The organism is Flavobacterium sp. ABG (assembly GCF_001027725.1).
Lineage (GTDB): Bacteria > Bacteroidota > Bacteroidia > Flavobacteriales > Flavobacteriaceae > Flavobacterium > Flavobacterium cupriresistens.
This window is the reverse complement of sequence record NZ_LEKS01000001.1, coordinates 288,357-346,027: the sequence shown is the minus strand read 5'-3', so window position 1 is coordinate 346,027 and position 57,671 is coordinate 288,357. Positions and strand designations below refer to the sequence as shown.

The 57,671-nt window shown below is 35.3% G+C and carries 52 protein-coding genes (1 of these 52 only partly in view); 13 read left to right on the top strand and 39 right to left on the bottom strand.

Features of this window, described 5'->3' with window-relative positions; genetic code table 11:
* A protein-coding gene (locus tag AB674_RS01450; protein ID WP_047773188.1) for a VOC family protein crosses the window boundary here: on the bottom strand, positions 1 to 294 show its 5' portion. 114 nt of this gene lie to the left of the window's left edge; only the first 294 of its 408 coding nucleotides appear in the window; it begins with the start codon at positions 292 to 294; its stop codon lies off the left edge, out of view.
* Between the two features lie 140 nt (positions 295 to 434).
* On the opposite strand from AB674_RS01450, the gene AB674_RS01445 reads away from it, so the two are divergent.
* Positions 435 to 1,400: a GlxA family transcriptional regulator gene (locus AB674_RS01445; RefSeq protein ID WP_047773187.1), complete on the top strand. Its 966-nt coding sequence runs from the start codon at positions 435 to 437 to the stop codon at positions 1,398 to 1,400.
* Positions 1,401 to 2,113: 713 nt separating this feature from the next.
* On the opposite strand, the gene clpX is transcribed toward AB674_RS01445, so the two are convergent.
* From clpX to AB674_RS01410, 7 genes are all read right to left on the bottom strand, one after another.
* Positions 2,114 to 3,346, bottom strand: a complete 1,233-nt coding sequence (gene clpX / locus AB674_RS01440; RefSeq protein ID WP_047773185.1) for an ATP-dependent Clp protease ATP-binding subunit ClpX — start codon at positions 3,344 to 3,346, stop codon at positions 2,114 to 2,116.
* Between the two features lie 77 nt (positions 3,347 to 3,423).
* The gene (gene clpP, locus AB674_RS01435) at positions 3,424 to 4,098 is read right to left on the bottom strand and encodes an ATP-dependent Clp endopeptidase proteolytic subunit ClpP (RefSeq protein ID WP_047773182.1); all 675 of its coding nucleotides are present in this window, start codon (positions 4,096 to 4,098) and stop codon (positions 3,424 to 3,426) included.
* A gap of 231 nt (positions 4,099 to 4,329) precedes the next feature.
* The gene (locus AB674_RS01430) at positions 4,330 to 5,652 is read right to left on the bottom strand and encodes a trigger factor (RefSeq protein WP_047773178.1); all 1,323 of its coding nucleotides are present in this window, start codon (positions 5,650 to 5,652) and stop codon (positions 4,330 to 4,332) included.
* Positions 5,653 to 5,769: 117 nt separating this feature from the next.
* Positions 5,770 to 6,114 (bottom strand): phage holin family protein, encoded by a 345-nt coding sequence (locus AB674_RS01425; protein ID WP_047773176.1) that lies wholly within the window; start codon positions 6,112 to 6,114, stop codon positions 5,770 to 5,772.
* Between the two features lie 38 nt (positions 6,115 to 6,152).
* Complete coding sequence (locus tag AB674_RS01420) at positions 6,153 to 6,641, bottom strand: YdcF family protein (RefSeq protein WP_053004169.1); 489 nt, start codon at positions 6,639 to 6,641, stop codon at positions 6,153 to 6,155.
* Between the two features lie 38 nt (positions 6,642 to 6,679).
* Positions 6,680 to 7,444 carry an alpha/beta fold hydrolase gene (locus AB674_RS01415; RefSeq protein WP_047773174.1) on the bottom strand — a complete coding sequence of 255 codons (765 nt, stop codon included), beginning with the start codon at positions 7,442 to 7,444 and terminating at the stop codon, positions 6,680 to 6,682.
* Positions 7,445 to 7,450: 6 nt separating this feature from the next.
* Complete coding sequence (locus AB674_RS01410) at positions 7,451 to 8,164, bottom strand: pyridoxine 5'-phosphate synthase (RefSeq protein WP_047773172.1); 714 nt, start codon at positions 8,162 to 8,164, stop codon at positions 7,451 to 7,453.
* A 116-nt stretch (positions 8,165 to 8,280) separates the two neighbouring features.
* Here AB674_RS01410 and AB674_RS01405 point away from each other — a divergent pair, with 116 nt between their 5' ends.
* The 8 genes from AB674_RS01405 (at position 8,281) to murI (ending at position 17,270) form a co-directional block, all read left to right on the top strand.
* Positions 8,281 to 8,940 carry a CBS domain-containing protein gene (locus AB674_RS01405; RefSeq protein ID WP_047773171.1) on the top strand — a complete coding sequence of 220 codons (660 nt, stop codon included), beginning with the start codon at positions 8,281 to 8,283 and terminating at the stop codon, positions 8,938 to 8,940.
* 92 nt (positions 8,941 to 9,032) lie between these two features.
* Positions 9,033 to 9,917 (top strand): NAD kinase, encoded by an 885-nt coding sequence (locus tag AB674_RS01400; protein ID WP_047773169.1) that lies wholly within the window; start codon positions 9,033 to 9,035, stop codon positions 9,915 to 9,917.
* Between the two features lie 173 nt (positions 9,918 to 10,090).
* Positions 10,091 to 10,774 carry a DUF6089 family protein gene (locus AB674_RS01395; protein ID WP_047773168.1) on the top strand — a complete coding sequence of 228 codons (684 nt, stop codon included), beginning with the start codon at positions 10,091 to 10,093 and terminating at the stop codon, positions 10,772 to 10,774.
* 4 nt (positions 10,775 to 10,778) lie between these two features.
* The gene (locus tag AB674_RS01390; protein WP_047773166.1) at positions 10,779 to 11,519 is read left to right on the top strand and encodes an isoprenyl transferase; all 741 of its coding nucleotides are present in this window, start codon (positions 10,779 to 10,781) and stop codon (positions 11,517 to 11,519) included.
* A complete protein-coding gene (gene bamA / locus AB674_RS01385; protein ID WP_047773164.1) occupies positions 11,452 to 14,223 on the top strand; it encodes an outer membrane protein assembly factor BamA in 2,772 nt (923 codons plus the stop codon). Before AB674_RS01390 ends, bamA begins: the two co-directional genes overlap by 68 nt.
* Before the next feature lie 42 nt (positions 14,224 to 14,265).
* Positions 14,266 to 15,279, top strand: a complete 1,014-nt coding sequence (locus AB674_RS01380) for an OmpH family outer membrane protein (protein WP_047773162.1) — start codon at positions 14,266 to 14,268, stop codon at positions 15,277 to 15,279.
* Positions 15,280 to 15,293: 14 nt separating this feature from the next.
* Positions 15,294 to 15,797: an OmpH family outer membrane protein gene (locus tag AB674_RS01375; protein WP_205625349.1), complete on the top strand. Its 504-nt coding sequence runs from the start codon at positions 15,294 to 15,296 to the stop codon at positions 15,795 to 15,797.
* Between the two features lie 696 nt (positions 15,798 to 16,493).
* Positions 16,494 to 17,270: a glutamate racemase gene (gene murI / locus AB674_RS01370; protein ID WP_047773158.1), complete on the top strand. Its 777-nt coding sequence runs from the start codon at positions 16,494 to 16,496 to the stop codon at positions 17,268 to 17,270.
* 19 nt (positions 17,271 to 17,289) lie between these two features.
* Here murI and AB674_RS01365 read toward each other — a convergent pair whose 3' ends face one another.
* Both AB674_RS01365 and AB674_RS01360 read right to left on the bottom strand, forming a co-directional pair.
* Entirely contained in the window at positions 17,290 to 17,808 is a 519-nt protein-coding gene (locus AB674_RS01365; protein WP_047773157.1) for a gamma carbonic anhydrase family protein, read from the bottom strand.
* Positions 17,809 to 17,819: 11 nt separating this feature from the next.
* A complete protein-coding gene (locus AB674_RS01360) occupies positions 17,820 to 18,809 on the bottom strand; it encodes a type IX secretion system membrane protein PorP/SprF (RefSeq protein ID WP_047773155.1) in 990 nt (329 codons plus the stop codon).
* Positions 18,810 to 18,952: 143 nt separating this feature from the next.
* Between AB674_RS01360 and AB674_RS01355 the strand changes: the two genes are divergently transcribed.
* The 3 genes from AB674_RS01355 to AB674_RS01345 all read left to right on the top strand — a co-directional run bounded on the left by AB674_RS01355 (position 18,953) and on the right by AB674_RS01345 (position 21,319).
* Positions 18,953 to 19,852: a NifU family protein gene (locus tag AB674_RS01355; RefSeq protein WP_047773154.1), complete on the top strand. Its 900-nt coding sequence runs from the start codon at positions 18,953 to 18,955 to the stop codon at positions 19,850 to 19,852.
* Positions 19,853 to 20,006: 154 nt separating this feature from the next.
* On the top strand, positions 20,007 to 20,414 hold the full coding sequence (locus tag AB674_RS01350; RefSeq protein WP_047773152.1) for a hypothetical protein: 408 nt from the start codon (positions 20,007 to 20,009) through the stop codon (positions 20,412 to 20,414).
* Positions 20,415 to 20,506: 92 nt separating this feature from the next.
* Positions 20,507 to 21,319, top strand: a complete 813-nt coding sequence (locus AB674_RS01345) for a mechanosensitive ion channel family protein (RefSeq protein ID WP_047773150.1) — start codon at positions 20,507 to 20,509, stop codon at positions 21,317 to 21,319.
* 10 nt (positions 21,320 to 21,329) lie between these two features.
* Here the strand turns inward: AB674_RS01345 and tsaB are convergent, their stop codons facing one another.
* The 7 genes from tsaB to AB674_RS01310 all read right to left on the bottom strand — a co-directional run bounded on the left by tsaB (position 21,330) and on the right by AB674_RS01310 (position 29,229).
* Positions 21,330 to 22,001: a tRNA (adenosine(37)-N6)-threonylcarbamoyltransferase complex dimerization subunit type 1 TsaB gene (gene tsaB / locus AB674_RS01340; RefSeq protein WP_047773148.1), complete on the bottom strand. Its 672-nt coding sequence runs from the start codon at positions 21,999 to 22,001 to the stop codon at positions 21,330 to 21,332.
* A 35-nt stretch (positions 22,002 to 22,036) separates the two neighbouring features.
* A complete protein-coding gene (locus AB674_RS01335) occupies positions 22,037 to 23,329 on the bottom strand; it encodes an efflux RND transporter periplasmic adaptor subunit (protein ID WP_047773146.1) in 1,293 nt (430 codons plus the stop codon).
* A gap of 6 nt (positions 23,330 to 23,335) precedes the next feature.
* The gene (locus AB674_RS01330) at positions 23,336 to 24,787 is read right to left on the bottom strand and encodes a TolC family protein (protein WP_047773145.1); all 1,452 of its coding nucleotides are present in this window, start codon (positions 24,785 to 24,787) and stop codon (positions 23,336 to 23,338) included.
* Positions 24,788 to 24,866: 79 nt separating this feature from the next.
* A complete protein-coding gene (locus AB674_RS01325) occupies positions 24,867 to 25,982 on the bottom strand; it encodes an efflux RND transporter periplasmic adaptor subunit (RefSeq protein WP_047773143.1) in 1,116 nt (371 codons plus the stop codon).
* 40 nt (positions 25,983 to 26,022) lie between these two features.
* Positions 26,023 to 27,288 (bottom strand): ABC transporter permease, encoded by a 1,266-nt coding sequence (locus AB674_RS01320; protein ID WP_047773142.1) that lies wholly within the window; start codon positions 27,286 to 27,288, stop codon positions 26,023 to 26,025.
* Positions 27,289 to 27,290: 2 nt separating this feature from the next.
* Entirely contained in the window at positions 27,291 to 28,535 is a 1,245-nt protein-coding gene (locus AB674_RS01315; RefSeq protein WP_047773141.1) for an ABC transporter permease, read from the bottom strand.
* Positions 28,528 to 29,229: an ABC transporter ATP-binding protein gene (locus AB674_RS01310; RefSeq protein WP_047773140.1), complete on the bottom strand. Its 702-nt coding sequence runs from the start codon at positions 29,227 to 29,229 to the stop codon at positions 28,528 to 28,530. Before AB674_RS01310 ends, AB674_RS01315 begins: the two co-directional genes overlap by 8 nt.
* Before the next feature lie 174 nt (positions 29,230 to 29,403).
* On the opposite strand from AB674_RS01310, the gene AB674_RS01305 reads away from it, so the two are divergent.
* Positions 29,404 to 30,810: a DUF4403 family protein gene (locus AB674_RS01305; protein WP_047773139.1), complete on the top strand. Its 1,407-nt coding sequence runs from the start codon at positions 29,404 to 29,406 to the stop codon at positions 30,808 to 30,810.
* Between the two features lie 313 nt (positions 30,811 to 31,123).
* Here AB674_RS01305 and AB674_RS01300 read toward each other — a convergent pair whose 3' ends face one another.
* The 22 genes from AB674_RS01300 to AB674_RS01195 all read right to left on the bottom strand — a co-directional run bounded on the left by AB674_RS01300 (position 31,124) and on the right by AB674_RS01195 (position 57,369).
* Entirely contained in the window at positions 31,124 to 31,393 is a 270-nt protein-coding gene (locus AB674_RS01300; RefSeq protein WP_047773137.1) for a hypothetical protein, read from the bottom strand.
* Positions 31,383 to 31,925: a DUF420 domain-containing protein gene (locus tag AB674_RS01295; protein ID WP_047773135.1), complete on the bottom strand. Its 543-nt coding sequence runs from the start codon at positions 31,923 to 31,925 to the stop codon at positions 31,383 to 31,385. Before AB674_RS01295 ends, AB674_RS01300 begins: the two co-directional genes overlap by 11 nt.
* Before the next feature lies 1 nt (position 31,926).
* Positions 31,927 to 32,616, bottom strand: coding sequence for an SCO family protein (locus AB674_RS01290; RefSeq protein WP_047773133.1), 690 nt, complete (start codon positions 32,614 to 32,616; stop codon positions 31,927 to 31,929).
* A 12-nt stretch (positions 32,617 to 32,628) separates the two neighbouring features.
* Complete coding sequence (locus AB674_RS01285) at positions 32,629 to 33,270, bottom strand: hypothetical protein (RefSeq protein WP_047773132.1); 642 nt, start codon at positions 33,268 to 33,270, stop codon at positions 32,629 to 32,631.
* Positions 33,271 to 33,348: 78 nt separating this feature from the next.
* The gene (locus AB674_RS01280; protein ID WP_047773130.1) at positions 33,349 to 33,699 is read right to left on the bottom strand and encodes a cytochrome C oxidase subunit IV family protein; all 351 of its coding nucleotides are present in this window, start codon (positions 33,697 to 33,699) and stop codon (positions 33,349 to 33,351) included.
* A gap of 18 nt (positions 33,700 to 33,717) precedes the next feature.
* Positions 33,718 to 34,704 (bottom strand): cytochrome c oxidase subunit 3, encoded by a 987-nt coding sequence (locus AB674_RS01275; RefSeq protein WP_047773128.1) that lies wholly within the window; start codon positions 34,702 to 34,704, stop codon positions 33,718 to 33,720.
* 42 nt (positions 34,705 to 34,746) lie between these two features.
* Positions 34,747 to 35,334 carry a heme-copper oxidase subunit III gene (locus AB674_RS01270; RefSeq protein ID WP_047773126.1) on the bottom strand — a complete coding sequence of 196 codons (588 nt, stop codon included), beginning with the start codon at positions 35,332 to 35,334 and terminating at the stop codon, positions 34,747 to 34,749.
* 2 nt (positions 35,335 to 35,336) lie between these two features.
* On the bottom strand, positions 35,337 to 36,239 hold the full coding sequence (gene cyoE, locus AB674_RS01265) for a heme o synthase (RefSeq protein WP_047773125.1): 903 nt from the start codon (positions 36,237 to 36,239) through the stop codon (positions 35,337 to 35,339).
* A 159-nt stretch (positions 36,240 to 36,398) separates the two neighbouring features.
* Positions 36,399 to 38,537 carry a gliding motility protein RemB gene (locus AB674_RS01260; RefSeq protein WP_047773123.1) on the bottom strand — a complete coding sequence of 713 codons (2,139 nt, stop codon included), beginning with the start codon at positions 38,535 to 38,537 and terminating at the stop codon, positions 36,399 to 36,401.
* Positions 38,538 to 39,281, bottom strand: a complete 744-nt coding sequence (gene deoC / locus AB674_RS01255) for a deoxyribose-phosphate aldolase (RefSeq protein ID WP_047773120.1) — start codon at positions 39,279 to 39,281, stop codon at positions 38,538 to 38,540. It lies immediately after the preceding gene.
* Positions 39,282 to 39,404: 123 nt separating this feature from the next.
* Positions 39,405 to 39,788, bottom strand: a complete 384-nt coding sequence (locus AB674_RS01250; protein ID WP_047773285.1) for a VanZ family protein — start codon at positions 39,786 to 39,788, stop codon at positions 39,405 to 39,407.
* Positions 39,781 to 40,161, bottom strand: coding sequence for a glycine cleavage system protein GcvH (gcvH, locus tag AB674_RS01245; protein WP_047773117.1), 381 nt, complete (start codon positions 40,159 to 40,161; stop codon positions 39,781 to 39,783). The genes AB674_RS01250 and gcvH overlap by 8 nt, the downstream gene beginning before the upstream one ends.
* A gap of 86 nt (positions 40,162 to 40,247) precedes the next feature.
* On the bottom strand, positions 40,248 to 47,498 hold the full coding sequence (sprA, locus tag AB674_RS01240) for a cell surface protein SprA (protein ID WP_047773115.1): 7,251 nt from the start codon (positions 47,496 to 47,498) through the stop codon (positions 40,248 to 40,250).
* Positions 47,499 to 47,522: 24 nt separating this feature from the next.
* Complete coding sequence (ruvA, locus tag AB674_RS01235; protein ID WP_047773113.1) at positions 47,523 to 48,104, bottom strand: Holliday junction branch migration protein RuvA; 582 nt, start codon at positions 48,102 to 48,104, stop codon at positions 47,523 to 47,525.
* 66 nt (positions 48,105 to 48,170) lie between these two features.
* Positions 48,171 to 50,462 (bottom strand): NADP-dependent malic enzyme, encoded by a 2,292-nt coding sequence (locus AB674_RS01230; RefSeq protein WP_047773111.1) that lies wholly within the window; start codon positions 50,460 to 50,462, stop codon positions 48,171 to 48,173.
* Between the two features lie 159 nt (positions 50,463 to 50,621).
* Positions 50,622 to 51,047, bottom strand: a complete 426-nt coding sequence (locus tag AB674_RS01225; protein WP_047773110.1) for a CBS domain-containing protein — start codon at positions 51,045 to 51,047, stop codon at positions 50,622 to 50,624.
* A gap of 927 nt (positions 51,048 to 51,974) precedes the next feature.
* Positions 51,975 to 52,898 carry a tRNA epoxyqueuosine(34) reductase QueG gene (gene queG / locus AB674_RS01220; protein WP_047773108.1) on the bottom strand — a complete coding sequence of 308 codons (924 nt, stop codon included), beginning with the start codon at positions 52,896 to 52,898 and terminating at the stop codon, positions 51,975 to 51,977.
* Complete coding sequence (locus tag AB674_RS01215) at positions 52,898 to 54,244, bottom strand: cytochrome P450 (protein ID WP_047773106.1); 1,347 nt, start codon at positions 54,242 to 54,244, stop codon at positions 52,898 to 52,900. The genes queG and AB674_RS01215 overlap by 1 nt, the downstream gene beginning before the upstream one ends.
* A gap of 11 nt (positions 54,245 to 54,255) precedes the next feature.
* The gene (gene ruvB / locus AB674_RS01210) at positions 54,256 to 55,278 is read right to left on the bottom strand and encodes a Holliday junction branch migration DNA helicase RuvB (RefSeq protein ID WP_047773104.1); all 1,023 of its coding nucleotides are present in this window, start codon (positions 55,276 to 55,278) and stop codon (positions 54,256 to 54,258) included.
* Between the two features lie 201 nt (positions 55,279 to 55,479).
* Complete coding sequence (locus tag AB674_RS01205) at positions 55,480 to 56,061, bottom strand: hypothetical protein (protein WP_165579339.1); 582 nt, start codon at positions 56,059 to 56,061, stop codon at positions 55,480 to 55,482.
* Positions 56,046 to 56,531, bottom strand: a complete 486-nt coding sequence (locus AB674_RS01200) for an RNA polymerase sigma factor (RefSeq protein ID WP_047773101.1) — start codon at positions 56,529 to 56,531, stop codon at positions 56,046 to 56,048. The genes AB674_RS01205 and AB674_RS01200 overlap by 16 nt, the downstream gene beginning before the upstream one ends.
* Before the next feature lies 1 nt (position 56,532).
* A complete protein-coding gene (locus tag AB674_RS01195) occupies positions 56,533 to 57,369 on the bottom strand; it encodes an alpha/beta fold hydrolase (protein ID WP_047773099.1) in 837 nt (278 codons plus the stop codon).
* Positions 57,370 to 57,671 lie beyond the last annotated feature (302 nt).

The following is a 57,671-nucleotide window of genomic DNA, read 5'->3' as shown; positions in this document are numbered from 1 at the left end:
TGTTCCTCCAGCTTTTACAACTGCTGCTATTATCTCATCTACTTTTTCACGACTGTCAACGGATAAAGCCGTCAAAAATTCCGTGCTCTTGGAGGTGTCACAAATTTGTTTATTAGTAAAGGTTTTGAAAAACTCCTCTAAGAGAAGCATGGCAAAAATATTTTCACCAATTTCCAAACAAGCTGCTTTATCATCTGTAAAGTTTAGATTGAATGTAAAACCCAATTCCGTAAAAAAATCCATGGACCGTTTTAAATCTTTTACAGGAAGATTTAAGAAAATTTCTGTTTTCATATTTATAAAATTACTAATTATTTAAGACAAATTTAGAATTTTAAACAATCCTTAAGAATACAATAAAAGTCATTTTTAGGGTCATATGAGACAATTTTTATACTTTTGTGTAGAGATTAACTTTCAAAAAGCAAAAAACCATGAGCAAAAAAATAGGTCTAATTGTACCGCATGACTATAAATTATTGAGCATTGCAGCGATTTTAGAAGTTTTTGAAACCACTAATAAATTGCATACCGGAATTGAAAAACCTTTTGAGATTATGGTCTTTCAATCTTCAGAACAGATCAATCAGGAACACTTATTTGGATATGAAGTACAACCAATAGAAACTTCTGAAGAACATCCGGAATTGATTTTGATTCCCGCTTTTACTACAGACAATATGAGTGAGGTGATTGCGAAGAACAAAAGTTTTATTCCGTGGTTACAAAAGCAACACAAAAAAGGAGCCGAATTGGCTAGTTTTTGTACCGGTGCGTTTTTGTTTGCCGCTTCAGGTTTATTAAATGAAAAACTGGCCACCACACATGTAGATGCCTGTAGTGCCTTTACTAAAGCATTTCCATTAGTCAAACTAAAATCAGAGGAAACTTTAACGGCAGATGGGAGTTTGTATACCAGTGGAGGCTCTACCTCAACCTTTCATTTATTGATTCTATTGGTTCAGAAATATTGCGGAAATGAGATTGCGGTTCAGATTGCCAAGATTTTCTCGATTGATTTAAACCGATACAAACAGAGTTATTTCAGCACATTTAGACCCAATCATTTGCATAATGACAGTCTGGTTGCCATGTTACAGCAAAAAATAGAGAATCAATACAGTACCATAGAAAAACTGGAAGAGATCACCAAAGATATTCCCACCAGCGCCCGAAACATGACACGTCGTTTTAAACTGGTTACAGGAATTCCGCCTATTGAATATTTACAGAATATAAGAGTAGAGAGTTCAAAGAAATACTTGGAGCAAACGCAGCTTTCAATCTCTGAAATTATTGAGAAAACAGGTTATAATGATCCTAAAGCGTTTAGAAAAGTGTTTTATAAAATGGTCGGCATGAAACCTATTGAATATCGCGACAAGTTTAGGGTGCAATAAATTACGCTTTTTGGAGTAAAAGGTAAAGTCGCAAAAAATTTTAAACCATATAAGTGATGTAAGAAAATATAAGTTTTGAATTAGATTAACTTATAACTCTCCTTGTGACAAATGTCTTGTAAACTTTGGGGCTATTTTTCTCGTAAAGTCGCAAAGAATTAAACCATATAAGTCATCGAAGAAAATATAAGCTTTAACTTAAGTGAACTTATAATTCTCTTTGTGAAAAATATCTTGTAAACATTGGAACTATTTTTCTCGCAAAGACGCAAAAAATTAAACCATATAAGTCATAGAAGAAAATATAAGTTTTAACTTAAGTGAACTTATAATTCTCTTTGTGAAAAATGTCTTGAAACATTGGAACTATTTTTCTTGCAAAGTCGCAAAAAATTAAACCATATAAGTCATAGAAGAAAATATAAGTTTTGAATTAGATTAACTTAAACTCTCCTTGTGACAAAGGTCTTGCAAGCATTGGAACTATTTCTCTCGCAAAGGCGCAAAGTCGCAAAAAATTAAACTATACAAGTCATTGAAGAAAATATAAGCATAGAATTAAATGAACTTACATCACTTATATGGTTTAAACCGCCCCTCATTAGCTTAACAACTGAAAGATCAATCTCATTTTTTTTTATTGTGTCGAGAATTAAAAAACCACTTTTCAGTCAAAAAAAAACACCTCAGATGAGGCGTTTTATAGTATTGTTTTACGAAGCAATTTCCATTCTCTTCAATAAATTTTTGCTTAGTGTATGTTCGGCGTACTCTCTGTCGATTGTCAGTGTTTTATCGTCTGAACTTGGCAATTCGTACATCGCATCGGTTAAGATTGCTTCACATAACGAACGCAATCCACGTGCTCCTAATTTGTATTCTAATGCTTTGTCAACAATAAAATCCAAAGCTTCATCCGTGATACTGAATTCAACTTCATCCATCAAAAATAACTTTTGATATTGTTTGATTAAGGCATTTTTAGGTTGTGTTAAGATTGCACGTAACGTTTCTCTGTCCAAAGGATCCATGTGCGTTAAAACCGGTAAACGACCGATAATCTCCGGAATCAATCCGAAATCTTTAATGTCTTTTGGAATAATATATTGCAACAAATTGTCTTTGTCGATATTGTCTACATTTTTAGAAGTTGAATATCCCACTGCCTGACGGTTTAAACGCTTTGAAATAATACGTTCTACTCCATCAAAAGCTCCTCCTGCAATAAACAGGATGTTTTGGGTATTTACTTCTACAAATTTCTGGTCCGGATGTTTACGACCTCCTTTTGGTGGTACATTTACAACTGTTCCTTCCAGCAATTTCAATAATGCTTGTTGTACACCTTCACCTGAAACGTCACGTGTTATAGATGGATTATCGCTCTTACGGGCGATTTTATCAATTTCATCAATAAATACGATTCCTCTTTCGGCTTTGGTTACATCATAATCAGCGGCTTGTAGCAAACGTGTCAAAATACTTTCAACATCTTCTCCTACATAACCTGCTTCTGTAAGTACCGTTGCATCAACAATAGCCAAAGGAACATCTAACATCTTAGCAATCGTTTTTGCCACCAATGTTTTTCCGGTTCCGGTCTGACCCACCATAATGATGTTACTTTTTTCGATCTCTACTTCGTCGTCTAATTGCTGTTGCATTAAACGTTTGTAGTGATTGTAAACCGCAACCGACATTACTTTTTTAGTCTGATCCTGACCAATTACATATTGATCCAAGAAAGCTCTAATTTCTTTTGGTTTCTTTAAGATTAAGTCCCCAACTAGTTTTGCACTTCCGCTTGATTTTAATTCTTCTAATACAATTCCGTGTGCCTGCTCAATACACTTATCACAGATATGTGCATTGATACCTGCAATCAATAAATTGGTTTCTGGCTTTTTTCTTCCACAAAACGAACATTCTAATACTACTTTTGCCATTTCTTATGTTTCAAGTTTCAAGTTTCAGGTTCCAAGTTAACAATAGCAACTTAAAACCTGAAACTTTAAACCAATTTTTATCCTCTTCTCAACACCTCATCAATCATTCCGTATTCCTTAGCTTCGTCTGCGATCATCCAGTAATCACGCTCGCTGTCTTTGTGTACTTTATCAAAAGTTTGTCCTGAATGTTGTGAGATGATGTTGTACAATTCATCTTTTAGTTTCAACATTTCACGTAAGTTGATTTCCATATCGGTAGCTACTCCTTGTGCTCCTCCTGATGGTTGGTGAATCATTACTCTTGAATGTGGTAAAGCGGAACGTTTTCCTGCTGCTCCTGCACATAGTAAAACGGCTCCCATAGAAGCTGCCATACCGGTACAAATTGTCGCTACGTCAGGTTTGATGTATTGCATGGTGTCGTAAATCCCTAATCCTGCGTAAACGCTTCCTCCCGGAGAATTTAAATAAATCTGAATGTCTTTTGATGCATCAGCACTTTCCAGGAAAAGTAATTGTGCCTGAACGATATTAGCGATCTGGTCGTCGATACCTGTTCCTAAAAAGATAATTCTGTCCATCATTAATCGGGAGAAAACATCTAATTGAGAAATATTCAACTGACGTTCTTCGATAATATATGGAGTCATATTGGTTGGGTTCATTGCCGCTACGATTTTATCATAGTACATGGCATTTACTCCTTGGTGCTTTGTAGCAAATTTTTTAAATTCTTTACCGTAGTTCATATGTATCTGTTCTAAGTTTAAGTTTATTTGATGTCTATTTTAATTTATCAAAGGTCATACCTTTTTATGAATAATGCCAATATGTCGTCTTTTCGTTTAAAATGTTTCAGGTTTCAGGTTTCAGGTTTCAGGTTCACGAACTTGAAACCTGAAACCTGAAACCTGAAACAAAAAAAAGAGCGTCAAAAGAAAATATCAATTGACGCTCAAATATACTTATTTTTTCAGAAATTATTCTCCGTATGATGCAGCAATAAATTCTTCGTAAGTTACTTCTTTAGTTGTTGGATTTGCTTTCTCTTTAAACAACTCTAACAATTTCTCTGCAACAACTTGCTCAGAAAGTCTTTTTACTTCCTCTTGGTTAGATAAAACTCTAGCCACGATTCCTTGTACTTCTTCGTCAGTTGGGTTTGTTTGACCAAATTGAGCCATTTGTTGTCTGATCGCGTTTGTTGTAAAAGCTTTCAAATCTTCAAATGTAATTTGGATATTACTTTGAGCCATTGCTTTTCCTTCAATCAATTGAAAACGCAATCCTTTTTCAGATCTCGCATATTCTACTTCAGCTTCTTCTGCAGAAAGTTTTTTCTCTCCAACAGTTTGCAACCATTTTTTAAGGAATTCTGACGGTAAATCAAACTTTGTGCTTTCGATAAGGAAATCCTGAACGTCTAACAATAATTTTTGATCTGCTTGTTGTGCAAATTGCGCTTCAGCATCTTCTTTGATTTTAGCTTTTAAGTCTTCTAATGAAGCTACTTTTCCTTCACCAAAAAGTTTATCAAATAAATCCTGGTTTAATTCTGCCAATTCAGCTCCGTTGATAGCTTCGATAGTAAAGTTTACTTCGATATCTAAACCGTGAACATTATCATGACCTACTTTTAGGTAGTCCATTAATTGGTGATCATCTTCGAATAAACCTTTTGTGCTTACTGCAACAACATCTCCTACTTTTTTACCGATAAATTTATCTCCGGCAGCTTTGTTGAAAGTAGCTACAGAAATGGTAGTTGTGTTATTGATTCCGTTTTCTTCGTTAGAAAAAGTTCCAGTTAAGTCAGAATCTGCAACAACAGCTTCTTGAGGAATTGCTTTTCCGAATTGTTTTTGGATACGCTCTACCTGACCGTCGATTAATTTAGCATCAGCTGTAACGATATATTTTACGATATCATTTTTAGCTTCTAAATTAATTTCGAAGTTTGGCACTAAACCAATTTCGTATTCGAAAGTTAACTCTTCAGCATCCCAATCGAAGTTTTCGTTTACTTTAGCAAGAGGAGTTCCTAATAGATTTAATCTTTCAGATTGTACAAAACGCTCTAAAGCTAAATCAACTACTTTTTGAATTTCTTCTTGTTTAATACCTTTTCCGTATTGTTTTTCAACAAGGTCTTTAGGTACTTGTCCTTTTCTAAAACCTTTTACAGTTGCTAAAGGCATTTTTTCGTTTATTCTTTTTTGCACCTGCCCTTTGTAGTCCATGTGAACAACGTTCATCACAATCACTTCATTAACAGCGTCTATTGCTACTCTTTTAATATCCATCGTGTTCTTTAATTTACGTAATAAAATTGGGTTGCAAAATTATAAAATTTTTGCAACCCAACCAAGTTTTTAACCTATTGTATTTGAAGCCCTTTTTTATTCGGCTTTGATTTTAGTTTATTTATCGTCTCCTACAATTTTATAAGTAATAGATTGAAGAATAGACAATATAATACTGAAGAATAATGCGGTCCAGAAAGACTCCACTTTAAAACCTCCGACAATATTAGTGCACAGTAGAATAATAATGGCGTTAATCACCAGTAAAAACAAGCCCAACGTCACAATCGTAACAGGAAAAGTCAGGATGACCAATATTGGTTTTATAAAAAGATTCAGCAACCCTAAAACTACCGCAACAATTACAGCGGTGGTAAAACTGGCAACATGAACACCTGGTAAAAAGTGAGCGATCACCAAAACCAAGGCAGCGGTAACAAGAAGTCTGAGTAATAAGTTCATAATTGTATGGTTTAAAATTTATTTAAAAGTACTAAAATTTAATAATATAAGCCTTTGCTTAAAATTCCATTGATTGCTTTTTTTTCATGGATCACCAATCGCTCTTTTTCTGTATCAGAAATAGCATGGACTACTCCGGCATATTCCACGTTATCAAATCCTAAAATTTCATCAAAAATAAGCTTCACCCTTTCGACATGATAGTCAGAAGTAATCACAACAACCGTATTTAAGTGATGTTTAATCAATATCTTTTTTGCTAATACTGCATCTTCGACCGTATTGGCAGACAAGGCCGCTTCTAAGAAGTTTTCCGCACTAAGTCCATTCTCTGTTAAATAGTTCATCGCATAGTCTGCATGCGGATAAGGCGCTGTATTAAAATGCGCTCCAAAACCTCCTGTACAAATAATATAGTTATCCTTTGGTTCAAAAATATCCAAACAATAATCTAATCGGTCCAGCGCTATTTGCCCTAAATTTCCAAGTTCTGAATTTGGAGACCCCAGTACAATTAAAACTTTCATCCTTTAACTTTAATAACAGTAGTCGTCATCCTCAAAACTTACTCTTTTAAAAATGCCGTTGTCAGTTCAAAAAACAATTTTGGATTTTCGGCATGAAGCCAATGTCCCGCATTAGGTATAGTATCTAATTTTACATCCGGAAAATGCTGACGTATTTCCTCCATATCTTCGTCCTTAATATAACCGGAACTTCCTCCACGTATAAACAAGGTCGGTTTATCAAAAACCAAACCGTCTGCCAACGCTTTTCCTATAGCATCTAAGTTACCATTAAAAACAGCCAGATTAAAACGAAAGGCCAGTTGTCCGGGTTCCTGCCAATATAAATTTTTCATTAAAAACTGACGGGTTCCAAAATCCGGAACATATTGTGTCAAAATAGTTTCTACTTCATTTCTACTTGGCTTTACAGAAAAATCAACTGCATTTAACCCTGCCAAAATATCCTGATGGTGCTGGTTGTAAAATCTCGGACCAATATCAGCTACAATTAATTTATCTACTAATTCCGGATAAGTCGTCGCGAAAAGCATCGCTACTTTCCCTCCCATCGAATGTCCTAAAATATCAATTTTGCTTAATTGATTTGCATGGCAATATTCGAACACGTCCTTTGCCATCGCTTCATAGGTAAATTCATCGGAATGAAAACTGCGTCCATGATTTCGCAAATCCAAAACATGAACTTGAAAACCTGACTCTGCATATTGCGAAGCAAGCGTTTTCCAATTATCTGACATTCCTAAAAAACCATGCATGATAACGAAGGGTTTCCCTTCGCCTTCTATTTTTGAATAAAGCATAAAGTCTTATTTTAATTTTTGCAAATACATATTCACCACATTATCCAAACCAAGATAAAGCGCTTCTGAAATTAAAGCATGCCCAATAGACACCTCTAATAATCCCGGAATGTTTTGTTTGAAAAACTGAATATTATCCAAACTAAGGTCATGACCTGCATTAATCCCTAAACCTAATTCGTTGGCTAGTTTTGCCGCTTCAATGTAAGGATCAATTCCGTTTTTATTTCCTAAACCGTACTGATGTGCAAAAGCTTCTGTATACAATTCAATTCGGTCCGCTCCTGTTTTTTTGGCACCTTCAATTATTTCCAAAACCGGGTCAACAAAAATCGAAGTTCTGATTCCGTTGCGCTGAAATTCCTGAATAACCTCACTTAAATAAGATTCATTTTTTATAGTATCCCAACCGGCAGAAGAAGTAATGGCCCCAATTGCATCCGGAACTAAGGTAACTTGTGTTGGTTTACACTCTAAAACCAAATCAATAAAATTATGCTGTGGATTTCCTTCAATATTATATTCGGTATGTACAATGGCTTTTAAATCACGTGCATCCTGATAGCGAATATGACGCTCATCCGGACGTGGGTGAATCGTGATTCCTTGTCCTCCAAAATTCTGGATATCTGTCGCCACTTTTAATAAATCAGGAACATTTCCGCCACGGGCATTTCGCAACGTTGCAATTTTATTGATATTTACACTTAATTTTGTCATATAAATAGATAATTAATTCTAGTAACATTATATTTGTTACCACAAAAATACAAAGTAAAAGGTAGCAGTTTTTGCTATTTTTTGATTATTTTGCATCAAATATCCACAATTGATCTATGACAGAAATTACCAACTATATCACAAACGATTTTCGAGCAATCGACAGCCAGGAAACGATAGCGTCGGTTCAGGACTTTTTTGCTGACCTAAGTTTTTCCCATTTTCCGGTTTTAGAGAATGGTATTTACATTGGGAGCATCTCCTCTGATGATGTTGAAACTTTTGATACGGACAAAAAAACAATTGACTATAAATATACGTTTGAACGTTTTTTTGCGCGAAAATCAATGATTTGGTTGGATCTTTTAGAGGTTTTTGCTAAAAATCACACCAACACCGTTCCTGTTCTGGACGAAAACAACACCTATATCGGCTATTATGAAATGGAAGATATAATGAAGTTTTTTAAAGAAACTCCATTTTTAAAAGAACAAGGTGGCATCATTATCGTTCAAAAAGGACTTATAGATTACTCCATGAGTCAGATCACTCAGATTGTAGAAAGTAATAACGGTAAAATTCTGGGTTGTTTTATCTCTGAAGCCGATCTCGAAAATGTTCAGATCACTATAAAAATCGGATTGGGAGCCATGAATGAAATCATTCAGACTTTCAGAAGATACAATTACGAAATTATTTCAGAACATCAGGAAGACACCTATATCAACAGTTTAAAAGAACGTTCTGACTATCTGGACAAGTATCTTAATATTTAATTTAAAATATAACAAGCAGAAAATGAGTCAATCAGATCGTCCCCCAAGACATTGACACATCATCAAATTTTCTCATTATCTAAACAAAAAGAATGAAAGTAGCGATTTACGGACAATATTATCAAAACAGTACGGAACCGATCATAAAAGACATTTTCTTGTTCTTCAATTCGAACAACGTTGAAATGGTAATTGAAGAAAATTTTCTAAAAATGCTTTATGAAAAGCAACTTATTAATGCGGAGTACAACACCTTTTCTTCGACTACTTCTTTAGATGATAGCTTTGAAATGTTGATCAGCATTGGCGGTGACGGGACTATTTTGAGAGCAGCTACTCTAGTTCGGGATTCAGGCGTTCCAATCTTAGGAATAAATGCAGGAAGACTCGGTTTTCTGGCCACCGTACAAAAAGAAAAGATTGATAGTTTTTTACAGTTTGTAGTCGACAAAAACTACACGATCTCTGAGAGAACTTTATTAAGTCTGACTTGTGAGCCAAAAAATGATGCTATAGCCGAATTAAACTTTGCCATGAATGAGGTTACCATAAGCAGAAAGGACACCACCTCGATGATTACAGTTGAAACGCATTTGAACAATGAGTACCTGACCTCGTACTGGGCAGATGGTTTAATCATTTCTACACCAACAGGGTCTACAGGATATTCGTTAAGTTGCGGAGGACCATTATTAACGCCAGATGTCAAAAGTTTAGTGATTACCCCTATTGCCCCTCATAATTTAACGGCAAGACCTCTTGTAATTCCGGATGATACCGAGGTAAAACTTCGTGTTTCAGGCAGAGACGATCAATATTTAGTTTCACTGGATTCCAGAGTTGCTTCTGTAAAAAACGAATCCATTTTAACCATAAAAAAGACCAATTTTAAAATAAAAATGGTCGAAATCCCAGGTGAGACTTTCTTGAAAACCTTGAGAAACAAATTGCTTTGGGGAGAAGACAAAAGAAATTAATCTCTTTTCTGATTCACAAGTATACTATTGCAGTACTTTTTCCCGTTCTGCATGTAGCGAATCATCATTAAATGTCTAAAAATCATATCGTAAATTGAAAAAAAAGCACATTTTACTAAAGAAACTTTGATTCGTATTGATAATTATTATATTTGCACGCAATTCTGAATTAAATGAAGAAAATTTTTAATTTATTGTTCTGTTTTTTCCCCTTCTTAACACTAAGCGCTCAAATAAATGAGATTGGTGTTTTCCTGGGTGGAAGTAACTTTGTAGGAGACGTAGGAAAGACCACCTATATCGCTCCTGAAAAACCGGCTTTTGGTATACTATATAAATGGAACCGAAGCCCACGCCACTCCTACCGTTTCTCTTACACTCAGTCTACCGTAATAGGAAATGACCTTGATTCTAAAGAAACCGGAAGAAGCAACAGAGGTTATAAATTTAAAAACAACATAAAAGAACTGTCGGCTGGTCTGGAATTTAACTTTTTTGATTTTAATCTTCACGATTATCATCCTAAAGTTACACCGTATCTGTTTTCGGGATTGAGTTTCTTCAACTATGATGATTTGTATATCTCGGGTGGACAAACAAGAAAAATCAAAAATTCAAATTCGTTTGCAATACCTATTATATTAGGTATAAAATCGAATATAACGCCTCATCTGATTTTAGCAGCAGAAGCCGGAGTGCGTTATACCTTTACTGATAATATTGACGGAAGCAATCCCAGCAATGGAAATTTAGCTCCTTTACGTTTTGGAAATTTAAATAATAATGATTGGTATGTATTCTCAGGTGTTACTTTAACGTATACCTTTGGACAAAAACCTTGCTATTGCGCATATTAATACAATGAACTTACTAGACTCTATAGATCAAACAAACTTACCACAACATCTGGCCATTATTATGGACGGAAATGGGCGTTGGGCAAAACAACAAGGCTTTTTAAGAGCATTTGGTCACGAAAACGGAACAAAGTCTGTAAAAAAAACAATTACTACTTGTGCTACACTTGGCATTAAGTATTTAACCTTATATGCTTTTTCAACAGAAAACTGGAATCGTCCAAAACTCGAAGTGGAAGCTTTAATGAAAATTCTAATCAATTCTTTAAAAAAAGAGCTTGGTACTTTACAGGAAAATAACATTAAACTTAATGCTATTGGAAACCTTGATAAGTTACCAAAAAGTGCTCAAAAAGAACTTTTAGATGTAATTGACAAGACAAAAAACAACACCCGCCTTACTCTTACTCTGGCCTTAAGTTACGGATCACGAGAAGAATTGGTAAATACCGTTAGAATCATCAGTGATAAAGTTAAAAATAATATAATTTCAATAGACGCTATTGACGATTCAATTATAAATGAGCATCTTTACACGCAAAATTTACCTGACGTAGATTTATTAATACGAACAAGTGGAGAACATAGAATAAGTAATTTTTTGCTATGGCAAATCGCCTATGCAGAATTATATTTTACTAATGTCTTGTGGCCAGACTTTAAAGATCAAGATTTATATGAGGCTATTATTAGTTATCAAAAAAGAGAACGTAGATTTGGAAAAACCAGTGAACAAATTAAATAATTTTTTAGTGTTACAAAAAAGAATACAACTAGTCCTTACCCTGATTCTAATGGGTAGTTTTTCACAAATAAAAGCACAAGAAAGAGTTCCTTTTGATCAAGGAAAAAAGTACATTCTTGCTAAAGTCTCTGTCGTTGGTAAAATAAGCTTCAATGAACAAACAGTGGTTACTTTCTCTGGCCTTCAAAAAGGACAGGAAATAACGGTACCCGGAGAAGAAATCAGTGGCGCAATTAAAAAATTGGGCAAACTGGGACTTTTTGACGAAATTTCGTTTTATGTAAATAAAATCGAACAAGACAGTATCTATTTAGATCTGAATATTATTGAGCTTCCTAAGCTTAATGAGGTCAAATTTGTTGGTATCAAAAAGAATAAAGTAGAAGGTTTAATTAAAGATAACAATTTGACTAAAAACAAAATTGTTAATGAAAACCTTATCACCACTACCAAAAATTACATCGAAAACAAGTATAAAAAAGACGGTTTTTACACCACCAAAGTCACCATTACTACTACTCCCGATACCACTGCAGGAAATCAGGTAAATATGGTTGTGCGTGTAGATAAAGGCGACAAAGTAAAAATCAGCAGTATCGATTTTGAAGGGAACACCCAACTTAGCGATACTAAACTGAGAGCCGCTATGAAAGACACTAAACAAAAAAATGTCTTCCGCATTCTTAAATCTTCAAAATTTATACCTGAAAAATACAAGACCGACTTAGAAAAAGTTATTTCTACCTATAAAGAAAAAGGATACCGTGATGCACGTATTATTTATGACTCTGTTGCTTACAACAAAGAGAAAAATATGCTTGCCATTAAAATTAAAATGGAAGAAGGAAATAAATATTACTTCGGAAATATTAAATTTTTAGGAAATACGGTTTATCCTGACCACCTTTTGAATCGCTACTTAGGGATCAAAAAAGGAGAAACATATAACGGTGTTTTACTTGAAAAAAGGATCGCAGACAAAACAAAACCGGATGCCGAAGACATTACCAATTTGTACCAAAACAATGGATATTTGTTTTCAAACATTAATGCTGTAGAGGTAAAAACGGCTAATGATACAATCGATTTTGAGATCAGAATTACAGAAGGTCCAATCGCTTATTTTAATAAAATTACAGTTGTTGGAAACGACAAAACAAATGATCATGTTATTTACCGTGAATTAAGAACCAAACCAGGTGAAAAATACAGTAAAGAACAATTAGTAAGAACAATTCGTGAAATTGGACAATTAGGATTTTTTGATCCTGAGGCGATAGATCCAAAATTCAAGAATGTAGACGCAGGTGCCGGAACAGTAGACATCGAATACCATGTTGTTGAAAAAGGATCAAGCCAGGTTGAACTTCAAGGAGGTTATGGTGGAGGTGGTTTCATTGGAACCTTAGGACTTTCTTTTAATAATTTCTCAGCCAGAAATTTATTCAAGAAAGACTCTTACAAACCTTTACCAATGGGAGACGGGCAAAAAGTATCACTTCGTTTACAAGGAAGTACTTATTTCCAAACGTATAGTTTATCGTTCTCAGAACCATGGTTCGGTGGAAAAAAACCAGTACAGTTTAGTTCTTCTATCTCTTACAGTAAACAATTCTTAAACAATTTTGTGACAAGAGATGTAGATAAGAGCAAAAGTTTTAACATCTTAACGTTACAAGTTGGTCTTGCTAAAAGACTTACAGTGCCGGATGACTACTTCGTATTGTCACAATCTGTAAGTTACCAACACTATGACCTGAACAATTATAACACAGGATTGTTTACCTTTGGTAACGGAGCGTCAAGAAACCTTGCGTATACAATTGGAATTTCAAGAAGTAATAAAGGGGTCAATCCTATATTCCCTACTTATGGTTCGGAGTTTAGTATTTCTGCAAAAGTTACACCACCTTACTCTATGTTCAATGGTATTGATTATGGTGATCTGGGCAATCAAAAAGAATACAAAACACAATATACAGGAACATCTGGAAACGGAATAGATGGTAAACCTCTAAATACTGGTGATTACGTTAAGACTGAAGTAGTAAATGGAAATACTGGATTATCTAGTGTAGGTACAAATTACCAAAATGCAGATACTGACATTGCAAAAGTCGATCAGAAGAAATACAACTGGTTAGAATATTATAAAATTAAATTTAAAGCAGACTGGTATACTAAAGTGTACGGTAAATTAGTTTTAAGAACATTAACAGAATTTGGTTTCTTGGGTGCTTATAATCAAGAACGAGGTGTAGTACCTTTCGAACGTTTTTACATGGGAGGAGATGGAATGGCCAACTACTCTATGGACGGTAGAGAGACTATTGGATTAAGAGGATATAAAAACAATACGTTGACACCGATTATTGAAGATCCTAAAGATCCTAGATATGGACAGCAAATTGGAGCAACGATTTACAATAAGTTCTCTATGGAGCTTCGTTATCCAGTAACCTTAAAACCATCGGCCTCAATTTATGTTTTAACATTTATAGAAGCTGGAGCTGCTTATCCAACGTTTAAAGCTTACAACCCGTTCGATTTATATCGTTCTGCAGGTCTTGGTGTTCGTGTATTTATGCCGGCGTTTGGACTATTAGGTTTTGACTTCGGGTATGGTTTCGATGCTGCACCGGGAGCAATTAATAACAGACCAAATGGTTGGGAACCACACTTTATTATTGGTCAGCAATTTTAAGAAGATTATATTTGGTTAAAAATTTTCAAATAAAGTAATGTTATGAGAAGACAATTTTTATTTATATTTTTAGCCTTGATTGTAGCAAATACAAGTCAGGCACAGACAAGATCGACAAGGATTGGCTACATAGATATGGAGTATATCTTAGAAAATGTCTCTGATTACAAAGAAGCAAATGCACAATTAGAGCTAAAAGCTCAAAAATGGAAACAAGAAATTGAGACCAAAAAAACGGACATCAATAATCTCAAAGAAAGTCTTAAAGCTGAAAAAGCATTACTGACTAAAGAGCTTATCGATGAAAGAGAAACAGAGATTAAATTTCTGGAAACAGAAATGCTGGATTATCAGCAAAAGCAATTTGGAGCTGACGGAAATTTAATCCGACATAAGGCAGCTTTAGCAAAACCAATTCAGGATCAGGTTTTCACAGCCGTTCAGGATATTGCCGAAGCTAAAAATTATGATTTTGTTTTTGACAAGTCTTCTGATTTAACAATGCTTTTTAGCAATAAAAAGTTTGATATTAGCGATCAGGTTATCCGTATCTTAAACCGAACCGATAAGCGCGAACAATTGACTAAAAAACAATTGAAAGAACAAGAGAAAAAAGAAAATCTTGAAAACGCTATCGATGAGAATCCTGCCATGAAAGACAGACAAAAAGTTCTGGATGACCGAAAAGCAGCAAGAGAGAAATTAATTTTAGATCGAAAACTAGAGCAGGAAGCTAAAAAGAAAGAATACGAAGACAGAAGAAAAGCATTATTAGAAGAAAGAGAGGCTAGAAAAAATGGCACGGTTTCTGAACCAGCAAAAACAGACGCTACTAAAACAAGTCCGTCTACTGATAAACCTGCTGCCACGACAGAGCAAAAAACAACAACAGTTCAGCCAGCGGCAACAGAAAATAAAGCCGAAGAAAGACAAAAACTTTACGAGCAGCGTAAAAAAGAATTAGAAGAAAGAAAGAAGAAAATTTTAGAAGAAAGAGAAGCGGCCAAAAAAGCAAAAGAAGCCGCAGCACAGAAAACAAATACGACCAATAATTAATTAATATTTTAAAAATGATGAAACAAATCAAAACTTTACTAATCGCTGCTATGCTAATATTAGGAGCAAGTAACACAATGAACGCACAAGCTAAGGTAGCCCATGTTGATGTTAGCGAGATTATGTCGAAAATGCCTGCAATGCTTGACGCACAAAACCAACTACAAAAATTAAGTGGTACATATGATGCTGAATACAAAAAAATGGTTGACGAATATCAAGTAAAAATCAAAAAGTATGAGGCTGAAGCTGCAACAGTAACAGAAGCTGTAAACGGTGAGCGTTCTAAAGAAGTTCAAGACATGCAAAAAAGAATTGTTGATTACAGAGACAATGCACAAAAAGAACTACAACAAAAAGAAACTGATATCGTAAAACCATTAATGGAAAAAGTAAGAGCTTCTATTCAAAAAGTTGGAAAAGCTAAAGGTTTCCAATACGTATTAGACGGTTCTACTCTTTTATTAGCTGACGGTCCAAACGTTACAGCTGACGTTAAAAAAGACTTAGGATTCTAAGAAACACTTTCTTATTATAAAAAAACGGCTCTACTTTTTAAGTTGGAGCCGTTTTTTATTTTAGAGCAATGACCACAAGGGTTAAATTCCAAATTTTTGAAATTCCAAATTCCAAACCTAAAAGTTATGGAAAAGTAAAAATTGGGCTTGTGCATGTCATTTCGAGCGAAGTCGAGAAATCGCACAAGAAACTCCGTACAGTTTGTCATCCTGAGGAACGAAGGATCTTCGTTTGCTGAATCGATACCGTTGCGCTTCACTTTACGGAATTACTTGTGAAGATACTTCGTTCCTCAGTATGACAAAATTGTGGAAAATAGAAACGGAGCAGCTGGTGTGATTTCTCGACTTCGCTCGAAATGAACAAGTGACACAATACATTTTACAGATTTCAGTTTACTGACCCAGGGCTATCACAATTCTGTCATTTTCGAAGCACGAGAGATGACAAGATTGCCAAAATTAAATTGTAAAAGTATGTATAGACAAACAAAGCACTCCCAGACATTACACTGATACCCCTCTAATGTCCCCCTGAGCGAAGTCGAAGGGCTTTTAAACTTAATATACCTAAATTCCAGCATCCTGTTTCGCTTTAACCAACTACATCCATCACACCTTTTTATTCTTCCTTAAATCTTATTTTTATTTAAAATCCGGATTGTAGAGAAACGCAGAAATATGTAACTTTGCTTTATGACGAATAATAATCCTATAGGTGTTTTTGATTCCGGTATCGGAGGAACTTCCATTTGGAGTGCCATTCATGAACTACTTCCGAATGAAAGAACCATTTACTTAGCCGACAGTAAAAATGCGCCCTACGGTCAAAAAACCAAGGAAGAAATTGTAGCACTAAGCAAAAAGAATGTTGATTTTTTAATCGAAAACAATTGCAAACTAATTGTGGTTGCCTGCAATACTGCTACTACAAATGCTATTCGTGAACTTCGTGCAAGCTACAACATTCCTTTTATTGGAATTGAACCCGCTATAAAACCTGCCGCTACGAATTCGAAAACACAGGTTATTGGGATCCTCGCTACTCAAGGCACACTCAACAGTGAATTGTTTAACAAAACTGCCGAAATGTTTCAGAACACGACCATCATTGAACAAGTAGGTCATGGACTCGTTCAGCTTATTGAAGAGGGTAATCTTAATTCGCCAGAAATGACGCAATTATTAGAAACTTATCTGCAACCTATGATCGAGGCCAATATTGATTATTTGGTTTTAGGATGCAGTCATTATCCGTACTTAATTCCACAGATCAAAAAAATCCTGCCGGAACACATTCAGATCATAGATTCAGGGGAAGCTGTAGCACGTCAGACTCAAAATGTATTACGCGAAAAAGTAGGCTTTACAGCTGCAGAAAAAAGTGAACCTGTCTTTTATGTCAATTCAAATCCATCGGTTTTAAAATCGATCTTAAACAACAAATACGAGGTTATACAAAAGGATTTTTAAGAATAAATCCTTTTGTAAATTATTCTTCGTCTTTAAACCAACCGGAATACATAACATAATTGTTCGAAATGCGTTCGATTTCGCCGGCAAAATCAGACTGATCGATCTCTTTTACCTTTCTCGCCGGAACGCCTGCATAAATGCTTCCTGAAGTCACTACCGTATTTTGCGTTAAAACAGCACCGGCTGCTACTATAGAATTACTTTCGATCACACAATTATCCATAACGATAGCGCCCATTCCGATTAAAACATTGTCATGAACCGTACAGCCATGAACAATTGCATTATGACCTATTGAAACATTATTACCTATAATAGTCGGATGCTTTTGATAAGTGCAATGAATAACAGCTCCGTCCTGAATATTAACTTTATTTCCGATTTTAATATAGTGAACATCACCGCGAATAACAGCATTGAACCAAACGCTGCAAGAGTCTCCAAAAGTAACATCTCCGACAATAGTTGCATTTTCGGCTACATAACAATCCTCAGGAATTGCAGGTGATTTTCCGTTTACAGATTTAATTAACATAAAAAAGATTTTTAATTAATAGCAGGACAATTACAATCGTAACGCTCCTTTTTACAAAACAAATTGATTCCCAAAGTAATCTGGTGGTAACCACCAGTATCAAATTTCACATTACCGGTGACTTGAGAATAAGTATAGGCAAACATGAAATTTTTATAATTTATACCTATTATAGGTGTAATATATTGTAATTTCTGAGAAGCGACTCCACTTCCCGGGCTATATTCAGCTCCATCAAAACTTCTTCTATAGGACAATGCCGCCCACAAACTTCCAAAATCCATGTTTTTGTAAGCTTTTAAATTTAAATCAATTGATTTTTCTTTGGTCTTATCAAAGTATTGAAATAAAACAGAAGGTTCCCAGGTTACACTCTCTTTCTTACCAAAAACATACCCTACACTAAGCAACAACTTTCTCAGATTATCGCTTTCAAGATCACTGTACAATTGTCTTCTGGTCTCCAATAATCCCTGAACAGTAGCGTGAGCATAAAAATTCAGATAGTTATAAGAAGCTCCTACATCAACATTAAAATAAGAATCTTTTTGCACAGAACCGAAAATAATCGGATCAAAAGTTGTTCCGAATTGTGTTTCATCCAACTGATTCTGAATCAATCCTCCGCTAATTCCAAAAGAGAGCTGATTCAAATCGATTTCGTCTCTGGAGAACATGATATGATGTGCGTAGGTAAGCTTAAAACCTTTTTGAGAATGATATCCATTTTTATCATTAAAAACAATAATCCCGGCTCCGGATCGCTCTCCTATCCTGCCATTAAAACTTAATGTTTGCAAGGATGGGGCATCTTCCTGGCCAAACCATTGTTTTCTGGCGGTAAGTCTTATTTTAGCACAATTTGCCGCGCCAGCCATCGAAGGGTGGATTAAATAATAATTATCAGACAAGTAATCTGAATATACAGGGATTCCTTCTTGTGAATAAGAATAAAGAGAGGTAATCAAAAAAACAAATAATACTCTGATTCTAAATTCCATAAAGGCAACTTTGCTTAGATATACTTACAACTCTTCGCATTTTATACGATTAATTTGAAAAGAGTCTTAATTATTTTATTAAAAAACCAAATATAGGTATTAGTAGAAAATAACTTTACTAAATTTGCAAAAAAATAAAGCTCATGACAAAAATCACTATAAAAGAAACTCAAAATCCAACGATCTTAAAGTTCGAATTTGAAGATTTCATCACTCAGAATCAAAACTTTGAATTCAAAAATATCGATGACGCACAATCTTCGCCATTGGCGCAGCAATTGTTCTATCTTCCGTTTGTAAAAACAGTTTATATCTCAGGGAATTTTATTGCTATTGAAAGATACAGTATTGTAGAATGGGATGATGTAAAAGACGCTGTTGCAGAACAAATCGAGTCCTTTGTAGACAAAGGTGGTGTGATCATAAAAATTGAGGAAAGCAGTGCTAAAAAACAGCCTATTACAGTTTATGGCGAAACAACTCCAAATCCTGCGGCATTAAAATTCGTAGTTAGCAGAATGCTGACCCGAAATGCTGTTGAATACAAAAACATTGATCAGACTGCTTCTTCTCCATTGGCAAAGGAATTGTTTAAATTTCCTTATGTTAAAGAAGTTTTTATTGATGAAAATTATATTTCGGTAACTAAATATGACATCAATGACTGGCAGGAAATCACACTTGAAGTACGAACTTTCATCAAACAGTTTATTGAAAACGGAGGAACCGTTTTAGATGAAACATTAATCGAAGTGGCTACTAAAAACGACATCACTAAAGATGAAGCTTTTGACAAACTAGATGTTACTTCTCAGCAAATCATTAATATCCTGGAAGAATACGTAAAACCTGCAGTAGCAGCTGATGGTGGTAATATTGCGTTTGACTCTTATAATGAAAATGACAAAACGGTAAAAGTAATTTTACAAGGAGCCTGCAGTGGTTGTCCTTCCTCTACTTTTACATTAAAAAGCGGTATCGAAAATATGCTAAAAAGCATGTTAAACGATGAAGCGATTAAAGTAGAAGCTGTAAACGCATAAAACAAAAAAGCATAAAAACAGAAGCGCCTTCATCGAGGCGCTTTTTTTATTTTACCCTATCTCTCTAATTTTCAGTAAATTATTTCAATTATAATACTATAAATTCTGTAGAAATAATTAATATTGTAATATAAACCAATCAAAATCAGAAACTATGGGATTATCTTCGTTTTTCAAGAATTTATTTGGCACCGCCAAAGAATCAGCTACAGATTTGGCCAATCAGGCAGAAAGTACTTTTGAACAAGCTAAAGAAGCTGCTGCACCCTATATAGACCAAGCAGAGACTTTTGCTGAAGAAACACTGGCCAAAGCCAAAGAAGCTTCAGAACCGCTACTTAATACTGCTGCAGAATATGCCAGTCAGGCCAAAGAAACAGTGAGCGAATACGTTGAAAAAGCTTCTGACTCTATAGGTGAAGTCATTGATTCTGTAAAAGAAAAAGCAGGTGAGCTAACCGGAGAAACCAAAACCGCTATCTCAGATACTGTAGCCGATGTTAATGAAAAAACCGTAATTGCCAAAGATGAGATTGCTGATGAGGCTACAGACAAGGAATAAAAAGCCACATCTTTTCTTATAAAAATAAATATCTTTATATTTGCACCACTAATATACCTTCTCTATTGAGAAGGTTTTTTTATTCTTATAATATGTACATCAATTCAGATCAGATTAGTAATTACGCCAGCAAATTCGTGGACGTATTACTTGATTATTCGCCAAAATTCATTTCGGCATTTGTAATTTTATTTATCGGCTTATACGCCATAAGATTAATAAACCGAATCATTAGAAAGATAATGGTTAAGAGAAATCTAGACCCTACCTTAACTAAATTTCTTGCTGACATTCTACTATGGGCTTTACGAATTTTATTATTTGTAACTTTTATTTCAAAACTTGGAATTGAAACTTCTTCGTTTGTTGCCATTTTAGGAGCAATGGGACTTGCAGTTGGTTTATCCTTACAAGGTTCTCTTTCTAATTTTGCAGGAGGAATGTTGATTATTGTTTTCAAACCTTTTAAAGTTGGAGACACTATTGAAGCACAAGGTGTAATCGCAACTGTAGTTGAAATTCAGATTTTCGTTACTAAGATGTTAACTGCCAACAACCAAACGGTTTTTGTTCCTAACGGTTCATTGTCTAACGGAACAATCATTAACTACTCCATGCAGGGAGAAAGAAGAGCTGATTTAACTTTTGCTGTTTCTTATGATTCAGACATTAAAAAAGCGAAAGAAGTGCTTTTAGAGGTTTTAACTAAAAACCCTAACGTCCTTAAAAATCCTGCTCCTGAAGTTTTCGTTAAAAACCTAACAACAAGTGCTATCGAATTTTCGGTACGTCCGTGGGCAAAGAATGAAAATTATGGTGTTGTTTTCTCTCAAACTCTGGAAAATTGCAAAACTGCTTTAGATGAAGCCGGAATTGCAATTCAACCATACACCATTCAAAAATAAAAAGTATTTCTTATTTTTTTGATGGCGTAGTTATCATAAAATCTTTTAAGTAATAAGGTTCAAAGTAAGCGACATCTACGGTGTCGCTTTTTTGATACTTATCAAAACTGATTTTACTCATTGCTGCTGCCGAAGGGTATTTGATATTCTCTAAAAAGATAAAATTATCTCTTGTCAAAACTGTTTTGCATTTTTCGGCACAATCTCCAACAAAATAGACTGTTTCAGTGATATTTTCAAAAGAATTTTCGTCTATAACTTCTGCCTGAATTGTTCTTTCTACTTCTAATTTAGCATTAAAAATCTCGCTGTACACTTCCATTCTTCTTGCGTCAAGCATTGGGATAATTTTCCCCTCTGTAACCTGAGCCTGAGAAGCCAAAGTCAATAAGGTATCAACCGCAATCAATGGAACGTTTAATGCGTAACACAAGCCTTTTGCAGCCGAAACCCCAATTCGTAAACCGGTATAAGAACCCGGTCCTTGACTTACCGCTACTGCAGTTAAATCTTGAACAGAAATGCCCGCTTCGGCAATTACTTCTTCGATGAAAACATGTAATTTTTCGGCATGGGAATATCCTTCTTCTGCGATTTCTTTACATAAAATTGTTTCACCATTTTTTGCAATTGCTACAGAACAATTTTTGGTAGCGGTTTCAATATTGAGAATAAAAGACAATGTATTTTTTTTTAAGTTGAATTATTTAACCTGAATTATTTCTTAGAAGTATCTGCTTTTTTAAGCTTCACTTTATCTCCCGAATTTAATTCTTTAGAAACCGTAGTATAAGGCCCCGTAATGACAACATCCCCTGGTTTCAGTCCCGATATTACTTCGATATTCGTATCGTCCTGAATACCTGTTTTGATGATTCTGATTTTGGCTTTATCTCCCGATTTCACAAAAACGCATTCAAATTTCTTATCGCTTTTTGGAGCTGCTTTTTTATCTTCATTAGGATCTTCTACTGTAAAATCCTTTACAGCTGCGGTATCTGATTTGACCACAACAGCACTAATTGGCACTGCTAAAACATTATTCCTCGTCTGTGTACTAATATCAACCGTAGCGGTCATCCCTGGTCTGAAAGGAGAATAGGTGGATGGTTTACCTTCTAATAAATCCTGATAAGATTCTTTTAAAATGCGAACTTTAACTTTAAAATTAGTAACCTGATCTGAAGTCAAAGCAGTACTTGCTGAGTTAGAAATACTCGTCACAACTCCTCTGAATTTCTTTTTCAGATAAGCATCCACTTCAACATTGGCTTCATCACCAATTTTTATCTTTACGATATCATTTTCATTTACATCTACTTCAACCTCCATATTATTGAGGTTCGCTACCCTTAACAACTCTGTTCCTGCCATTTGTTGTGTTCCTAAAACACGTTCTCCCAATTCTACATTTAATACAGAAATGGTTCCATCAGCCGGAGCATAAATAGTAGTACGTCCCAGATTATCCTTTGCCTCAGTTACAGAAGCCGAAGCACTTTGTACGTTATAATAAGCATTTTGTTTGGTGGCTTTCGCTACTTCAAAAGAAGCGACCGCTTTGTCCCAATCTGATTTTGAAATTACGCCTTTATCATACAAGGTTTTATTTCTCTCATAATTTGATTTAGCTTCTTTAAAACTAGCATCAGATTGCGTTAAACCTGCTTTAGATCCCGCTAAATTAGCCACGGAACGATCTAATCCGGAAGTATATAAATCCGGATTTATTTTAACAAGCAAATCTCCTTTTTTAACAACTTGCCCTTCTTTTACATTTAATGCAATAATTTCTCCCGAGACCATTGAAGCTATTTTCACTTCAATTTCGGGTTGAATTTTACCTGTAGCAGAAACCGTTTCAACAACTGTTGAAGCTACTACTTTTGAAATCTCTACCTCTTTTCCTTTATCCTTATTTCCCAGTACACCCGATTTTGAAAGAAAAACCAAAACTGCGATAACAACCATCGCACCGCCGACTAAGAAATAAATTGTTTTTTTTGACATACTAAATTATTTTGTGATAATTGGGACAATTGGAATTCCGAAATAAAACTCAATTATTTTAATCTTAAACATGTAATCATATTTAGTCCTGATAACATCTGATTGCGCATTGGTCAACAAGGTTTGAGACTGTGTAAAATCAAATGAATTCATTAAACCTACGTCATATTTTTCTTTTGCATAATTATAAGCTTGTTGTCTTGCTTCTAAAGTTACATTAGACGATTCATACGCATTTAAAGCCCCTTTTGCATCTGTAAAGGCAGTATAAACATTACGTTGCAAATCTAAACTTTTTTGCTCTAAATCTATTTTAGATTTCTCTAAACTTACTTTATTACGTTCTACATTATTTCTAACGGAGAAGCCATTAAAAATCGGCACAGAAAGCTGAAGCCCGAATGACTGTCCTTTATTATCACTAAATTGATCCACAATCGGAGCTGCGTTTCCTAAAACCGGAGTATAGTTATCCTTTAAAACACTTTGATTTGTTCCCTGAACATAACCAATCTGACTTGTAGGATTATCTAAATTAGGAGTTGCACCTACAGGAATTTGCGAATAACTTGCTCTTGTATTAAAGTTATAAAAAGCACTTAATGTAGGTTGGTAAGCACCTCTTGCAATTGCAACATTTTTTTCAGCAATTTCAAGATTAGTCTGTGCTAATTTTAATTCTGTTCTGATTTCTTTTGCTTTATTATAAATATCAGTTGGACTTTGTGCCATGATATTATTTTCATCTTTCGCATTGGTATCATCAATAACATCAAATTCTGTAAATTCCTTAAGCTGTAAAAGTTGTGCTAAACTTAATTTAGAAATCAATAAACTATTTTCGGCAATAATAATATTTTGCTTATCTGTAGCAACTGTAGCCATTAAGTCAAACAAATCACCACGAGGAATTGTTCCCGCATTTACCATTTCTTCAGAGCGGGTAAGTCTTTTTTCATCTATAGACAGTTGCTCTGTTTTTACCTTTAGATTTTCTTTATTAAAAAGAATCTGCAGAAAAGCATTGGCAACATTCAATCCAATATCTTCCTGCATTTTTACTAATTGATACTTTGAAGCAACAATAGAAAGATTCGCTTTTCGAAGTGTATTTTGATTCTGTAAACCTTTGTAAATATCTACTCCTACTGAAGCACCAACAGAAGAATATTGTGTGGTCTGATTTTCAAGCAAACCGGTTGTGATATTCTGATTCAAACCAATATTCCAGGAATGTGAAGCATTGGCACTAACGGAAGGCAGAAAGTTACCGATCGCCCCTCTTTTATCAATAGCTGCATTTTTAATATCTAATTCTGTATTTTTAATTGTGATATTATTTTCCATTGCGTATCTCACGCATTCTTCTAAAGTCCATTTTTTTGTTTGCGCCTGACCTGATAATCCAAATCCAAGAAGCATTGTAAAAACAAGAGTGTTGTATTTATTTATTTTCATATATTTTGAATGATAGTATAGCATCAATACTACACAAATTTAACTTATTTTAAAAGCAAAAAACCTACAAATTTTTAAATTATTTCTTCTCCCCCTCTGTTATCAGGCCCTGATTCCAGATTTTAATATTGTCCGTACTCTTAATACCACTCTTAATTTGAACATAAATCCCATCACTTACCCCCAAAACTAAATCTTTTCTTTTAAACTTTTGAGGCGTTGTCTCAATCTCTACATAAGGTTTTTGTGTTTTTTTGTCAAATTGAACTAATGATTCTTTAATGGCAAGTACTTTCTCTGCTTTTTCTAAAATGATAGACGCATTTGCACTCAAACCGGCTCTGATAAAAGTTTTTTCTTTATTAGGCAATGATGCTTTAATTTCAAATTGAATTGCTCCATTCTCCACTACTCCTTTTGGCGCTATATCCGTTAAAACAGCCTCAAATTTTTTGTTTTCAATCGCTCCGACTGTAATTTCAATCGCCAAATTTTCTTTTATTTTTCCTACCTCAGATTCGTCAATTTTTCCAATAAAGATCATTCTTCCAACATCGGCAACACTTGCAATTGTAGTTCCTTCATTAAAGTTATTACTTTCAATAACCTGATTCCCCACTTTCACGGGAACAGCCAGAACCATTCCGTTTACCGTAGAACGAATTAGCGTATTAGCATAATTTCCCAAAGAAGTTGTTGTTCCTGTTTTTACAATATCTAAACTTTGTTTGGCTGCCAGATAAGTTTGTTTGGCTTGTGTGTAAGCCAATTGTGCAGCATCAAAATCGTTTGCCGAAATAACATCTTTATCGAATAATGTTTTTTGTCTTTTAAAGATTTTCTCCTGATTGTCTAATGCAATTTTAGCCGTTTGCACCTGATTTTGTGTACTGCTTACATTAGACACATTGGCTACTACTCTAATTTTCGCAATCATATCACCAGCCTTGATTTTTTCTCCTGCTTTGATATACACTTCTTCGATAATACCCGAAATATTTGGTTTGATTAACACCTCTTCATTCGGTTGAATATTACCTGTCGCTATGGTATTTTTTACAATCGTTTTAATTTCTGCTTTCTCCGTTTTGAAGACGATAGGTGACTCCTGATTTTTAGCGTACAAATAATATAGTGCGCCAAAGAAAACTACAGCAATAAAAATTAAAATAGTTACCGTTACTCCTTTTTTCATTTTGTTTTTGGTTTAATCGATTATTTTTTTGATTGATAATTTATTCTGCTCGTAAAGCATCTACAGGCTTTACATTGATTGCGGTCTGCGCCGGAATAAATCCTGCTAGCAAACCCGATCCAACTAATATTAATAATGCTACAAACACTACTCCTAAATCTACACTTGGACTGGCAAACATGGTATTACTGTCGGGTGGCATAGAATCTAAAACCAGATTCAGAATCGCTATAATTCCGGTTGCTACTGCTATTCCTAACATCCCCGAGATAATAGTTAAAAAGATAGACTCTGATAAAATTTGCCCCCGAATGGCTGCCGGTGTTGCTCCTAAGGCTCTTCGGATTCCAATTTCTTTTGTACGTTCTTTTACTACGATAAGCATAATATTAGAGATCCCAATTACTCCTGATATTAAAACTAAGGTTCCCACAAAATAAGCAATGATTTTTAGAATGTCAAACAAACTTTGCACCTTCTTAAATTGTTCGTACAAGTCAAAATTCCCCACCGCCCTGTCATCTGTAGGATTTACCGAATGCAGTGCTCTGATTAATTCTAAAATTTTTGGTTTTAAATCTGTAATCGACACCTCGTCTCTTGCCGTAAGCGCCATCCAGCCCACTTTATCCCCAAAATTAAAAGCTTGTTGAAAAGTCGTAAAGGGTACAAAAATATTTTTCTGTTCCTGTTCTGCATTACCTCCCTGTTGTTTGGATTTATAAACACCAATTACCATAAAATTGATTCCGTTTATTTTTACATAACTCCCGATCGATTCTTCTTCTTTTCCGTACAGTTCCGTGATCACGCCTTTACCAATAACCGCGACTTTTCTTCTTTCGGCAATATCCTGCTGATTTACAAAACGACCTTTTATAATATCCATCGGTTGTTGCTTGATCAACTCCGGGTAATCGCCATAAACCGTAAAAGAGGACGTTTTGGTGCCACGAACGACATTATTGGTTCCGTTAAAATCACCCAACTGATTTCTTGGTGAAACATATAACAAATCCGGAAATGCCTGTTTTAAAGCCATAACATCACTGTTTCTGAAATCGTAACGACGGGTTTTAGGCAAACCTTTATAAGCTTTTGAGGTCGTCTGACTCCACATAAACATAGTGTTGGTCGCAATTCCGTCAAAACCTTTTTTAACTCCGTTTTCTAAACCATTTCCTGCCGCTAGCAGTATTACAAGAATAAATATCCCCCAAAACACCCCAAATGCTGTAAGCACTGTCCTAAAGACATTGGCTGTTAAGGCCTGTAAAATTTCATCCCAATTATCTTTTTTAAACATAATTATTCGTCTCTAAGTGCTACAATAGGTTTAATTTTGGCGGCTCTGTATGCTGGAAAAAAGCCGGCCATTGCTCCTGCAAATACCAGTAAAACCAACGTGGTTAAGGCCACCGTAAAATCAACTTGAGGATTTTGAAAATATTCACTTTGAACCATTGGTCCAACAAATTCCAACAATAATAAACTTGCCAGTAAACCAACAAAACCTGCTATTGTAGTAATAAAAATAGACTCGTGAAGGATCATCGAAATAATAGAAAACGGTGACGCTCCCAATGCTTTTCTGATTCCTATTTCTTTTGTTCGCTCTTTTACAATGATCAACATAATATTACTCACCCCCACAACTCCGGCAACAATGGTACAGATACCTACCCACCAAAAGAACAATCTGATGTACAGATTTAAATCATAAACTTGTTTGGCATCTTCAACTGTATTATTCACTCCTATTGCACTATCATCATCAGGTGCAATAATATTTTTACTTTTTAATAATTGCTTTAAATCCTCTGTAAACTTTCTTGATTGTGCCAAAGCTTGATCATAATCATCTGTCTTTTTTAGAGTAAAAAACAAATTACTAATTTTATCTCCTCCTCCAAAAGCTCTTTGCACAGTAGTTAATGGCAGATAAGCTCTTGTTTCCTCTCTTTCACCGGCAGGATCTGTAAAGACCCCTACTACTTTAAAATTAATGTTACTTATTGAAATCTCCTCCCCAAGCGCTTCTTTTCCTTTAAACAAATCCGTTTTAACCTTCATTCCAATAACAGCAACTTTTTCATTTTTAGCAAGATCTCTACTATTTATAAATCGCCCTTCTACAACAGTAACATTTTCTATGTCACCATAATCCGGATCAACCCCTCTATATTGATAAGCCCCCGATTCTTTTCCATACGAAATAACGGCTCCCCAAAAATTAAAGGTTGAAGCTCTTTTATCTAATTTATCTTCAAATTTCTGAATGGATTGCGAGTAATCACTATTTCTAAACTGTATCTGTCTTCCGGGATTTAAACCCTTATACTCTTTTGTTGTTGTATTACTCCAAACTTCAATAATCCCCGCAGCGTCGCGTTCAAATTGTTTTTCAATTCCATTCTGAAGTCCTTTTCCTGCTCCAAGTAAAATCACCAGAATAAAAATTCCTGAAGCCACAGAAATTCCGGTAAGAAAGGTTCTCAACTTGTTTTTGGAAATGGCTTCAAATATTTCGTGCCAACGTTCAATATTAAACATAAGATGTAGCTCTAACTTGTTCTACCATTTTATCGTCGATAATTAATCCGTCTTTCAGGACCACATTTCTTTTGCACATTGCGGCAATGTCGGGCTCATGGGTTACAATCAGGATCGTTTTACCCTCATCGTTAATTCCCTGAATAAGTTCCATTACTTCATACGAAGTTTTGGTATCTAAAGCACCGGTTGGCTCATCTGCCAAAAGCACTTTTGGGTTTGAGGCTAGCGCTCGTGCAATAGCCACACGTTGTTTCTGACCTCCGGAAAGTTCACTTGGCAAGTGATGCGAGTGCGTCCCTAAACCTACTTTTTCCAGATACTTCATTGCAATATCATAACGCTCTTTTCTTTTTACTCCCTGATAATACAAGGGCATAGCAACGTTATCAAGTGCCGTTTTATAATTGATCAAATTAAAAGATTGAAAAACAAATCCTAAAAATTTATTCCGATATTTTGAAGCTATCGTTTCGTTCAGTTTTTTGATTGGTGTTTTATCTAAAATATAACTGCCCGAATCTGCCTCATCTAAAATTCCTAAAATATTAAGAAGTGTCGACTTTCCAGAACCCGAGGATCCCATGATAGCAACCAATTCGCCTTCTGCAATATTAAAATTAATTCCTTTTAACACATGTAACTCTGAACTTCCCATCTTATAGGACTTGTGCAAATCTTTGATTTCAATCATGGTATTGTTAAATTTTAAAACAATAATAACATTTTTATTAAGTCAGTTGTGGTAAGAAAACGTTAATAATTCTGCCTTACTATTTCAATAAGACTCCATTTCATATCAATTGTTACACTTTTTTAAGATAATATAATTGTTTTCTTAATTTTGCATTACTAAAAAATCGCACTAATGAAGTTTCTTTCTGCTCTTTCCCTGTTCACGGTACTTAATGTACTTGTTGGATGTTCTTCTACTCAAAAATTAGAAACTTTAAAACCGGAGCCGGATGACGCCAGCCCTTTGGTTTATGAAAGCAATCCATCGTTTATAAACTTACCCATTACGGTAAAACTTCGGGATATAGAAAACCAGACGAATACTATTTTGAATGGTTTAATTTATGAGGACACCAACATAGAAGACGATGATATCGAAATGAAAATCTGGAAACTGGCTCCCATTAAAATTCAAAATGATCCTGCAAATCCCGATAAAAAAATAAAAACTATCCTGCCTCTAAAAGCAACTGTAAAATACCGAATCGGAACCAAGAAATTAGGCGTTGAACTTTACGACATCCGCGAATTTAACCTCAATGGCGTAATCACCTTGTCAAGCGAAGTAGCTTTAACCAATTGGAAACTAAACACTAAAACGGAGTTCAAATCCCTGGATTGGAACGAAAGTCCTACCATGCTGGTTTTTGGAAAAAGCCTGCCAATTACCTATTTAATTAATCCGGCAATCTCTATTTTTAAATCTAAAATTGAAAAAAGCATAGATGACGCGATCGAAAAATCTATGGATTTTAAACCTAATGTTTTATCTGCTTTAGAAAAAATCTGTACTCCTTTTCAAATGAGTGACACCTACGAAAGCTGGTTGCGCATTGTTCCGATCGAAGTGTATGCTACCAATGCAAAACTTAAAAATGATCAGTTTTTACTGGACATGGGAATGAAGTGCAATATGGAAACCATCGTTGGCAAACAACCGGAATCAAAATTTAATGCCAATAAGATTGTTTTAAAACCTGTCGCTAAAATTCCAAATCAAATTTCGGCCAATATTGCTGCTATTTCAACGTATACCGATGCTTCTAAAATCATGACCAAAAATTTTGCAGGTCAGGAATTTGGATCAGGAAGCAAAAAAATTACGGTAAAAAATGTAGCGATTTGGCACAAAAACGATAAAATGGTCATTGCGCTGGATGTCCTTGGATCTATTAACGGAACTATTTATCTAAACGGATTCCCACAATACAACCCGCAGACCAAAGAAATTTATTTTGACAAACTGGATTATGTTTTAGATACCAAAAGCAAGCTAATGCGCACCGCAAGCTGGCTGGCTCAAGGATACATTCTAAGAAAAATGGAAGAAAGCTGTCGTTATTCTATTCAACCTAATCTGGATGAGGGTAAAAAAAGCATGGCTGCCTATCTTAAAAACTACTCTCCGATGCCCGGTGTTTTTGTAAATGGAAAAATGGAAGACATTCAATTTGATAAAATACAATTGACCAACCAGGCTATTATTGCTTTTATAAAGATAAACGGTACCGTTAATGTTTCGGTTGATGGATTGAAATAGATTGAGAGGAGACTGTATAATAGTTGTTTTTTAACCGCAAGGTTCGCAAAGTTTAATTATAGTATTACGATTCCTTTTTAATTTTAGAGTTATTTTTTTTTCACGCAGATTTAGCAGATTGCACAGATTTTTCACAAGAAACAAATAAAATCAGCCTAATCTGCCAAATCTGCGTGCAAAAAAATCATTGCGAGCTTTGCGTTTTTTCTTTGTGTTTTTCTCACCACAAAGCCCAAAGGATTTACGTAAAGTCCCCAATTTTGAACCTTTGTTCCTCTAAACCTTAAAAAAACGATCTCAAAAAAAAAGCCGTCTATTCAGACAGCTTTGTTTTCTTTTTTGACTTGTACATTTTGTAAATCAGAAAGCCAATTATTACGACCAGCAGATAAGGAATTACCATTAGATAAACAATTCCATCATTTACGGCCTCTGCTTTTTTTATATTTGAATCCCCCGACAAAGCAGCACGACACATGGCGCATTGCGCATTGGCTGAAATTGCCAAAAGGAAAAAACAAACTCCAAAAACAAACGTTTGGAATTTGGAATTCGAACTTTGAATTTTATTTTTAGTAAACATAATAAGGAGATATCATTAAATAAACCACTACACCCGTCACAGCAACGTACAACCAAAGCGGAAACGTAATTTTTGCAATTTTTTTATGCCTGTCAAATCGTTTTGCCAAGGCTCTCACATAAGTAATTAAAACCAATGGTATAATAGCAATAGACAATAAAATGTGTGTTACCAAAATAAAGAAATACACATAACGTATTACTCCTTCACCACCGAATTTAGTAGAATCAGAAGTCATGTGATAAGCTACATACATTACTAAAAAGGCAACCGACAATGCAATAGCAAACGTCATTAACCCTTTGTGTAGCTTTTGATTTCCGTTTTTAATAGCGATTACCGCCAAAACTAAAACAATCGCTGTAATACCGTTTGTTGTAGCATAAATTGGAGGCAAAAATGACAAGGGCTCTACATCGTATCCTAAATCTTTTAATTTAACTCCAAACAAAATAGCTACTACAAGCGGAATTATGATTGAAACTGCAATAATTAACTTGCTGTACTTTTTTTCTAATGAATTGTCTTCCATTTTATTCTTCTAATAATATTTTAATATCTTCCTGAATGTCTCTAACTCCCTTTTTGTCTAATCCGTCATAATACAAAATCGGATTTCCGAATTCGTCTTTACGACAACGAATGTTTCCGTCTTTGTCAATTAAGGCAAACAAACCGGAATGTTCAAAACCGCCATTTACTTTTACATTTTCACCTGCATACAGATTAAAGCCTTTATTGGACAAATCCATAATTGTTGCTTTATCACCCGTCAGGAAATTCCAATTAGACGATTTTACTCCAAGTAATTTAGCATGATCTTTCAAAACCTGTGGCGTATCATGACCTGGGTCAATTGTAATAGAAACGATTCCGAAATTAGGATTCCCGAAGAATGTTTTCTCAATTTCCAACATACTCAAATTCATCTTTGGGCAGATAGAAGGACAGGTGGTGAAGAAAAACTCCAAAACATATACTTTTCCTTTGTACGATTCGTTTGAGATTTTTTTATCCTCCTGATTGGTCAATTCAAACTTAGGCGCCGGTCCTATCGTAAGCAATTTTGCTGCCGATTTTGAATCTTTCAAACCAACATTATCCAAGCGATTCCCTTTAACAATTTCTCCTTTTGTTACCCTGTCCACAATTTTTGGTACAGCGTAAATTCCAAAGATTAAAACAATAAACGAAATTCCGATATATGATTTATTTTTAAACATTATGATTGAAATTTAAAGTTGTTTAGTGGCATTGTGATTCTTTTTAAGAGCGGCACGATATTCATATAAGATAATTTTAAAATCATCTAACATTTCGTTACTCAATTCAGACGGATGAAAAGTATCGTATCCTTCTTTGTAGTCTTTCTTATCTTTTCTGCCTCTCAAATTTCTTTCTTTATCAATGATGTAGACATTAGAAGTCCCTAAGGTATCATCCAGTTTCCCTTTTAAATTGAGTTGCTTGTAAAAGGCTTTGATTTCGTCAGGTGATGCAAAAACAAACTTCCATCCTGACACATCTGTAAAAGGTTTCAGAGCATCTAATACTTTCTGTGCTTCCACTTCGGTACCGGTTGGACAAAGCACCACAAACTGAAGGTCTTCAAAACCGTAGTAGCGTTTGTATATTTTCTCGTTTAGGTTAAAGTAATTACCACGATTGGCTAAAATATCATCGCCAGAAAAACCTAAAACGGTTATCTTTTTATCGAGCGAAACTTTTTTACCGTCTAAAGATTTCCAATCTCCAAAATCCTTGATTTTTGGCGTTATTACGGGAAGTGTAGTAAAACTGTTTACTCCCGAGGCAAAAAATAAATAGGCGACAATTGGCAAAACAAAAAGCACAAAGAGAACTATATTTTTTTTCATTATTTCAGTAGAAGTTATTGAGGTACAAAAATAAAAAAAGCTCCGTTAAACGGAGCCTCTTTTCGAATTAATATCATGTTAAAAATTCCATTTAATAGTAGAATCTTTAAAAACACCATAAATATAATGTCCTTCTGTAAGTAAAATAAATAATAAATATAAAACCAGGAAAATAACCGGTGATACGACAGACCATCTAAGACTACTTGTTTCACCTTCCATGTGCATAAATGCCCATACAATGTAGTATGCCTTGTATATAGTTAAGATATAAAATATCCAGTTCAATAAATTCAATCCTACAAAATGATTAAATTCTAAAACTCCAGGTTTGTAGATCCCTAAGATTACCTCTACAGTAGTTACCATAGACAATAATAGAAAAACAGACCAGATTCTTTTTGTATTTGATACGTGCTCGTGTGACATAATAATTAAAATCTAAAATTAAACTAAGTAGAAAACTGTAAATACAAATACCCAAACTAAATCGACAAAGTGCCAGTATAAACCAACTTTCTCTACCATCTCGTAGCTTTTTCTTTTCTCGTAAGTTCCTAACAATACATTAAAGAAGATAATGATATTGATGATAACTCCAGAGAATACGTGGAATCCGTGGAATCCTGTAATGAAGAAAAAGAAATCAGCAAACAATTTACTTCCGTATTCATTTCTAGTCAGGTTTGCACCTTCTACTACATATTTCGCAGTACTTAAACGAGCTTCAGATTCAGCTCTGTCTAAAACAGTTTTTTTCTTTTTCTCTGTCAATTTTTCTGTTCTCACCAACAATTCAGGGTGTGCTTTAAAACCAGCCTGAACTTCAGCAACAGAATAAGAAGCTACTGTTTCAGTATCTTCCATGAACCAAGAAGTTTTACTTCTGGTCAAAGCTTCTCTTTGCTCCGGTAATTTAACAGCAAAGTCAGCTAAAGCTACTCTTTTACCATCTTTATCAACGAACTGCAACAAACTTCCTCCTGCTGTTTCAACAGCACCATATTCTCCTTTAATGAAGTTTTTCCATTCCCAGGCTTGTGAGCCAACGAAAATAAAACCTCCAATAATAGTTAAGAACATGTAGATTGCAACTTTTGTTTTTTTCAATTGATGACCTGCATCAACCGCTAACACCATAGTTACAGATGAGAAAATCAAAATAAAAGTCATTAAGGCTACATAGTACATCGGAGCCGAAACGCCGTGCATAAATGGAAAGTGAGTAAACACTTCATCAGCCAAAGGCCAGGTTTCAATAAATTTAAATCTTGAAAAACCATAAGCAGCAAGGAATCCAGAGAATGTCAAGGCATCTGACACGATGAAAAACCACATCATCATTTTACCATAACTTGCTCCTAATGGCTGGATCTCATGACCGCCTCCCCAAGTTTTTTCGTCGTTATTTGCAGTAGTAACTGTCGCTTTCATAAAAGATATTCGTTAAAAAGTTCCCAAATTTACGTTTTTTTCTTATTTAAAGAAATATAAAAATAAAAATAATAATACCCATAATAAATCCAAAAAGTGCCAATACATCGCACCTAGTTCTATACCAAGAGTTTGAGTCGAATTGTATTTTTGTTTAAAATGATTATAAATTATAATTAAAAGTGAAATCAACCCTCCAGCCAAGTGTAATAAGTGTGTAACGGTAACTACATAAAGAAAAGTTGTAGTAATAGAACTACCCTGTCCTGTAAAATAATAGCCGCTTTCTACAATCTGTCCAAATCCTACAAATTGCAAAACCACAAACAAAACACCCAACGCTAATGTAGCCAAAAGAAAAGCCGTAGTTGCGCTTCTATTGTCCTTTTGAATGGCTTTTTTAGCCAAGTAAAAAGTAACACTACATCCTATAATTACAGCAGTACTAAAGTAAAATGCTGTTGGAAATTCAAAATTCTTCAACCAATCCGGTCTCGATCTGCTCACTACAAATGCACTTGTAAGACCGCCAAACATCATGGTCATACTTGCCATTGCGAACAACAAAATCAGCTTAGCCGACTTTGATTTTCTTTCTTGTTCTTCACTTATTTTCATTGTCATTTCCATAACTATCTTAAAAATTTATCTACTATATATATAATTTGCAATAACGAAATATACGAAACACTAACCAACATTAGTGTTCTTGCTGCCTTTGCAGTTCGCAATTTGTACAATCGTACCGCATAAAACAACATCCATAATCCTAATAAGAAAACCAAAATTGCAGCAACCGGCGAGATAAACAATTGTCCGGTATACCCTAAACATGGCAATAGAGAAGCTATAATCAACCAAACGGTGTACAACATAATTTGCATCGCCGTTCCTTTGTCTTTTCTTCCTGTTGGAAGCATAAAGATTCCTGCTTTTTCATAATCTTCATACAAAAACCATCCAATTGCCCAAAAATGAGGGAATTGCCAGAAAAACTGAATCAAAAACAAGGTTCCGGCTTCTATACCAAATTCTCCGCTGGCTGCAACCCATCCTAACATAAAAGGAATTGCTCCCGGAAAAGCACCAACAAAAACAGACAACGGTGTCACTGTTTTTAAAGGCGTGTAGATACTGGTGTATAAAAATATAGAAATAGCCGCAAACATAGCCGATTTTGCATTGATGCTATACAACAACGCAATTCCAACAATGGTTAATAAACTAGCTACAAACAAAGCCATTTTTGGAGACATACGCCCTGAAGGAACGGGACGATTTTTGGTTCGATCCATTAAGGAGTCGATATCTTTTTCGATTACCTGATTGAAAGCATTTGAAGCTCCAACCATACAATATCCTCCTATCATCAAAACGATCAGAACACTCCATTTAAAAGGATGTTCGTCATTAACACCTAACAAATACCCCGCAATAGAAGAAAACAAAACACTAATTGCTAAACCAGCTTTAGTGATCTCTTTAAAATCGAGAAACAATGATTTAAATGAAAATGTGTTTTTAGTAGCGTTCAATACGATAATTGTTTTGAATGTTTTTTTTGAGTGGTGCAAATGTACAAATTGATTATAGAATCAGAACCTATAAAATTATATTTTTTTCAATAAAACCTTTACAAAATAAGGTCTTGCAGATTTTTAACACAATCTTTTCGAAAAATCTTATTAAATATCCTAGTAATCAAAATACCAATTAAAGATATCAGAACGCAATCCGATCGTAAACCAGGTAGTACTTTGTTTAAATGTAGTTGCCGTTTCTTGTGTCGGATCAAAATTCCTGTAGATAAAACTTCCGAAGAATTTCAAATTTGTCATCGGATTAATCAAATATCCTCCTTGTATATCGGCAATAAAAATACTGGTTTTATTACCCTGCCCTACTTTTACACCGGTGTCATACGGACGTTTTTCGTCGTAACTTTTATAAATATCACCACCGTAATTAAAACTGTCTGCCGTGGTATTAAAATCCAAACCACGTTTCCCAGTTGTAAATTTTGCATCGGCAAAATAACGTCCTTTGTGATAACGTGCGATTGCTACTAATTCCTCAAAATTCCCTCCCCATTGGTGCCCCATACTCTGATTGTTATGACCGTAATTGGTAATAACAGCACTATGTGAATACACATACGGACGCACATGATTGTATTCGACCTGCAACAACAAATCCTTTACTTTGAAGGCATTAAAATACTTGGCTCCTATTTGGTACCCTATTTTGTTTTTCCAGCTGTTATCACCCCCTTTTATATCTCCGAATGAAAATTCATCGATTAAAAGCTGCGCATATAAATTAAGTTCATTGTTCCATTTGTATTTTGCAGACATTCCCAAAAGCGCATTACCACTTTTTGATGATGATGTAAACTCGACTGTACGGTAAAAAATAATCGGATTAATAAAATTGACATCAAATCCTCTGTTGTTACTATCGGTCCAGACCACCGATTCGAAGAAACCTAAATTCAGCTTATTTGAAACGTTCCAGCTTAAATAATGATTCGCCATAAATTTTGTTGCATAGGTTTTTTCAACCGTAACATCGGGACGAACGTCTTTTAGCCACATGTAGGTATTGGTGTATTTTATCTTCCAGAAAGTAGTATTGATTTTAAAGTACGGATACGGACTTGGCCCGTCGCTTTCCAACAGCGAACGATAGCCGTCTCCGATAAAGTTTCTGCCATAACCCAATTGCAAATCAAAAAACTTACTTGGAGCAAATGTAATATTGGCTTCCGCTAAAGGGAAATCGTACGCATCTGTTTTAAATCGTTTTGCAATTCCAACTCCGGGAATAATCGCCGGATTTCCTCCGGATGGCTTTATAGACTCTGCATAATCATTAAAATAACCTGCAAATCGACCTTGGCTTTCAAAAATTGTAGTAGTAAAATTAATCTGCTTCCCTAAACCTCCTCTAAAATTCAAAGCACGAGTATTGACATAAGTCGAAGGATCAATATCTGATGCCTTACCTACTTGTAAATCAAGAATAGGGTTTAATGCCAACCAATAGTCTTCGCCTTGAATTTGCACTAAATTCTCGTTCCAGAATTTTCTTCCTAACCAGGTCGTTGTTTTTTTCTGAAGCGATTCGTTAACCGCTTTTAAGTTATAGTATTTTTTAACCTCATTATAGGTATAAGGCTTAGAAGCGGTGTGATTATTACTTCCAACCTGATTCATTGCTCCGTCAAACTGCGCATAATAACTGTGAGAAAACGGAATGTTTAAATGACTCTCAAACTCCGGATTGTTGTATTTTTTATACACAATACTGTCCAGTTCTGTCATTGGTTTTTCTACCGGTCTTAAAATCTCAGCCGCTGCCAAAGCTTCTGCTGCAATCTGATCCGCACTTTTTAACGGTATTCCAATCACAATGGTGTATTTTGAATAGGTCGGTTTTCCATTATAAGTAGAGGGTTTCACAATAGGAAACTTCCCAAAAACACGCTTTGCTTCTTGCGACAATGCCTCATTCAATGCATTTACATAAATCACTTTAAACGCCCCTTTTTCATCCACTTCAAAAAGAACTCTTACTTCTCCTTTATACTCTGCTTGTTTTAAATCTTGAGGAACTTCAAAATTATGAAAGACAAAATCCTGCACTTCTTTATAAAAACAATTTTCCAGTTTTTTAGATTGCAGGTTTTCACAATTAGAAAAAACAGGAAATTGCTCTGATGCAAAACCGGGAGTGATGGAAGAATTCGTATTTTCCTGCGAAAAAGCAAACAAGGCGGATAATGTAAAAACGAAGGTTAAAAAAATCTTGTTCACGTAGAATTGGGTTTTCATTTAATATTGATTTGAGGTATTTTCTCCATTGGCAATTGCTTTTGCCGCCGAAGTTCCGATGCGTTTAACTCCTAAACGAATCATTTCTATTGCTTCATCATACGATCGCACTCCACCGGCAGCTTTTACCGATAAAGGGGATGCATTTTCTAACATCATAATTATAGTTGGGACCGTAGCTCCGTTTGGCAAATCATTTTTGGTTTTAAAAAAACCGGTGGATGATTTCACAAAAACTGTAGTATAATTTTCTTCTTTAAAATTTGATATGACCACATTTTTTATCAAAGCCGAAAGCTGAATAATCTCCTTATCCGTCAAAGCAGCCACTTCAATAATCCATTTTACGGTCTTATTGTGCGCCAGTCCCACTTGTGTACCGATTAAAACCTCTTCCTTTATCAGTGCACTGTCACCATTTTTGAAAGCCTCGTAATTACAGACAAAATCCAAATCGTCGGCTCCGTTTGCTATTGCTGCGTTTGCTTCTTTAATTTTTGTTTCTAAATCTGATTTACCTTCCGGAAAATCGATAACAGTACCAACAAGCAAAGTCGAATTGGCTTTTAGAATCATTTCTCTAGCCAAACTTACGTTTTCAGGACGAATCATAACAAGCTTAAACCCTTCCTCAATTGCTTCGGCAATCGTCTTTTTGACCACAGCAAGATTTGCTGCCTCAGAAAGTCCCGCTTGCGAAGCAGTTTTTAAGTAAGTAGAATCCAAATAGTACTTAACGTTCATGATATTAAGAATTATAATCGGGGACAAAAATACGTTTAAAATTCAGAAAAAAAACACTCTTACCGTTCTTCATTTTTAGGCAATAAAAAACCCACCGAAGTGGGTCTTTATATTCTTATATTCTTATATTTTATCGATTTGCTTCTTTAAAGCTATTGCTGTAAATATTGCCGTTGTACTTCCAATTGTATTTGCTAAAACATCTGCTACATCTGCCGCTCGGGTAGTCGTAAGAACACCTTGCAAAATCTCGATTGTAATTCCGAAGAAAACGGAGAAGATAAACGAAATCAGATAGGCTTTAAAATCATCTGTACTTTTTCCTTTTAATTCTTTTTTAAAAAACAAAATCCAGGAAATCGTAAATCCGAAATGAAAACAAAAATGCACTACTTTATCAATGCTTGGAAAACTTACCGCAGGAATATTACTGGAATCCGTTAAACAGAAATAACTAATAATTCCGGAACAAATAATGGCCCAGCAAAGCAATATTTGTTTAGGCACCAATTAATTCTTTATAAGCTTCGTCACTTAACAATGAATCAATTTCTGATGCATCAGCAATTTTTATTTTGATCATCCATCCTGCTCCGTAAGGGTCAGAATTTACCGTTTCAGGTGCACTTTCTAAACTATCATTAAAAGCAATGATTTCTCCAGTTAATGGTAAGAACAAATCAGAAACCGTTTTTACAGCTTCAACAGTTCCAAAAACCTCGTCTTTATCTAAGGTTTGATCTAAAGTTTCTACTTCAACGTACACGATATCACCTAACTCTTTTTGAGCGAAATGAGTAATTCCTACAGTTGCTACATCTCCTTCGATGCTAATCCATTCGTGATCCTTTGTGTACTTTAAATTTGTTGGTATGCTCATAATAGTTATGTTTGAAAATTGATATTTGAATATTTCAGCCACAAATGTAATAATCTTCTAATGAAATCTACTTTAGAAATTCAAAATTAATTTCCGAAATTGTATCGTAGTGTAAATCCGGATCGAATATTAGTTAATGGGAATGATGTTGAAATCACCGCTTTAGAAAACGAGTGGTCGTAATAAAATATAGCGGTTAAGTTTTTACTGAACGAATAATCTGCCGTTACTTTTACCGACCATATATTTTGTCCTGCGGCCAACTGATTGTTATCATAATCTAAATAACGTACCAAAGTTTCGTTTTTACGCAAAGAGAAATCCGCTTTTATATTAATGTCACTTTTAATAATTCCCGTCGGAGTATCGGCAAGTCTGGAAGAGAAAATAACATCTTTGAAACGGTATCCTAAACCAATTATATATTCCATTCCTTTTACCTCGGTCAATAAATTATTATCAAAACTCATGGACAACGCTCTGTCTTTTTTGATTTCCGTAAGCACTCTCAACGAACTTTTCAATTCAAAATCCACACGAATAAGCGGACTAAACTGCTCTACCAAATTGACATTTGACATCACGGTCTTATTGTAGAAATTGTAATTTACATCCAGTCCATTTGATTGTGGCGGAGGGTTGTAGAAATCAAAATTAGATCTAAATTGATTAATAGTATAAGAAGCACGGTAATTGTGCTGTAGCGAAAAACGTTTAAATTTATCTTTAAAGTACTTATAGCGCATTAATCCATTATACTTAACACTCCAGTTTGGAATTGGAAAACTTCTAAAAATATCGGTAGATACTCCCGAAGCATCTTTGCCGGAATAAGCCGCTAAGAATGATGGTAACAATACAGCCTGATTACTTTTCCCAAATCCTATAGGATATCCTTGATTTGAAGCATATATATCTCTTTTCTTTTTAAATGGATCATCGGCTGTTGGATCTAACGGTGGCCCCGGAACGTCACTAACATTATAACGAGGTATTTCATTCCCGGCTCCATAATAACCCTCTGCCAATCTGTTCGCAATTACCAGACGATTGCTTCTAAAATCATCAAAAGCGGCTGATTGAGTAGCATCACTTGTTGAAAAAGAAGTTCCAATCAATACCGTTGAAATCGAGAACATACCATAACTGTAGCGTGATAAAGGATTATACATTCCGTTTTCACTTACACTATATTGCTCTGAGCTGTTCTGAGAATAAGCCCTGTCCATCGCCAAATCAATCTTTAAATCAGGGAACAAATCCACGTTAGCCGTTACTTTTAAAAGCGTATTGGTTACTTGTGTAAAACTCTGATTGAAATCCTGATAGGTAGTAAGCCATCCACTTTTTGCTGCTTCATAACGCACATCATCCTGACTACCAAAAACAAATCCTAATGTTGGTCTTGAAGTTCCGAAGAAACCAACGCTTGGCGTATACCCGGGTAAAACTGTTCCGCTATTTTTAGTATAATTAACCTGAATGTTTTTTACGCTAGTCAGCACACCGATAAGTCCATCATAAAAAGGACTGCTACTCGAAACCTGTTTTGGTGTATTTACAATTTTCTCTCCCGGTTTTGGCGGTGCTGTTGCTTTAGGTTTTGCCGGTTTTCTACCGCCCGGCGTCAGACCAACATATTTATACAACATCCCCATATTAAAGGTTGTTGTCAACGTATTGGAGTTGGCATTCTGAATAGTATTTCCTAAATCATAAACCGATCCATCTGGTGCTTCATACTCAGAAAAGGCCGTTGAAGAACGTTGCCAGCTGTAATCTGCCGTATAGGAATAACTTGCTTTTATAAAACTTAAAGCCGGAATTTTGTTGATCGGAATCTCATAATTCAACACTAACTGTTGCATGTGCTGATTTGGTGTTCCGATGTCCAAATAATCATCCCATATTGTAAAATCTTCTTTTGGCGAATTATCATCATTTAGAAAATTTCTAACAATATTATTAGAGGCTGCTGTATAATTCAGTTTCAGTGATTTTGTCAAATTATACCCAAAACCGTATTGGTAATTGAAGGCGAAATTTCTTCTGTAAAGTGGTCTAAGTCCAATTCCTCCCGCATCTAATTCCACTTCTCTAAATTGCTGACGATTACTTTGTCTTAAAATATTCGTATTAAAAGTAACATTAGAGGGCAAGTAATTGAAATTAATATCACTTAACATCTTCCAATAGTCGCTTTTTTTCATGAACTTGGTCTTCTTAAAAGGGACCACTTCTTTGGGTTGAAAAGTATAGGCATAATTTACCGCAGTACTCGATTGCTCGTCCTGAAACTCTTCAATTTCATAATCATGACGTTCGACCTGATTGTAGGATTGTGAAAATGTAAAATTTTCGACATCATACACATGTGGTTTCTGCTCCGGAGCCCTGTCTTTTCTAACACCAATAAAGTTAATACTTCTTCGTTTTGTATAATCAACAGCACGGGTTCTGATATTTTCTTTTTCAGCCTGATTCGTCGTTTCTCTTAACAACTGATCTAATTTTATATCCTGATTAAAAGGATCATATTCGGGCGTAATTACCTCTTCTCCGATCGCATAATTAAAAGGCAAATTGATTCCCCATTTAGGAGGTAATAACTTTCCTAAATTTAAATTAGTTACAATGTTGTACTGCTGTATGTCTTCCCTGTCTCTTTCATTTGCTCCTTGTTCAAGAGATCCAAAACCAATCGTACTTTTACGTCCGGTAGCCGAAACGGTAGCAAAATCAGCCATATTGGTATCGATGCTTAATACCGCTGCCATCCCTCCTTTATTCTCCAGATCAGCCATACGGAGTTCATTAAACCAGACTTCTCCTTTTATATCTTTATGATCCGCAGCACTTTTTACTCCGACCATTAAATTTCGAACCAAACCAAAATTTGGATTTCCTTTTATACCTAATCGCAGTTTACTATCTCCATCACCATCTGCCACAGTGGCATCATCATCGGGATAATAAACACCATTAATATCTCTCTTATCCGAATTAATATCGAGTGGCATTGCTTTAATTTTCATACGGGTCAACAACTCCAGCGCCAAATCAATACTATTTTCATCAAACCAGACATCTTCGGGGGTTACTGCACAAGAACCAGCTGGTCTTGTCACTTTTAAAGGAATTTCAACTTGATAATAGTTCTGCGTAAAGTCGTTACCAAAACGAAGAAATCCGATCATTTCACCATCTTCCAGCTCTCCATTAGGCAATGCTTCAGCATGCAAAAACATTTTCAGTTTTTTGTATTGACGCATGTCAACACTTACATTTTTAAAAACAGCTCTTGAATCCCTGAATTGCAATCCACCACCTGAAACACGTAAAGCCAGCGACTGCTCATTTTGATTGATAACCGTATTATTATTATACAACTGTTCTCTTCGTACTCCTGGAGGAATTACATAATTAACAGGGCATTTTGTGGCATTCTCCTGTACGTTGACTGCTAAAACATCAAAATCAGTATTATCGTCCTCTGCATTTGTGTCATTGGCATCTAATGTTCCTGTGTATCTTCTCCATTCTCCTCTTACCAAATCTAAGGCTCCAAAACGCACCGTCATTTCATTACTAAAACCAGTCATAAACATACGCATGAATCGAATCGATCTGAAATCGGTAATATTTCCAATCGTATTTTCAGGCTGAGATACCGGAATTTTAAACTGAATCCATCTTGCGTTAGTCGTACTTCCATTAGGCAGATCAGCATTGCTCACCTCACGAATATCAGTAACGTAGTTTTGTCCTACCTGCATTCCGGGCTTAATATCAATACTATATTCATAATAAGCATTAATCGTATTCATGGTATTGTCACGATTGATATCTTCGACGTCAGGCAATGTTGTAGATCCACGATTTGGGTCATTGATACTAACAGGTGAATTCCCTTCAACACCATTATAATTTCTATAACGATCTTTAACTCCTCCTTCTCTGTTTAGATAGTAGGTATAATTATCTGCAGCCGGATCCGGTTCAGAAGCATAATTAGAATAAACCTCACTCTCTCTGGAATCCGGTAAACCATCTAAACCAACGTCCTGATTTCTACGATTCCCTTCATTGGTATCGAAGGCATAAATTAAAGATTGTGATGCAGGAACTTCTCCCCAAAGCGCACGTGGTTTTACCATTAACTGATCCGGTCCTAACCCGTTTTCATATTGTTTTCTTCCGTCTTTTAATACATCTTCGGAAACTTCCCCTAAGTTAAAATAAATTTTTCCCGTATTATTGGCGGGCGACTGCCCCGTTCCTATATAAGGATCGAGTACCCAAAATTGGATGTACTCGACATTTCCCTGTTCAAAATTGGTTGAATTTATAGCACGCATTATACCTCCAAAATTGGAAGAAGCGGGAGCGGTATTAAAGTTCTGATTGTTATTATACGGACCTCTTTCAGACGGATAATAACTTAAATCCAGTGTATTAATAACCTGTATTTGCCCCTGGGCTATATCGGTATTTGGATACAACTCTCTGCTATAAATTCTCCTTGTTGTATTTAACGACAGATCATCGTTTGAAATACCGGATGGTTTCGACGAATAAAAAACAGGATCAATGGTATACCAGGATAATTTTGCTCTTTTAGACCCGTACTCTAAAGTACTTGAACTAGCCTTAAACTTATCATCCGCAATCAAATCTGATTTTACAAATGGTGTTGACGCTAAACTCCACGCATAAGCGGAGCGCATATCAATGGTAGATTGCGAACCCTCAAAATCATCTATATATATCGTAGCTTCTCCTTCAAAATCACTGGCTTTTGGAGCATCAGGTCTTAAAAAAGCAACTTCACCACGAATGGAAAGATTAGAAGGAACATCGGTATCGATATTTGGCAGTTTATTTACCAACCTCGTAAAGAAAGGAACTTCTGTTGCATAATTCCCGTTAAACCCAAAAATCGTGTTATTTACAGATTCCTGACCATAACTTGATTTTTGTGTAAAGGGTCTTTCTGTCATTTTTAAAAAAGTACCACCAACAACAAATTTGTCTGAAATTTTATGCTCCACATTCACCCCCATAAATCTTCTGGTTTGTTGTCCGAAAATAGAATTATTTTCTAACGAAACCTGAATCGGTGTGTTGGACGCCTGAAGTGAAGGGTCTAAAATCTGAACTCTTCCTAATTGATAATCGACACTGTAATCAATACCTTCAACCAAAACTCTACCGCCGGCTGTTACGACAACAGAACCTTGCGGCACATTAAAAGCTCCGATCGGAATACCGTTATTTCCTGTAGATTTGTATTTACCTCTTAATAAGAATTTATTTTTATCGGCATCCTGCAAAGCTCCGGATTGGGTATTTCTATACATGTTTCTAAACACGTATTTCTTTTGATTTAAGTTGTAAGTATCGGGACTATTATAATCTTCTCCCGCTGCACCTTTTAGTTTTTGAAACATCAGTTCTCCAAAAGGCTCTTTGGTTGTAAAAATAATTCGTCCGTTTTGTGCATCAACAGTAATCCCCGGTATATAATCAAAAAAACCATCTCCACCCTTCTGAGGGTCATTATTATAATTTAACTGATCAATATTAAAGACATTTAATAAAGGCGTTTTTGTCACATAATAATTCGCCGGATTTGGATTAACAGGATCATCATCCGGGAAATGAGTTCCCGTAACCGGACTAATATAATTTATAGGAGACGGATCTGTATAAAGTATATTTAACCTGAAATCATCTTGTTTGATCTGATAAGCCTGAGGAATCTGATAAACGTTTTTCATCATCAAATTCCAAACCGGATTTTTAACGTTGGTCAAACTGCTTTTCAGCATTTTCAAAATCAAACTCTGCGTAATAATGGTTTGATTCGGAGTATTATTTCCTGTCACTAAAGTACCATCAACACCATCACTACCAAATTCCCCGACACGGTATATCTTATCTCCAACCGTATATTCAAAAGCTACGGCCAAAATTTCGTCATTGGCCAAACGCTGTTGCAAAGAGATATATCCTAATTGTGCATTAAAAGTATACTCATTCGTGGTTAATTTACGGGCATTTTCTAATACGGAGTAATCGGTTCCTTCGCTTACATCTACATTAAAACCTTTTCTTGCCGTTACAATTTCCCTAACGTTCTGATTCAAAAAACCACCGGTACCGATAGTCGCTGGATCGTATTTGTTATTTTTATTGTCACTTGGCGTACCGATTCCAGCCACAAAAAAGTTTACTGTACTCCCTATCACTACCACTTCATTATCCGGAATTCCCTGAATTTGTGCTTCTCCTAAATCCTGAAGTGCGATAACATTACGCAAGTTATTATTGGTTGTACTTACTCTGTTTTGTTTATTGGTTACCCAAACTTCAAGTCTTGTGATCTGAGCACGACTGTCAATAAAGGGATACTTCTTTAAAGAGGCATCGTATTTATTTCTAAAGTATTGAGATAAAAAGAAGTGTCTGTCATTATCATAATCTAAAGCATACAAATCAAAATTCTGAACCGTACCGCCACCTTCTGCAACTATACTCTTGGTTTGTGACTTTTGTTCTGAGAAAACTCCGGTAATAGTTGTCTTCCCAAATTGCAGTTGTGCTTTTACTCCAAACAAACTTTGGGCCCCTCTGATTAAAGTACTATTCAGTGGCATGCTAACATTACCAACTTCAATTTTCTGAACAATATCATCCTCTGAAGGCGTATAAGCCAGTTTGAATAAATTTTGAAAAGCAAATGTAGATTGGGTGTCGTAATTAGCATTTACCTCTAATCTCGTTCCCACTTTACCCATTAAACTCATACTAATCCTCTGATCAAAGTCAAAGGTTAGATTGGATCGGTTTCTTGGAGAAAAAGAAGGATTGTCTTGTTTAGTGTAACGAATCCCAAGATCCATTTCAACTGATCCTGTGGGCTTTACATCAATTGTATTACTTCCAAAAATGCTTTCAAAAAGACTTGAATTAATATAATATCGGGGTAGCAAATCCTTTTTGGCGGCTTCACTTCCTGATTTTTTACCGTCAATCGCATCCGATTTTTTTCTGAAATAATCTCTTCTGGATTCTTTCAAAACTAAAGCTTCGTACTCTTTTGGCGTTAAGACAATTGGATAATTAATAGAGAACCCATCTACCGATTTGGTATAAATGTATCGGTCTGTAATGGGATCATATTTATAAGCCGAAAGTATACTGGGTGGGTTTTCCAACTCTAATTTCCCGACAGAAAATTGAGTTTTAGTTGTATCTTGAACTGCTGGATTTACTTGCGCCCGCAAAACATTACCGCAAAATAAAACCAGTAAAAAAATACAAATTTTACGCATACAATTCGTTTATATAAATTGAGTTTATAAGCTTTTTAATGCTTTTTTAATGATCGTTTCGACAGTCGCCTCCGGATCTTCTTTTACGATTTTTTCGACTACTTTTTCTGAAGTTTTACGAACAAAACCTAAAACCTCCAAAGCAGATAACGCTTCATCACGGTTTGTATTGTTCTGAACCACTGAAACTTCGTCCAAATCGTACAATTTTAACACTTTTTCTTTTAAATCAAGTATAACTCTCTGTGCCGTTTTGTTTCCAATCCCTTTTATAGATTGTATCACTCCAACATCCCCAGAGGCAATGGCGTTTATAATTTGTTTTGGCTCTATTGAAGATAACATTGTTCTGGCAATATTAGCTCCTATCCCCGAAACGGACAATAACATTCTGAATATTTCTCGTTCTGATTTTTCTACAAAACCAAATAAAGTATGCGCATCTTCTTTGATTTGAAGATGCGTATACAATTTTATAAAATCAGCATTGGGAAGCAAAGAAAATGTGTGTAGGGATATATTAACATGATAACCCACTCCACCACAGTCAATTACGACTTCTGTGGGGTTTTTTTCTACTAATTTCCCTTGCAAATGTGCTATCATAGTATAATTTGTTATTGTCAAATATAATAAAAATAAGACAACATTAACAGTTCCTAACTATATATACTACTTAGCTAATTTATTTTTTTTACTTTCTTTTTCCTGAGCATCAATAACCGCAATTGCAGCCATATTAACCATTTCTTCAACACTTGCTCCTAATTGGAAAATGTGAACCGGTTTACCCAGACCCATCATAATCGGACCGATTGAATTTACTTTATACAATTCTTTTAACATTTTATAAGTAATATTCGCTGATTCTAAGTTTGGAAAAATTAAAGTATTTACTTTTTTTCCTGCCAATTTAGAGAACGGGAATTTTTCTTTAAGCATTTCCGGATTCAAAGCAAAATCTGCCTGAATTTCTCCATCAACGATCATATCAGGGTAGTTCTTATGCAAATAAGCTACTGCTTCTCTTACTTTTGAAGCACTTTCGCTTGTAGAAGAACCAAAATTTGAAAAAGAAACCATTGCAATAACAGGCTCAACTCCAAACATCCTTGCCGTTTTAGCAGTCATCACAGCGATATTTACCATATCTTGTGCTGAAGGATTGATATTGATTGCTGTATCTGATAAAAACATTGGTCCACGAGAAGTCAACATCATGTTTGCTGTTGCTACTAATGAAGCTCCTTGTGCTTTTTCTACCAATTGTAACATCGGTTTTACCACACTTGGGTAACTTCTTGAATATCCGGTAACCAAAGCATCAGCTTCACCTTCATTCACCATCATGGCAGCAAAGTAGTTTCTCTCGCGCATGAATTTCTGAGCATCAAGTAATGAAATACCTCTTCTTTCTCTTGTTGTCCAATACGAATTAGCAAATCTGTTTCTTCTTGCTTCTTCTTCTGGAGTTTTAGGGTCAATGATCTCAAGTTCAGCATCAAAACCTAATTCTTCTTTAAGTTCTAAGATTGATTCTTTGTTTCCTAACAAAATAGGGAAACCAATACCATCTTCATAAACAATTTGAGCTGCTTTCAAAACATTTAACTGATCTGCCTCTGCAAAAACAATTCTTTTTGGGTTTAATTTAGCACGGTTTGTAATCAAACGTACCATTTTATTATCATTCCCCATTCTTTCCAAAAGCACCTCTTCATAAGCTGCCCAGTCTGTAATAGGATTTTTTGCAACACCAGATTCCATTGCTGCTTTTGCAACCGCCGGCGCTACTACTGTAATTAATCTAGGGTCAAATGGTTTTGGGATGATATATTCCGTACCGAAACCTAATTTTGTTGCTCCGTATGCCACATTTACTTGCTCCGGAACTGGTTCTTTTGCTAATAAAGCCAATGCTTTAACAGCTGCCATTTTCATAGCCTCATTAATTTTAGTCGCTCTAACATCTAAAGCTCCTCTAAAAATATAAGGAAAACCTAAAACGTTGTTTACCTGATTAGGAAAATCCGAACGCCCTGTAGCCATAATAACATCTTTACGCGTCTCAACCGCTAAAGTATAACTAATCTCAGGATTTGGATTTGCCATGGCAAAAACGATAGGATTATCGGCCATAGTCAACAACATTTCTGCTGACATGATATCACCTGAAGATAATCCTAAGAAAATATCTGCTCCTTTTAAAGCTTCTGCTAAATCGATTGGAGCGATATCAACAGCATATTTTAGTTGTAAGCTTGATAGAGAAGGGTTGTCTTTTGTTAAAAGCCCTTTACTATTAAACATTAAGATATTCTCTACTTTTACTCCTAACAAAACATATAAATCAGCACATGCCAATGCAGCCGAACCTGCACCGGAAACTACCATTTTTACATCTTCTGCTTTTTTTCCTGCCAATTCAAGTGCATTGATTAATGCAGCAGACGAAATAATTGCCGTACCGTGCTGATCATCGTGCATTACAGGAATATCCAATTCTTCTACCAATCTTCTTTCGATTTCAAAAGACTCTGGTGCTTTGATATCTTCCAGATTAATTCCTCCGAAAGTTGGAGCAATATTTTTTACGGTCTGAATAAATTCTTCCACATCTTTTGTTCCGATTTCAATATCAAAAACGTCAATGTCAGAGAATATTTTAAACAACAAACCTTTTCCTTCCATAACTGGTTTAGAAGCTTCCGGACCAATGTCCCCAAGTCCTAAAACGGCTGTACCGTTTGAAATTACAGCAACTAAATTTCCTTTTGCTGTGTATTTGTATACGTCGTCAACATTTTTTGCAATTTCTAAACATGGCTCAGCAACACCTGGTGAGTATGCCAAAGATAGATCTCTTTGAGTTGCATATTTTTTTGTTGGAACTACTTGAATTTTTCCGGGAGTCGGCTTCGAATGATATAATAACGCCTCTTCTCTTTTACTGTCTTTATTCATTGTTTTTAGCTTTTATTCTAGCTTACAAAGATATAAGTCTTCACTTAAAATGGCATGTTTTTGTTGCTTTCTTTTGTTAAAATAACGTTTTCGTAATCCAAAAAAAAATAGTCCAGCAAGATTTGGACTATTTTTTAAAGTTTATTTTTTGAATTTCACTTACTGCGAAATATACGAATTTAAGTGATTAATAGTATCTTTCTGAATTTCTATAATTGCCTTAACAACATCACTGATAGAAATGATTCCGACTACAATTCCGTTTTCCAAAACCGGTAAATGTCTGATACGCTTTGTGCTCATAAGCTCCATACAATCTTCAATTTTATTAGAAAGTTGTACCGAAAAAACATTCGTTTCCATAATTTCATGCACAAAGGTCTCTTTTGAAGATTTGTCTTTCAAAACAATTTTTCGGGCATAATCTCTTTCGGATAATATTCCTTTTAAATCGGATCCGTCTATAACCAGAATTGCCCCTATGTTTTTTTCTCCCATTACTTTCAGTGCTTCATAAACAGTCGTCGTTGAAAGCACGGAATAAACATTTTTCCCTTTTGCGTTTAGTATTTGATCTACAGTCATATCTGAAAAATTTTAGTTCTATAAAGTTAAAAAAAAAGGAACAGAAATAACAAATATTGTTATTTTTCACAATCCAACCAACTCATTTTAAACATAATACATCTAATTTTTAGATTTTAGATTTTTCCAATAAAGAAGCGGACTATTTCTAAAGTTTTTTTGCAGAAAAGACAGGTTTTTGGGGATTAAAGACTTTTGTTGCGAATTTAACCACAAAGTTCACAAGGTTTTACGCAAGGGGCGCGAAGTTAAATTATGGTATAGTAAATCCTTTTAAATTTTGTACCTACTTTTTTTTCACGCAGATTTAGCAGATTAGGCTGATCTGTTTACCTCTTATAAAAAATCTGTTCAATCTGCTAAATCTGCGTGAAAAAGAAAAATTTTGCGCTCTTTGCGTCAAAAAAATAACCGTTTTCAAAGTAATAAAAACCTTTGTGAACCTTGCATTTAATTTTTTAATCGCAAAAAAAGCAAGGGGCGCTATTTTTTTTCCTAGCCACAGACAACTGACTTCCCTCTGTTTGTGTCATCTCGACGAAGGAGAGATCACATCCTATATTCGACAACAATCCCCCCTGTTGGTGTCATCTCGACGAAGGAGAGATCACATCCTATATTCGTCAACAGCTCTTCCTTTGTTTGTATCAATTCAACAAAAGAAAAATCAATCCTAATATTCGACAACTGTGTGTGATTTGCTAGTGTGATCTCTCCTTCGTCGAGATGACACTCTAAGGGCGGGTACTGTTATCATGGAATGTATTTACGGTCGTAGTTTTCAGTAACAGTTTACAGTCGCAGTTTTCAATCACAGTTAGCAGTCTAAATCTGAAACCATAAAACAAGACAGTCACAGTTTTCAGTCACAGTTTCTACCCAGAAGTTGGAATTTGGAATTTAAAAAATTGGAATTTTTTAAAAATTTTATTCTAGAAATTTAATATTACGTTTAAGTCCATCAAATTTCGTCCTCTTGATAGGTGAATTTTTAAAGACTGCTCGAAATGTTTCTTCGGTAATTTCAATCCAGTCTTTTTTGGAGAAAGAAAGCACTTCGGGATTAGGATTAAACAGGGGTTCAGAATGCGGTTTGGAGAACCGATTCCAGGGGCAAACATCCTGGCAGGTATCACAGCCAAATGCCCATTCATCAAATTTACCCTTCATTTCCATTGGGATATTTTCTTTGAGTTCAATCGTGTAGTATGAAATACACTTACTCCCATCCACCACATAAGGAGCCACTATTGCTTGTGTTGGACAAGCATCGATGCAGGCGGTGCAGGAACCGCAATGATCTGTTGTGGCGTGATCATATTCCAAATCAAGATCTAAAATAAGTTCGGCGATAAAATAAAAGGATCCTACTTTTTGAGTGAGCAGATTACTGTTTTTACCAATCCAGCCCAAACCGCTTTTGGCAGCCCACGCTTTGTCTAAAACAGGTGCTGAGTCAACAAACGCGCGACCCGAAACTTCGCCAATATGTTCCTGAATCGAAAAAAGAAACTCTTTTAGCTTTTCTTTTATGACTGTATGATAATCTTGCCCGTAAGCGTATTTTGAAATTTTAAAACTTTCTTGATTTTGAACTTCTTCCGGATAATAATTTAGCAAAAGAGAGACAACACTTTTGGCATCATCAACCAATAAGGTCGGATCTAAACGTTTATCAAAATAGTTTTCCATATAGGCCATCTGACCGTTATGGTTTTTCTTCAACCAATTTTCCAGACGCGGGGCTTCCTGCTCCAAAAAACCAGCTTTAGAGATTCCACAAGATAAGAAACCAAGTCTTTTTGCTTCTTCCTTGATAAATTTTGAATATGTCTCTTTAGAATTAATCATTATCTCTTTGAAAAAACAACTTCTACACCCACCGGTTTTAAGGTAATTAAAGGATTAAACTGAACCGTAGTTTCCACGGAAGTAATCTTGTATTTTTTAACGATATGAGCAATTGCCAAACACATTTCGTAGATCGCAAACCCGGCTCCAATACACATTCTGGGTCCGGCACCAAAAGGGTAAAAATAAGACATTGATTGCTTTTTCTGCTCTCCCAAAAATCGCTCGGGATTAAAGTCATCGGGATTTTCCCAGTACTTCACATTGCGATGTAACTCATAAAAAGAAACTCCAATTAAGGTTCCTTTTTTTATATTATACCCTCCTAAAGTATCGTCTTCAACATTTTGTCTGTCTGTAATCCAGGCTGGCGGATACAGTCGCATCGATTCGTTTAAAACGGCATTTGTATAGGTCATTTTCTGAAGCTGTTCGACAACATCTTCTGTTTCAGCTTCGATTTTGAGAATCTCCTCCAAAACTTTCTGCTGTACATCAGGGTTATTACCCAAAAGATGTAATGTAAAAGTCAAAGCATTGGCTGTCGTTTCGTGTCCTGCCGTAAAAAGAATCTTTATCTCATCTATCAATTGCTGAGTTGACATTCCTTCACCGCTATCTTCATAACGTGTTTCTAGAAGCATATTAAGCAAATCGTTAATTTCGCTTTTAGAAGCCACTCTTTCTTCGATGATTTCCTGAATAATTGTATTATTCTCTTCTGCTAATTCCAGGTGTTTTTTTACCTGACCGCTAACCGAAAACCACCAGGCTTTATGAGGAAGCCTAATTTCTTTGATGAGGAAGTTTTGAACTTCTTCAATAATAAATTTTATCCGATCTAATTTCTCTTCCGCAATTGAAAATTGGAATAATGATTTGGCCACTACATTAAATGCCAGCTCACTCATTATCGGAAAAAGATCCACTTTTTGTTCTTCAGCCAGACCGTCCATCTCCGAAACAATGGTCTGTCTCATGGTCTCGACAAGCTGATTCATTTTTTGTTTGTGAAAAGCAGGTTGAATAAGTCTTCTTTGTTTTAACCAAAAATCCCCATCAACCGTCAAAAGTCCTTTCCCTAAATACTTCGAAAGATAAACAGACTGAAACCTTGACTTATGGTAATTCTTCTGATTTTTCTGTAATATATATTGGGCAACTTCATTATCTCTTGATAAAATGATATGTTGTGAACGACCAATTTGAATGGAAAAGGAATCACCAAACTTATCAAAGTATCTTTTATGAAACGGAATAGGATTCTTACGAACCCCTTCAGCATCTAAAAAGAACCGGAGAATGGAAAGTTTCTCCGGGTAACTGTATTTTGTACGCTCAGACATTTTCAAAAGAATTAAAATAATCCGCCCTGAATATTTGTATTGATTTTACCTAGATGTTTATACGCTTTATCTGTGACTTCGCGTCCACGTGGCGTACGCATAATAAAACCTTCCTGAATCAGGAAAGGTTCGTATACCTCTTCGATCGTTTCGCTACTTTCGGATACTGCTGTTGCCAAAGTAGACAAACCAACCGGACCTCCTTTAAATTTATTAATGATAGTCAGTAAAATTTTATTATCCATTTCATCAAGACCATGCGCATCGACATGTAATGCTTTCAAGGCATAACGCGCAATCTCTATGTCAATAGTTCCATTTCCTTTTATTTGTGCAAAATCACGAACTCGGCGCAGTAACGCATTTGCAATACGAGGTGTACCTCTGCTGCGTCCGGCAATTTCGATAGCAGCTTCAAGTGAAATCGGCATTTTTAATATAGAAGCACTTCGCTCGACAATAGTCGTTAAAAGTTCGGTAGTATAATATTGTAAACGAGAGGAGATTCCGAAACGCGCACGCATCGGTGCTGTCAGTAATCCGGATCGCGTTGTGGCTCCAATTAAAGTAAAAGGATTCAAATTGATCTGAACGGTTCTGGCATTTGGACCAGATTCAATCATAATATCAATTTTAAAATCCTCCATTGCCGAATACAAATATTCTTCGACAATTGGGCTCAGACGATGGATTTCATCAATGAACAAAACATCTCTTTCATCAAGATTAGTCAGCAAACCAGCCAAGTCTCCGGGTTTATCTAAAACGGGACCCGAGGTAATTTTTATTCCAACCTGAAGTTCATTAGCCAAAATATTAGCCAATGTTGTTTTACCAAGTCCGGGAGGACCATGAAACAGGGCGTGATCTAAAGCCTCGCCACGTTGATTGGCTGCCGCAACAAAAACCTTTAAGTTTTCTAAAACTTGGTCTTGTCCGGCAAAATCATCAAATGACAGGGGACGCAATCTTTTTTCAAGATCTAGCTCTTCCGGGTTGTATCCTTTTGTGGTAGGATCTAGGTTTTCATTCATCTTACAAAGATAAACAAAGTAATCAGTTTGTAAAACAGTTAAATTCCAAATAAAAATCCAAATCCCGACAATGATTGTGATCACAGTGGGATTTGGATGTTGTTATTTTCTCAGTCCTTAAAAAATTGACTTCTGAATTTTTAAATCTATTAATCTTCGGATCTTCAATTATGCCTTTTGAAAAGTCGTGTCTGTATTTTTCTAAGACATATTTTTCAAGAAATGTAAAAGTTTCATTTCTCTTCTAATTATTCTGATCATTACTAATCCAAAGAAAAATAAAAACCCGAATCCACTGAACACGATATAAAGATAAAATCCCTTGGAAAAACTCTCTTTAAAAATGGGCAAAAGAAAAGCAAAACCCGCCATATAACTCAGATAAACTATAGGTGTGAAGATATAATGAATTTTTTTTCTCCAATCATAAAACTGATGTGCTTGTTTACTGTACTCTAATAAGGTCACATCTGCTTTTAAGTTTTCTAATTTTCTCGCACTAATCCACTCCAGGATTATACGAATTAGAAGCATAGAAATCATAATCCCCAATCCTAAACTGAATAAGGTCTGCTTATATGCCCCAACCCAAACATAATAAGCGATTAATACGATTGAAGTCAGACTTAGAATAATTCTCGTCCAAAGATGATTGTGTTTAATTTTTTTTGTGTGTGCCTCCCCTTTTTTAATAATCTCGGAGGCTGTTGGTACTACTTCGGGTGCTGTTTGCTGGTCCCAAATATTTTGTAAGTCTTCAAATGTTTTCATTGTTGTACGCATTGAGTTAAACTTTTTTTAATTCGATGAATTCTAACTCGAAGTGTTTCTTCGGTGATCCCGATTACTGCTGCTATCTCCGGATAATCGATTCCGTCTAAGGTCATCAGGATAATCATTTTGTTTGTTTCTTCAAGCTTTTGTATGCATTGATACATTTGTTGAAGTTGCTCTTCTTTTTCATTCGAATAGCTTTCTGAAACAACCTGAGGTAAAATATCGGCTCGAATTTCTTTCTTCGTAGCTGATTTTCGCAAGTAAAGAAGACAGGTGTTTACCGCTATCCTATAAATCCATGTACTAATACTGGATTCATTTCGAAATGCGTCTAAATTCTCCCAAACTTTAATGAAAATTTCCTGAGTGGCATCAGAAGCCAATGCGACCTCTCCGCAAAAATAACCTTTGCACAGTCGAAATACTTTAGCGTAATGCTTGTTGTATATATCGTTAAATTGCTCTTTTTTGACCACCTTATTTTATTTCTGATTTAATTTTTTCCATATACCAGTCCGGCTGATCGTACATCACAAAATGAGCGGCCTTTTCTGCATAATAAATTTTAACAGACGGCAGATTTTCATACTGCGCTGTATACGTTTTTTGAACTGTACTAAGATCCGGATTTGTGGCAGCTAAAATTACAACCGGAATTTTTATTTTGGCAATTTCTTTTCTCAAATCTAAATTAAGCATATCAATGTAACCGTATACAAAAGTTTTTCTATCGGCAACATTCATCCATTCGTTGATTGTTTTTTGCTTTTCTTTGTTTAGACACATGTATGGAGTCGACTGCGCATTCATTGCTTTAAACGCATTTTGATCCATAGCCAACATCATTTTGCTCTGTGGATTGTCATAAGGAATCACATCTCCTTTGTAATTCGGAATCATCAATGCCGCACTTGCAGGTAAAGCATCCACAATAATTACTTCTTTAAACAGATTCATTTCTTCTGCTGCTAACCACAAACTTAAAGTCCCTCCCAAACTATGACCTATTAAGGTGGCTTTTTTTAGTTTTTTGGCTTTTACATAAGATACAACTTCGTTTTTTATCGTAGAGAGCCAAGGGGTTTCTATTGGAGGAACAGTCCCAAATCCCGCAAAAGTAAAAATGTGACATTCGTTGGTTTTAGAAAGTTCAGCTACCGTCTCCTTCCAAACTTCTCCTGTACAACCAAAACCAGGGAATAATAAAACAGGGGCTCCTTTTCCTTTTACTTCTACCTTAAAGGCAGTTTGAGAAAAAACAGTTTTAGAAATAAGAAGCATGCATACGATAAGTAAGATTGATGTAGTTTTCATAATGTTTAGTTTTTTAAAGGTTTTCCTTTTGATGCAGTGCTATAGTATTTGTTACATCGAAAAAGTAGTTTTTTCAAAAAAAATGACACACTAAAAAACAATACTTGCAAATCAAGTCTGAAAACATGCTTTCTCTTTGAATTTTTTAACCATATAAGTTATGTAAGTCCATTTTAGAGTTGGCTTTGTATTCCTTGTCTTTACTTTGGATTTGAAAAAATGTTAAACTACTAAAAGGAATTTTGGATCAAGTGCACAAAGTTGGGGATTAAATAAAAAGTATACTTAAACCATGTAAGTGA

What these genes read in the sequence shown, in the direction of transcription:
- AB674_RS01445 (WP_047773187.1), top strand. Translation starts at nt 435, where the DNA reads ATGAGCAAAAAAATAGGTCTAATTGTACCGCATGACTATAAATTATTG.
- clpX (WP_047773185.1), bottom strand. Translation starts at nt 3,346, where the DNA reads ATGGCAAAAGTAGTATTAGAATGTTCGTTTTGTGGAAGAAAAAAGCCA.
- clpP (WP_047773182.1), bottom strand. Translation starts at nt 4,098, where the DNA reads ATGAACTACGGTAAAGAATTTAAAAAATTTGCTACAAAGCACCAAGGA.
- AB674_RS01430 (WP_047773178.1), bottom strand. Translation starts at nt 5,652, where the DNA reads ATGGATATTAAAAGAGTAGCAATAGACGCTGTTAATGAAGTGATTGTG.
- AB674_RS01425 (WP_047773176.1), bottom strand. Translation starts at nt 6,114, where the DNA reads ATGAACTTATTACTCAGACTTCTTGTTACCGCTGCCTTGGTTTTGGTG.
- AB674_RS01420 (WP_053004169.1), bottom strand. Translation starts at nt 6,641, where the DNA reads ATGAAAGTTTTAATTGTACTGGGGTCTCCAAATTCAGAACTTGGAAAT.
- AB674_RS01415 (WP_047773174.1), bottom strand. Translation starts at nt 7,444, where the DNA reads ATGCTTTATTCAAAAATAGAAGGCGAAGGGAAACCCTTCGTTATCATG.
- AB674_RS01410 (WP_047773172.1), bottom strand. Translation starts at nt 8,164, where the DNA reads ATGACAAAATTAAGTGTAAATATCAATAAAATTGCAACGTTGCGAAAT.
- AB674_RS01405 (WP_047773171.1), top strand. Translation starts at nt 8,281, where the DNA reads ATGACAGAAATTACCAACTATATCACAAACGATTTTCGAGCAATCGAC.
- AB674_RS01400 (WP_047773169.1), top strand. Translation starts at nt 9,033, where the DNA reads ATGAAAGTAGCGATTTACGGACAATATTATCAAAACAGTACGGAACCG.
- AB674_RS01395 (WP_047773168.1), top strand. Translation starts at nt 10,091, where the DNA reads ATGAAGAAAATTTTTAATTTATTGTTCTGTTTTTTCCCCTTCTTAACA.
- AB674_RS01390 (WP_047773166.1), top strand. Translation starts at nt 10,779, where the DNA reads ATGAACTTACTAGACTCTATAGATCAAACAAACTTACCACAACATCTG.
- bamA (WP_047773164.1), top strand. Translation starts at nt 11,452, where the DNA reads ATGAGGCTATTATTAGTTATCAAAAAAGAGAACGTAGATTTGGAAAAA.
- AB674_RS01380 (WP_047773162.1), top strand. Translation starts at nt 14,266, where the DNA reads ATGAGAAGACAATTTTTATTTATATTTTTAGCCTTGATTGTAGCAAAT.
- AB674_RS01375 (WP_205625349.1), top strand. Translation starts at nt 15,294, where the DNA reads ATGATGAAACAAATCAAAACTTTACTAATCGCTGCTATGCTAATATTA.
- murI (WP_047773158.1), top strand. Translation starts at nt 16,494, where the DNA reads ATGACGAATAATAATCCTATAGGTGTTTTTGATTCCGGTATCGGAGGA.
- AB674_RS01365 (WP_047773157.1), bottom strand. Translation starts at nt 17,808, where the DNA reads ATGTTAATTAAATCTGTAAACGGAAAATCACCTGCAATTCCTGAGGAT.
- AB674_RS01360 (WP_047773155.1), bottom strand. Translation starts at nt 18,809, where the DNA reads ATGGAATTTAGAATCAGAGTATTATTTGTTTTTTTGATTACCTCTCTT.
- AB674_RS01355 (WP_047773154.1), top strand. Translation starts at nt 18,953, where the DNA reads ATGACAAAAATCACTATAAAAGAAACTCAAAATCCAACGATCTTAAAG.
- AB674_RS01350 (WP_047773152.1), top strand. Translation starts at nt 20,007, where the DNA reads ATGGGATTATCTTCGTTTTTCAAGAATTTATTTGGCACCGCCAAAGAA.
- AB674_RS01345 (WP_047773150.1), top strand. Translation starts at nt 20,507, where the DNA reads ATGTACATCAATTCAGATCAGATTAGTAATTACGCCAGCAAATTCGTG.
- AB674_RS01335 (WP_047773146.1), bottom strand. Translation starts at nt 23,329, where the DNA reads ATGTCAAAAAAAACAATTTATTTCTTAGTCGGCGGTGCGATGGTTGTT.
- AB674_RS01330 (WP_047773145.1), bottom strand. Translation starts at nt 24,787, where the DNA reads ATGAAAATAAATAAATACAACACTCTTGTTTTTACAATGCTTCTTGGA.
- AB674_RS01325 (WP_047773143.1), bottom strand. Translation starts at nt 25,982, where the DNA reads ATGAAAAAAGGAGTAACGGTAACTATTTTAATTTTTATTGCTGTAGTT.
- AB674_RS01320 (WP_047773142.1), bottom strand. Translation starts at nt 27,288, where the DNA reads ATGTTTAAAAAAGATAATTGGGATGAAATTTTACAGGCCTTAACAGCC.
- AB674_RS01315 (WP_047773141.1), bottom strand. Translation starts at nt 28,535, where the DNA reads ATGTTTAATATTGAACGTTGGCACGAAATATTTGAAGCCATTTCCAAA.
- AB674_RS01310 (WP_047773140.1), bottom strand. Translation starts at nt 29,229, where the DNA reads ATGATTGAAATCAAAGATTTGCACAAGTCCTATAAGATGGGAAGTTCA.
- AB674_RS01305 (WP_047773139.1), top strand. Translation starts at nt 29,404, where the DNA reads ATGAAGTTTCTTTCTGCTCTTTCCCTGTTCACGGTACTTAATGTACTT.
- AB674_RS01300 (WP_047773137.1), bottom strand. Translation starts at nt 31,393, where the DNA reads ATGTTTACTAAAAATAAAATTCAAAGTTCGAATTCCAAATTCCAAACG.
- AB674_RS01295 (WP_047773135.1), bottom strand. Translation starts at nt 31,925, where the DNA reads ATGGAAGACAATTCATTAGAAAAAAAGTACAGCAAGTTAATTATTGCA.
- AB674_RS01290 (WP_047773133.1), bottom strand. Translation starts at nt 32,616, where the DNA reads ATGTTTAAAAATAAATCATATATCGGAATTTCGTTTATTGTTTTAATC.
- AB674_RS01285 (WP_047773132.1), bottom strand. Translation starts at nt 33,270, where the DNA reads ATGAAAAAAAATATAGTTCTCTTTGTGCTTTTTGTTTTGCCAATTGTC.
- AB674_RS01280 (WP_047773130.1), bottom strand. Translation starts at nt 33,699, where the DNA reads ATGTCACACGAGCACGTATCAAATACAAAAAGAATCTGGTCTGTTTTT.
- AB674_RS01275 (WP_047773128.1), bottom strand. Translation starts at nt 34,704, where the DNA reads ATGAAAGCGACAGTTACTACTGCAAATAACGACGAAAAAACTTGGGGA.
- AB674_RS01270 (WP_047773126.1), bottom strand. Translation starts at nt 35,334, where the DNA reads ATGGAAATGACAATGAAAATAAGTGAAGAACAAGAAAGAAAATCAAAG.
- AB674_RS01260 (WP_047773123.1), bottom strand. Translation starts at nt 38,537, where the DNA reads ATGAAAACCCAATTCTACGTGAACAAGATTTTTTTAACCTTCGTTTTT.
- deoC (WP_047773120.1), bottom strand. Translation starts at nt 39,281, where the DNA reads ATGAACGTTAAGTACTATTTGGATTCTACTTACTTAAAAACTGCTTCG.
- gcvH (WP_047773117.1), bottom strand. Translation starts at nt 40,161, where the DNA reads ATGAGCATACCAACAAATTTAAAGTACACAAAGGATCACGAATGGATT.
- sprA (WP_047773115.1), bottom strand. Translation starts at nt 47,498, where the DNA reads ATGCGTAAAATTTGTATTTTTTTACTGGTTTTATTTTGCGGTAATGTT.
- ruvA (WP_047773113.1), bottom strand. Translation starts at nt 48,104, where the DNA reads ATGATAGCACATTTGCAAGGGAAATTAGTAGAAAAAAACCCCACAGAA.
- AB674_RS01230 (WP_047773111.1), bottom strand. Translation starts at nt 50,462, where the DNA reads ATGAATAAAGACAGTAAAAGAGAAGAGGCGTTATTATATCATTCGAAG.
- AB674_RS01225 (WP_047773110.1), bottom strand. Translation starts at nt 51,047, where the DNA reads ATGACTGTAGATCAAATACTAAACGCAAAAGGGAAAAATGTTTATTCC.
- queG (WP_047773108.1), bottom strand. Translation starts at nt 52,898, where the DNA reads ATGATTAATTCTAAAGAGACATATTCAAAATTTATCAAGGAAGAAGCA.
- AB674_RS01215 (WP_047773106.1), bottom strand. Translation starts at nt 54,244, where the DNA reads ATGTCTGAGCGTACAAAATACAGTTACCCGGAGAAACTTTCCATTCTC.
- ruvB (WP_047773104.1), bottom strand. Translation starts at nt 55,278, where the DNA reads ATGAATGAAAACCTAGATCCTACCACAAAAGGATACAACCCGGAAGAG.
- AB674_RS01205 (WP_165579339.1), bottom strand. Translation starts at nt 56,061, where the DNA reads ATGCGTACAACAATGAAAACATTTGAAGACTTACAAAATATTTGGGAC.
- AB674_RS01195 (WP_047773099.1), bottom strand. Translation starts at nt 57,369, where the DNA reads ATGAAAACTACATCAATCTTACTTATCGTATGCATGCTTCTTATTTCT.